Annotated in this window: 44 protein-coding genes (1 of these 44 only partly in view); 11 read left to right on the top strand and 33 right to left on the bottom strand. The window is 44.7% G+C overall.

Features of this window, described 5'->3' with window-relative positions:
• Nucleotides 1-109: 109 nt before the first annotated feature.
• From GJR95_RS11885 to GJR95_RS11870, 4 genes are all read right to left on the bottom strand, one after another.
• Nucleotides 110-622 (bottom strand): hypothetical protein, encoded by a 513-nt coding sequence (locus GJR95_RS11885; protein ID WP_162386069.1) that lies wholly within the window; start codon nucleotides 620-622, stop codon nucleotides 110-112.
• Between the two features lie 581 nt (nucleotides 623-1,203).
• Nucleotides 1,204-2,040, bottom strand: a complete 837-nt coding sequence (locus GJR95_RS11880) for a LecA/PA-IL family lectin (RefSeq protein WP_162386068.1) — start codon at nucleotides 2,038-2,040, stop codon at nucleotides 1,204-1,206.
• Between the two features lie 80 nt (nucleotides 2,041-2,120).
• The gene (locus tag GJR95_RS42520; RefSeq protein ID WP_162386067.1) at nucleotides 2,121-3,773 is read right to left on the bottom strand and encodes a PKD domain-containing protein; all 1,653 of its coding nucleotides are present in this window, start codon (nucleotides 3,771-3,773) and stop codon (nucleotides 2,121-2,123) included.
• A 286-nt stretch (nucleotides 3,774-4,059) separates the two neighbouring features.
• Nucleotides 4,060-4,515 (bottom strand): hypothetical protein, encoded by a 456-nt coding sequence (locus GJR95_RS11870; RefSeq protein WP_162386066.1) that lies wholly within the window; start codon nucleotides 4,513-4,515, stop codon nucleotides 4,060-4,062.
• A gap of 732 nt (nucleotides 4,516-5,247) precedes the next feature.
• On the opposite strand from GJR95_RS11870, the gene GJR95_RS11865 reads away from it, so the two are divergent.
• Both GJR95_RS11865 and GJR95_RS11860 read left to right on the top strand, forming a co-directional pair.
• Nucleotides 5,248-5,580 carry a type II toxin-antitoxin system HigB family toxin gene (locus tag GJR95_RS11865; RefSeq protein WP_162386065.1) on the top strand — a complete coding sequence of 111 codons (333 nt, stop codon included), beginning with the start codon at nucleotides 5,248-5,250 and terminating at the stop codon, nucleotides 5,578-5,580.
• Nucleotide 5,581: 1 nt separating this feature from the next.
• A complete protein-coding gene (locus GJR95_RS11860; RefSeq protein WP_162386064.1) occupies nucleotides 5,582-6,028 on the top strand; it encodes a helix-turn-helix domain-containing protein in 447 nt (148 codons plus the stop codon).
• A 565-nt stretch (nucleotides 6,029-6,593) separates the two neighbouring features.
• Here the strand turns inward: GJR95_RS11860 and GJR95_RS11855 are convergent.
• From GJR95_RS11855 to GJR95_RS11825, 7 genes are all read right to left on the bottom strand, one after another.
• On the bottom strand, nucleotides 6,594-7,658 hold the full coding sequence (locus GJR95_RS11855) for a S41 family peptidase (protein WP_162386063.1): 1,065 nt from the start codon (nucleotides 7,656-7,658) through the stop codon (nucleotides 6,594-6,596).
• A gap of 13 nt (nucleotides 7,659-7,671) precedes the next feature.
• Complete coding sequence (locus tag GJR95_RS11850) at nucleotides 7,672-9,084, bottom strand: M56 family metallopeptidase (RefSeq protein ID WP_198424838.1); 1,413 nt, start codon at nucleotides 9,082-9,084, stop codon at nucleotides 7,672-7,674.
• Nucleotides 9,085-9,090: 6 nt separating this feature from the next.
• Nucleotides 9,091-9,507, bottom strand: coding sequence for a BlaI/MecI/CopY family transcriptional regulator (locus tag GJR95_RS11845; RefSeq protein ID WP_162386061.1), 417 nt, complete (start codon nucleotides 9,505-9,507; stop codon nucleotides 9,091-9,093).
• 442 nt (nucleotides 9,508-9,949) lie between these two features.
• Nucleotides 9,950-12,661 (bottom strand): ABC transporter permease, encoded by a 2,712-nt coding sequence (locus GJR95_RS11840; protein ID WP_162386060.1) that lies wholly within the window; start codon nucleotides 12,659-12,661, stop codon nucleotides 9,950-9,952.
• A 14-nt stretch (nucleotides 12,662-12,675) separates the two neighbouring features.
• Nucleotides 12,676-13,014: a PadR family transcriptional regulator gene (locus GJR95_RS11835; protein WP_162386059.1), complete on the bottom strand. Its 339-nt coding sequence runs from the start codon at nucleotides 13,012-13,014 to the stop codon at nucleotides 12,676-12,678.
• 376 nt (nucleotides 13,015-13,390) lie between these two features.
• Nucleotides 13,391-13,978, bottom strand: coding sequence for a hypothetical protein (locus GJR95_RS11830; protein WP_162386058.1), 588 nt, complete (start codon nucleotides 13,976-13,978; stop codon nucleotides 13,391-13,393).
• A 174-nt stretch (nucleotides 13,979-14,152) separates the two neighbouring features.
• Entirely contained in the window at nucleotides 14,153-14,650 is a 498-nt protein-coding gene (locus tag GJR95_RS11825; RefSeq protein ID WP_162386057.1) for a hypothetical protein, read from the bottom strand.
• 380 nt (nucleotides 14,651-15,030) lie between these two features.
• On the opposite strand from GJR95_RS11825, the gene GJR95_RS42515 reads away from it, so the two are divergent.
• On the top strand, nucleotides 15,031-15,165 hold the full coding sequence (locus GJR95_RS42515; RefSeq protein WP_262889781.1) for a hypothetical protein: 135 nt from the start codon (nucleotides 15,031-15,033) through the stop codon (nucleotides 15,163-15,165).
• A gap of 69 nt (nucleotides 15,166-15,234) precedes the next feature.
• Here the strand turns inward: GJR95_RS42515 and GJR95_RS11815 are convergent, their stop codons facing one another.
• Nucleotides 15,235-15,921: a recombinase family protein gene (locus tag GJR95_RS11815; protein ID WP_162386056.1), complete on the bottom strand. Its 687-nt coding sequence runs from the start codon at nucleotides 15,919-15,921 to the stop codon at nucleotides 15,235-15,237.
• A gap of 379 nt (nucleotides 15,922-16,300) precedes the next feature.
• Nucleotides 16,301-16,789, bottom strand: coding sequence for a hypothetical protein (locus GJR95_RS11810; RefSeq protein ID WP_162386055.1), 489 nt, complete (start codon nucleotides 16,787-16,789; stop codon nucleotides 16,301-16,303).
• Nucleotides 16,790-16,867: 78 nt separating this feature from the next.
• Between GJR95_RS11810 and GJR95_RS11805 the strand changes: the two genes are divergently transcribed.
• Complete coding sequence (locus GJR95_RS11805) at nucleotides 16,868-17,050, top strand: hypothetical protein (protein WP_232541158.1); 183 nt, start codon at nucleotides 16,868-16,870, stop codon at nucleotides 17,048-17,050.
• A gap of 765 nt (nucleotides 17,051-17,815) precedes the next feature.
• Here GJR95_RS11805 and GJR95_RS11800 read toward each other — a convergent pair.
• The 6 genes from GJR95_RS11800 to GJR95_RS11775 all read right to left on the bottom strand — a co-directional run bounded on the left by GJR95_RS11800 (nucleotide 17,816) and on the right by GJR95_RS11775 (nucleotide 30,356).
• A complete protein-coding gene (locus tag GJR95_RS11800; protein WP_162386053.1) occupies nucleotides 17,816-18,583 on the bottom strand; it encodes a response regulator in 768 nt (255 codons plus the stop codon).
• The gene (locus GJR95_RS11795) at nucleotides 18,580-20,340 is read right to left on the bottom strand and encodes a sensor histidine kinase (protein WP_162386052.1); all 1,761 of its coding nucleotides are present in this window, start codon (nucleotides 20,338-20,340) and stop codon (nucleotides 18,580-18,582) included. Before GJR95_RS11795 ends, GJR95_RS11800 begins: the two co-directional genes overlap by 4 nt.
• 542 nt (nucleotides 20,341-20,882) lie before the next feature.
• Nucleotides 20,883-22,487: a LamG-like jellyroll fold domain-containing protein gene (locus tag GJR95_RS11790; RefSeq protein ID WP_162386051.1), complete on the bottom strand. Its 1,605-nt coding sequence runs from the start codon at nucleotides 22,485-22,487 to the stop codon at nucleotides 20,883-20,885.
• A 161-nt stretch (nucleotides 22,488-22,648) separates the two neighbouring features.
• On the bottom strand, nucleotides 22,649-23,449 hold the full coding sequence (locus tag GJR95_RS11785; protein WP_162386050.1) for a hypothetical protein: 801 nt from the start codon (nucleotides 23,447-23,449) through the stop codon (nucleotides 22,649-22,651).
• A gap of 6 nt (nucleotides 23,450-23,455) precedes the next feature.
• Nucleotides 23,456-23,932: a hypothetical protein gene (locus GJR95_RS11780; RefSeq protein WP_162386049.1), complete on the bottom strand. Its 477-nt coding sequence runs from the start codon at nucleotides 23,930-23,932 to the stop codon at nucleotides 23,456-23,458.
• Between the two features lies 1 nt (nucleotide 23,933).
• Complete coding sequence (locus GJR95_RS11775) at nucleotides 23,934-30,356, bottom strand: RHS repeat-associated core domain-containing protein (RefSeq protein ID WP_162386048.1); 6,423 nt, start codon at nucleotides 30,354-30,356, stop codon at nucleotides 23,934-23,936.
• Between the two features lie 632 nt (nucleotides 30,357-30,988).
• Here GJR95_RS11775 and GJR95_RS11770 point away from each other — a divergent pair.
• From GJR95_RS11770 to GJR95_RS11760, 3 genes are all read left to right on the top strand, one after another.
• Nucleotides 30,989-32,098 (top strand): transposase, encoded by a 1,110-nt coding sequence (locus GJR95_RS11770; RefSeq protein WP_162386047.1) that lies wholly within the window; start codon nucleotides 30,989-30,991, stop codon nucleotides 32,096-32,098.
• 441 nt (nucleotides 32,099-32,539) lie between these two features.
• Complete coding sequence (locus GJR95_RS11765) at nucleotides 32,540-33,559, top strand: caspase family protein (RefSeq protein ID WP_262889780.1); 1,020 nt, start codon at nucleotides 32,540-32,542, stop codon at nucleotides 33,557-33,559.
• A 128-nt stretch (nucleotides 33,560-33,687) separates the two neighbouring features.
• Nucleotides 33,688-34,875 (top strand): phosphodiester glycosidase family protein, encoded by a 1,188-nt coding sequence (locus tag GJR95_RS11760; RefSeq protein WP_162386045.1) that lies wholly within the window; start codon nucleotides 33,688-33,690, stop codon nucleotides 34,873-34,875.
• A gap of 69 nt (nucleotides 34,876-34,944) precedes the next feature.
• On the opposite strand, the gene GJR95_RS11755 is transcribed toward GJR95_RS11760, so the two are convergent.
• From GJR95_RS11755 to GJR95_RS11740, 4 genes are read right to left on the bottom strand one after another with little or no spacing between them, the layout of a single operon-like run.
• Nucleotides 34,945-35,463, bottom strand: a complete 519-nt coding sequence (locus GJR95_RS11755) for a hypothetical protein (RefSeq protein ID WP_162386044.1) — start codon at nucleotides 35,461-35,463, stop codon at nucleotides 34,945-34,947.
• Between the two features lie 34 nt (nucleotides 35,464-35,497).
• A complete protein-coding gene (locus GJR95_RS11750; RefSeq protein ID WP_162386043.1) occupies nucleotides 35,498-36,364 on the bottom strand; it encodes a hypothetical protein in 867 nt (288 codons plus the stop codon).
• An 18-nt stretch (nucleotides 36,365-36,382) separates the two neighbouring features.
• Entirely contained in the window at nucleotides 36,383-37,000 is a 618-nt protein-coding gene (locus GJR95_RS11745; RefSeq protein WP_162386042.1) for a recombinase family protein, read from the bottom strand.
• 27 nt (nucleotides 37,001-37,027) lie between these two features.
• Complete coding sequence (locus GJR95_RS11740; protein WP_162386041.1) at nucleotides 37,028-37,753, bottom strand: plasmid pRiA4b ORF-3 family protein; 726 nt, start codon at nucleotides 37,751-37,753, stop codon at nucleotides 37,028-37,030.
• A 102-nt stretch (nucleotides 37,754-37,855) separates the two neighbouring features.
• Between GJR95_RS11740 and GJR95_RS11735 the strand changes: the two genes are divergently transcribed.
• Complete coding sequence (locus GJR95_RS11735) at nucleotides 37,856-38,488, top strand: DUF4113 domain-containing protein (protein WP_232541157.1); 633 nt, start codon at nucleotides 37,856-37,858, stop codon at nucleotides 38,486-38,488.
• 18 nt (nucleotides 38,489-38,506) lie between these two features.
• Nucleotides 38,507-38,710 carry a hypothetical protein gene (locus GJR95_RS11730; protein ID WP_162386040.1) on the top strand — a complete coding sequence of 68 codons (204 nt, stop codon included), beginning with the start codon at nucleotides 38,507-38,509 and terminating at the stop codon, nucleotides 38,708-38,710.
• Between the two features lie 71 nt (nucleotides 38,711-38,781).
• On the opposite strand, the gene GJR95_RS11725 is transcribed toward GJR95_RS11730, so the two are convergent.
• From GJR95_RS11725 to GJR95_RS11710, 4 genes are all read right to left on the bottom strand, one after another.
• Entirely contained in the window at nucleotides 38,782-39,279 is a 498-nt protein-coding gene (locus GJR95_RS11725; RefSeq protein WP_162386039.1) for a hypothetical protein, read from the bottom strand.
• Between the two features lie 759 nt (nucleotides 39,280-40,038).
• On the bottom strand, nucleotides 40,039-40,260 hold the full coding sequence (locus GJR95_RS11720; protein ID WP_162386038.1) for a hypothetical protein: 222 nt from the start codon (nucleotides 40,258-40,260) through the stop codon (nucleotides 40,039-40,041).
• A 481-nt stretch (nucleotides 40,261-40,741) separates the two neighbouring features.
• Nucleotides 40,742-41,563 carry a hypothetical protein gene (locus GJR95_RS11715; protein ID WP_162386037.1) on the bottom strand — a complete coding sequence of 274 codons (822 nt, stop codon included), beginning with the start codon at nucleotides 41,561-41,563 and terminating at the stop codon, nucleotides 40,742-40,744.
• Nucleotides 41,564-41,705: 142 nt separating this feature from the next.
• Nucleotides 41,706-42,368 carry a recombinase family protein gene (locus GJR95_RS11710; RefSeq protein WP_162386036.1) on the bottom strand — a complete coding sequence of 221 codons (663 nt, stop codon included), beginning with the start codon at nucleotides 42,366-42,368 and terminating at the stop codon, nucleotides 41,706-41,708.
• A 472-nt stretch (nucleotides 42,369-42,840) separates the two neighbouring features.
• Here GJR95_RS11710 and GJR95_RS11705 point away from each other — a divergent pair, with 472 nt between their 5' ends.
• Entirely contained in the window at nucleotides 42,841-43,326 is a 486-nt protein-coding gene (locus GJR95_RS11705; protein ID WP_232541156.1) for a response regulator, read from the top strand.
• A 474-nt stretch (nucleotides 43,327-43,800) separates the two neighbouring features.
• Here GJR95_RS11705 and GJR95_RS11700 read toward each other — a convergent pair whose 3' ends face one another.
• The 6 genes from GJR95_RS11700 to GJR95_RS11675 form a co-directional block, all read right to left on the bottom strand.
• Nucleotides 43,801-46,029 carry a CHAT domain-containing protein gene (locus GJR95_RS11700; protein ID WP_162386034.1) on the bottom strand — a complete coding sequence of 743 codons (2,229 nt, stop codon included), beginning with the start codon at nucleotides 46,027-46,029 and terminating at the stop codon, nucleotides 43,801-43,803.
• Between the two features lie 115 nt (nucleotides 46,030-46,144).
• On the bottom strand, nucleotides 46,145-50,245 hold the full coding sequence (locus GJR95_RS11695; RefSeq protein ID WP_162386033.1) for a PIN domain-containing protein: 4,101 nt from the start codon (nucleotides 50,243-50,245) through the stop codon (nucleotides 46,145-46,147).
• Nucleotides 50,235-51,281 carry a ComEC/Rec2 family competence protein gene (locus GJR95_RS11690; protein WP_162386032.1) on the bottom strand — a complete coding sequence of 349 codons (1,047 nt, stop codon included), beginning with the start codon at nucleotides 51,279-51,281 and terminating at the stop codon, nucleotides 50,235-50,237. The genes GJR95_RS11695 and GJR95_RS11690 overlap by 11 nt, the downstream gene beginning before the upstream one ends.
• 4 nt (nucleotides 51,282-51,285) lie before the next feature.
• On the bottom strand, nucleotides 51,286-52,209 hold the full coding sequence (locus tag GJR95_RS11685) for an S-4TM family putative pore-forming effector (RefSeq protein ID WP_162386031.1): 924 nt from the start codon (nucleotides 52,207-52,209) through the stop codon (nucleotides 51,286-51,288).
• Nucleotides 52,206-53,078 carry a nucleotidyltransferase domain-containing protein gene (locus GJR95_RS11680; protein ID WP_162386030.1) on the bottom strand — a complete coding sequence of 291 codons (873 nt, stop codon included), beginning with the start codon at nucleotides 53,076-53,078 and terminating at the stop codon, nucleotides 52,206-52,208. Before GJR95_RS11680 ends, GJR95_RS11685 begins: the two co-directional genes overlap by 4 nt.
• 11 nt (nucleotides 53,079-53,089) lie before the next feature.
• Nucleotides 53,090-54,094, bottom strand: a complete 1,005-nt coding sequence (locus tag GJR95_RS11675) for a nucleotidyltransferase (RefSeq protein WP_162386029.1) — start codon at nucleotides 54,092-54,094, stop codon at nucleotides 53,090-53,092.
• A gap of 149 nt (nucleotides 54,095-54,243) precedes the next feature.
• Here GJR95_RS11675 and mads2 point away from each other — a divergent pair, with 149 nt between their 5' ends.
• On the top strand, nucleotides 54,244-56,596 hold the 5' portion of the coding sequence (mads2, locus tag GJR95_RS11670; protein ID WP_198424837.1) for a methylation-associated defense system DNA methyltransferase MAD2. 596 nt of this gene lie beyond the right edge of the window; the window shows 2,353 of its 2,949 coding nt (coding positions 1-2,353); its start codon is at nucleotides 54,244-54,246; the stop codon falls past the right edge of the window.

Genomic DNA, 56,596 nt, shown 5'->3' with positions numbered 1-56,596 from the left:
TGGTCAAGAAGTTGGAAAAATGTTGTAGGTTTAGCCAAGCAGGGAGCGACAGTCATGGTTTTGTAGTCTAGAGAACCACAAAGGTATGGCTAACTGCTCCTTGCCGTTTTTATAAGAAAGCCCTGTAATGACCTGTTAGTAGATGCCTTAACTTACCAATCAAACTTTTTGGCCGTTGGACTTGCCAATTAATGTCAAATCTCTCCTCCGACGAACCACCATATGTAGCTGGGAGTGGGACAACAATATGAAAAGGCAGATAAGGGTCGGATTGATGGTAAAGCTCGGCCTCAGCACGTAGCCGCCGACTACATAACAAATGGCAAAAGGTAAAGGTGGGGGTTGCTTTACGAACACTCATATTAATCCAAAGCGGCACTTTGCCTTCATGCCACAATAGTTGAAGCAGCTCGTTTTTGGTGAGCGACTTACCCACTCCTTCACAAAGCAGTCCAACCCGCTCTGCCTCTACCTCATTCAAGCCTTCATGAGCCTCCCAGCCGCTTGGCTCAACCCAGAAAAGTATCTGCTGAGACAGATCATTAGTACAGAAAGACGCGGTTAGCGAAAGCAATTTATTTAGGGCTTGCTCTAAGCGTTGCTCAAAAAGTGATGCATCCATGCAAGTTTACTTTGGCTTCAAGTACGTTGCCACCTTACCGGGGCGTTTGCGCTGTCGAACGCGGCCCGAAAATGCGGACATCAAAACTACCTAACTCCGGCGTTTGTGCTGTCAACCGAAGCTAACCAACGAGCCAAACAACCTGCCTTCGGGATGAGCTGTCTGTCGCACGCGAGCCCACAAATGAGCACTACCTATTGGCTCTGCACCCAACGACTTCATATGTTGATGGCGAGGAACGAGCCATTACACACATGAACGGTTGGGCTGTTTAGTCTTGCTCTCGGGACGTGTTGCCTGTCGCCAAGACAACCCGCCCACGCGGAGCGAAGTATAACAAACGATCTTCTGCCCTTACTCGTTTTTTTCGGCCTGCTTTACAGGTCGCTTTAGCAGAAGTAATGGTAATTTTCGTAATACCTCCAATGATCCCGCTCACCCCCACAGCCTGCCCCGTGAAACGCAGCAAGCTGCGATACCCAATCCCACCATTATCACCCCTTTTCCAACCTGACGGTCATCGCTGTGATAATGCTTTCTGTAGCTGCTCATAATTGTTTATCGTGAATGTATGCTATCCTCTAAAAAGTATTTACATATCTGGTGGCATAATTATCATCAGTAGCCTCACTGGATAATTTACTTTGAAACTTCCTTGCACTCTCGAGGTCTTCAAATACCCTTGAACTAAACCCTTTATAGTTTGACCATCCGAAATCGTACCTGAGATTTACTGAACTTCTGAATGATTCGTAACCGTAATCATCACAATCCCATTTACTCTGAGAGGAACCGGGTCTATAAGCCCTGTTTGTCGGGCAACCCCATGTCTTAATTGGGGAACTGATATAAATGGCCCTATTGCTATTGGCATAGTTACTGTTGCCGTTTGTATATGTCCAGATAACTATATAAACGACAGGTGATTTCGCATCAGCATCTAGTTGACCGGACGCTTCTGCGGTTCGTAAGTCTGTCTGGGGTCTGCTTTGACCAGCTAAGGGCTGATTGATGCTGTACTCTACAATGAAACTCCCTGAATTATCGCCAGTTTGCGCGTCGTTCACTAATAGTGTAAGCGTTCCATCACGATCCGCCACAAATGATGCGTCAGTACCGACCAAAAACCAGGGTCCATTACCAATACGGCCCAACAGGGCACCATGACGAAAACCAACAACCTGATTGTATGAAGTAAAGCCATCAATCCCATCTGCGTCGCCACTACCCGCAAACATGCCAAGCCGGATGGTGCCAGTTGTTAAAATGGAAACCGTGTTACCTCGTTCAAGAATTATACAGCCTGGACCAGTTCCTGAAATAACTTCTACTTTATTTTGTTCTATTCTTCGGTTTGACTGACCATTGGCGATTGAGAGATGAATAAGAAAGAGAAGAAGCAAAGAAGTCCGAAGCATGGTGTTTATATGTTTAGTTTATTGTCGTGAATCTGGGTACAATCGAGTAGGTACGGAGAGGCTGATTGTTAAAGGTTTCATTATTTGGCCTTCACTACCCACATATCGTCATTTACCTTAAGAACAGTATTTCCTCGATTGGGGTCAGATTTATCGCCACTCTGATCGGAGTTAGAATTGCCCCCAAATAGAAAGCCTCCGTCCGAAGTGGCCAACAGTGAATACATCATATCATTACTGCTCCCGCCAAAGGTTTTATCCCAGACTTTGCTGCCACTTCCATTAATCTTCACTACCCAGTAATCATAAGCTCCTTGATAGGGTGCGGACTTGTTGCCAGTCTGACCAGAGCCAGAGGCTCCCCCCAGTAGAAAACCGCCATCCGAGGTGGCTGCCATAGCGCGTAAATTATCGCCGGAACTGCCGCCAAAGGTTTTGTCCCAAATTTTGTTGCCACTCCCATCGATCTTCACTACCCAGTAATCTTCTTGCCCTCGGTTGGCATCAGACTTATTGCCATCCTGGCTGGAGCGAGAATAGCCACCCAGCAGAAAACCGCCGTCCGAGGTGGTTGCTACAGAGTTTAGGTAGTCTGTATCACTGCCACCAAAGGTTTTATCCCAAACTTTGTTACCACTCCCATCGATCTTCACTACCCAGTAATCTTCTTGCCCTCGGTTGGCATCAGACTTATTGCCATCCTGGCTGGAGCGAGAATAGCCACCCAGCAGAAAACCGCCGTCCGAGGTGGCTACCATAGAGTTTAGGTAATCCGAATCAGCGCCACCAAAGGTTTTATCCCAGATTTTGTTGCCACCCCCATCGATCTTTACCACCCACATATCAGTTCCTCCTCGTTTAGGGGCGGACTTACTGCCAGTCTGATCGGAGTCAGAATAGCCCCCCAGTAGAAAGCCGCCATCCGAGGTGGCTACCATAGCGGATATACCATCTGAATCGTTGCTACCAAAGGCTTTATCCCAGACTTTATTACCACTCCCATCGATCTTCACCACCCACATATCACCAATATCGCTACTCCCTCCCCCTTGTTTAGGAGTGGACTTGTTGCCATCCTGATCGGATTTAGAATTGCCCCCCAGTAGAAAGCCCCCATCCGAAGTGGCAAGAATCGAGGTTAAAACATCATCATTACTGCCGCCAAAGGCTTTATCCCAGACTTTATTGCCACTTCCATCAACCTTCACCACCCACATATCAGTTTTCCCCAGATTGGGAGCGGACCTATTGCCATTCTGGCCGGAGCGAGAATAGCCACCCAGCAGAAAACCGCCGTCCGAGGTGGCTACCATAGCGCGTATAGCATCATCATCAGTGCCGCCAAAGGTTTTATCCCAGACTTTGGCAGGGATACCAGTAGTCGTACCAGTTTTAATGGTTAATGACTGGGCTTTAGGCTGGCTGGTACCACCAGGGCCACTTACCGTCAATGTAACGGTGAACGTTCCCCCCTGCTGATAGGTATGTTTGGGGTTGACTTCGGCTGAGGTGGTAGTTTTATCACCAAAGTCCCAGAGGTAGCTGGTGATAGATCCCGTAGCTTTTTGGGTAAAACTGACCTCACAGGGGGCCGTACAGTCGCCACCGGTAAACTCAAAATTAGCCACCAGATCCGAAGTTGGTGTAGCAGGAGTGGGACTATTACCCTGGCCACAAGAAAAAATGAGCAATACGACTTCAAAGAGCAAAGCGAGCGTAAACAGGCTTTTCATAGTGTGGAAAATTAATTTGTAAAAGTTGAACACTGGCTTTACAGAACCGCTTCTTATTTTGGAATGATAAAGCGTTGGCTATCAACTGGTTTTCTCTGTCGCCCGAAAGCTGGCACTGCACACACTGAAACGGAAATCACCCGACGCCCACAGGGATTGATGGTTTAGAAGCGGACTGAACAAAAGCAACTTGCAACCTTTATACTCCTATTTCGCTGGGCTGAATCTTTACCTTAGTCCCATAAATCAGTGCGCTAATACATACCATACTACGTATGGCAGTATTCTACTGCTTAGTACCTACATAGTCACATTTTACATCAGCACCACCATCCGAATTGCCACCTGTGTAAGTAGTCATTTTTACCGTGCTCCCATTGAAATCGCCCGAGCCGTATCTCGAAAATATATCTTTATTATCCCCGAAAGCATCTTGATTAACACTATGTTTATAGAGGTTAATATGAGAGCTTGAAAGTTCCACGATATTATCGCCAGCGTAATCGGTCAAGACTAAATAGCTTCCTGTTGTCGAGGATTTACTAAACTTAATACTAGTTTTCAATGTCCTCATTTTGGGTGGTCCTTCGGTTAGGGTAACATTATATGTACCTACGTACTGATCTCGTGGATCAACATTACCATTCGTGCTATCTCCCTTCTTACCACATCCTATGGCCAGCGTCAGTAGGGGGAGAAAAAGAACGTAACAGATGGTCTTGATCGTCATAGTTTTTGACATGGTATTTGGTTGATTGATATGCGAACTATACCTTACTTTATGCCTTCAAACCCGGCGAGGTAACAGTTGAGGTGAAAATTATTTTAACCCTGTCGGGATGAGTGGCTTGTCGGCCACAAATCGGAAATGAAAGCCCAAAGCCTACCCAGCCAAGGCGTTTGCCTTGTCGCCCGAAAGCTGGACGTGTAAGTACCGATTAGCTAGCGCACCCAACACTCGCGAGGGTTGATGGATGATAAGACCGTTTCAAACAACAGACGGAGCGTCAACCTTTACACCCCCTGTTTCGTTGGGCTGAAAATCTTCCTTCAGGGACGTGCAGCCTGTCGACCGAAACCCGCCCGCAAGCAATTTATGGACGGGCCACCCAACATAGTATTGTATGCCAACTCACTTAATATCAAATTATTGGTGATCAACTTGTTAAAGTTGAGTGTGTTGTCGTTTACCCTATTTATACGTTTGTAAGTTGAACGGGTTACGCTGTGTTACAACAATAGGCAAACGGGACAAGCCACGCAAACGGATGACCGATTAACTCAACCTTCCCATAGCCGATTTTATTATTCGGTTTTGAGCATATGTACGGATTAGCGTTGACAGATAGTAAAAATCAGCGTGGTGTTCGGGAAGGCACATTCTCAGTAAACGCTCCCATTTGAGACAACCTCCTGTGGATGCACTCCGAAAGTTCACATTTTGAGAACTTTCGGAGTATCTTTATAGTAGCTTATGAGAGTTCATCTAATTAGAAAGGAAACTATTGAGGCTTACACCGAGAAGAATGCTCGCAGTAAAAGCTCGTTTAAGGTTTGGCTCACCGTCGTCAAGTTTGCCAATTGGCAGACGCCCGAGGCTATTAAAGAGACATTTGGGGCCGCTGATTTACTAGGTAATGGCACCAACCGGGTTGTATTTGATATTGGCGGTAATAACTATAGGATGATCTGCAAATATGCCTTTGGAAAGAACCAAGTTCATCTCTTTGTTTGCTGGATAGGAACCCATGCCCAGTATGATAAGCTCTGTAAGCACAACCAACAATATACCGTAAATCATTATTAAGATGGAAGCACTCCGCTATAAGATAATCAAGTCCGAGAAGCAATATAGTGACTACTGTACTGCTTTAGAAACGCTAGTAACAGGAAACGATCAAGGAGAAAATACGCAGGATGAAATCGAGTTGCTCACTTATTTGATTGAAAAATGGGATGCCGAACATAACTCCTTCGAGGATGTAGATCCCATTGAGTTACTCACCGCATTGATGAGCGAGAAATCGCTTAAAGCGAAAGATATGACCCAGATTTTGGGCGTAAGTAAAAGTCTTGTTTCAGATATTTTGCACTATAAGAAGGGGTTGTCTAAAGAGATCATCAGAACACTTTCTGGCTACTTTAGCATTTCCCAGGAAGCCTTCAACCGGCCCTATAAATTGAAGGTACCAGCCAATAGCCACTTTAAGAATGCCAGTGTGATGAACACTAAAAAAGACCTGCAACTGGCTTAGTATCAAATTTAGGATTGCATTCAGCTGCGACAAGTGTGGAGCATTACGGGAACTACCCTGACCGGGAGTGCTCGCTGAACTGTGTCAGCAGGTTTTATTCGATGCGATGCGATTTGATTCGTTCTTCAAAGATAATGCTGAACTGATTAATGATCTCTTTCCAATTATAGGTCGTCGTTTCCCATTTAATCGTCGGATCGGAAGTATTCGAGATTGATGAGCGTCTGTATGATCCTTCACGACGCGGACACTAATTAGATAATGGCCAACTAATTAAGTAGGGAACATTACGAACGTTCCTCTGTCTCAAATAGGAGGGTTATTTGAGATAAAAGGAATACTGGTCAAAACCTCCACTCCACTGTACTAATTTATGTTCTCGTTAACTGGACTGATGATTTTAGCTATATAAAAGCTCGCTTAAGCCCGGGCGCCCCAGAGCTTTCTTGACATTCGCGGATTTCCAGAATCAAGTCCTGGGGAGACCATCTAAATAACAGGAAATCAAAAGTAATACCGTTACCTGACGTTACTGAGCTGTATCAATTGCGCTAGGCTCATGAGTTTACTTTTTTAAAATGGCCAATTGTTTTTCCTTCTCAGCAATCACCTTTTGCAGGTAGGTAATGCGTTCTTTGTCAGTGGGGTGGCGTTTAATCACCGCCTGGATGGCCATGATCTGGGCGGTTAATAGCGCCTGATCAGCGGGAACGTGTACATCAGGCTGCACCCCTTTCCCTTCCCAGTCCGTGTGGGTAACCGGATTTACACTGTAAGCGAAGGGAATAGCCGCTAAGAAATAGGTGCCAATTTTATAAGGCTTGGTGGGATGTGCGCCACCCCCAGTCACTTCACCAATCACCTTCGCCCGACCCAGGGCCTGCAGGTTATAGGCGAAATCTTCCGAAGCAGAAAAGCAGTCCTTGCTGACGGTGATGTACAGGTCCTTATCAGCCAGCTTTGGTCCGGGAACGACCGGCATTGTCCAGGTCTGCCTCACTGTCTTCGCTTCGCGGTCATAGCCATCGCTCCAATGAGCCGGGTCGCTAAAGAAATAGCTGGCGATCAAATAACCACCGTCCGAAAACCCGTGATTCTTACGAACATCGATAATGATCGCGTCCGCATTGGCCAGAAACGTCATCGACGACTGGGTCAGGTCCTTGATCCACTCGGACGGAAAGAATGTGTCTACCTGCAAGAGGCCTATATTGCCCTCCAATATTTCAACCTTTTTGAAATTAAAGTTGCTGCGTGCCCAGGTTTTTCGGAACGCATTGGCGGCTTCTTCCGAGGGTGCCTCGGGTTTTTCGTCACCGGCCGGCGTAGCCGTATAGTCCACACCGAGGTGCCCGTCTTTATTAATCGAATGAAGATCGGCAGTTAACATTTTGGCGAAAACCGCTCGATTAGTGATCGTATCATAGTTATGTTGCTGTTGATGCTGCCGGATTACCGCAGTCATTTTTTTTGCCACATCCTCATAGACATACAGGCGATTGACCTTGGCAATGAGCGTGTCGATCACGGCCTGCCGTTCTGCGGACGTAAATTTGGGTGGTTGAGCCTGCTGTTGCGCATTGGCGGCAAAAGCCATCAGGTAGCCCAGTGAACAGAGAATTCCTTTCATAATGTATTGAATTTTAGAGCGATGATGTATAATTCTTCCAGGCTGGTGGCTTTGTGCCTATGCCAAACACATAGGTGCCGGCATTATAATAGATCCCGAAATCCGAATCGTTTCTGTAGTCCGGTTTGATCGGATAGGGTGAAAATTTGAGGTATTTGTTATAGAGCTTCTGCCAAACCTGGGCAGGTTGTCGCACGCCACCAACCTGCAGCCCGGTATTGGTCAGTTCAAAGGACAATCCTTTAGTAGTTTGGACAATGCCTTCTTTAAGGAGGTCTTCGCTGATTTCAGCGATCACTTTACCCAGCGGAAAATCTACGTTTGTTTGTTTAGTCGGCGGAGAAACAGGGGATAAGGCTAGTTGTGAGGGAGTTTTATAAAAACCAAAGAAGACTATTAAAGCCAGCCCGCAAATGAACAAGGCGCTTTTTTCAGCCAGGCTCAAGGGATGATTTTGTTTGGTGACAATACGGCTGATGCGACTCAAAAGGCTAGTTCTTGTGCCAGTAAAAGCGATGCCACCGGATGGTGAGCTAGTCAGAGATAGTTCCTTGAAGCGGATCAATGCTTCGGCGTACTGTCTTCGATGGCCTAGTTGCGCGATGGCCAGTTCATCACAGCAATACTCCCTTTCCTCGCGGATACAGGCGGATAACCACAGCAAGGCAGGATTAAAGAAAAAAACAACTTCCGAAACCTGCTGCAACAGATTGACCAGATAATCGTTTCTACGGATGTGCATTAACTCATGGACTACTATCGCTTCAATCTGCCCTGGAGGCAGTTGACTCAGCAGCCCGAGCGGAATAAGGATCACGGGTTTGAGATGGCCATAAACCACTGGTATTGTTAACAGCGCGGACTCCAGCAAGAGCACCGGTTTGGCGACCGACAACTGTGTGCGAAGTACATCGAGCTTTGCAGTCCAGTACGGCGAAGCTTCAGCCGATCTATACTGGCGGATGTAAGCGGTAAAACCCAGCGCGAAGCCTATTCTTACGCTTTTGATCAAGAAAAACACCAGCCAAACGGCCGCTATCGCATCTGTATGTTGTGAAATAAAGTCAGCGATCATGGCTATCAGGCCTTTCAGCAACCAACGCACATTCCTGGCACCTCCTGGCAGGTGATCAGGCAGCTGCCCATCAGGATATTGCTTCAGTTGACTGCCGAAGAAGCTTATCTGTTGCGGTTGGAGATGATATTGATACCAAAACGTAAGGACAGAAGTGAAGAGCAGCAAAAGCAATAAGAGACAGAGCAACTGATAGCGCAACACCGGTTTAGCCCTTTTGGTAGCTGAAATAATGATCCCTGTCAGGATAGCAACCAGCACTCCCTGCCATAACGAATGAAAAAGCGTCCAGGTCAGGGCGGTGACTGCGGGGCTATTACTTAGTTGGTTTAGCTGGCCGAATACGGTCATGGCTACTTAGTTTAAAGAGGATTCATCCTGATTGTCCAACTGCTCCAAAAACGCTTTTACCTGTTCAATTTCTTTTGCGGACGATTTCTTATTATCCATAAAAGCAACAAGCAGGCTGCTGACCGAACCGTTATACATTGACTGGATAAAGCGATTAGCGATCGTCGCCATTGTTGGTTTTTCTTCCAGCAGGGCATAATAGACATGGGTCATTTTGCTTTCGTCCCTTTTGAGCATCCCTTTTTCGGTCATCAGCTGCATCATTTTTAAGGTGGAGGTGTAGCGGACGGTCTTGCTATCCTTGGTTAACAGGTCATGCACAAAGCGGACGGTCGAGGGCCCATGCTTCCACAACACTTTGAGAGCCTCCAGTTCTCCTTTGGTCGGTAAGGAATCACTGGACTTATTTTTTTCTGTAGACATAGTCGAAAGCTACGATTGCTAACGTAGGTTGTCACAAAGGTACGATGCGTATCGTAACTTGCAACTAGTAAGAAAAATTTTAGGGATTATTTCAATTCTTATTTACGGAGACAGATAGTTTTACCGCGAATGGGTAATAGCTTGCTGCTCCTCTCTCACACTGGGTCTTTCAAGCAAACAACTGGGGTATGCCACAGCGATGTTGGAACAGTCGCACCGAAACAGAAAACACGCCTATATGGGTCAGACTTGATAAAAACCCCAAGATTTTAATAGAAATATTTTCTTTTCGCATGAACTGTCCCATTTACGAGGCAAATGCATGAACGTTCCTTCGTCTCGTATAGGAGCATTTATTGAGATTGTGAAACTAGTGACGACACAGAAAAATGTTAGGTGAAATCGTTAGGCACACCTTTGGGCTATACAATAAAGCTCAAGATTATTCGGATCGTAAGCTCTTGACCGGATTAACCAAAGCGGCTTTGATACTTTGGAAGCTGACTGTCAGCAGGGTAATAACCAACGCGCCTACCCCTGAGGCGGCAAAAATCCACCAAGAAATCTCTGTACGATAAGTATATTTCTGGAGCCAGTTACTCATAAAATAATAGGCAATTGGTGCGGAAATTAGGCAGGATGCGATGACTAAAACCACAAAATCTTTTGATAATAATTGCCAAAGATGGGCTACGGATGCACCCAATACTTTACGGATTCCAATTTCTTTCGTCCGTTGTTCAGCTATGAAAGAAGCTAAACCGAAAAGACCTAAACAGCTGATGAATATAGCTAAGATGGCAAAAAAGGCTGCTAGTTTTCCGATTCGTTGTTCCTGACTAAATTTTTTGTCATACTCGTCATCGACAAACTTGTAGGCGAATGGAACAGAAGGAGAATACGTTTTACAAACCGCTTCAATCTTATTTAGTGCCTCATTGATACTTGCATTCGGGCTTATCTTTATGTTTAAATAATTAAAACCTCTATTCGTACTATAAAAAACTGTTTGTTTAATAGGTTCGTAAGGGGATGACATCAGCATATCCTTGATGACGCCAACAACTACGTGATCTTTATTACCAAATCGTACGAATTCACCAACAGGATTTTTAAGTCCCATATAGTGAACCGCAGCCTCGTTTAATATGATCGAGGATGAATCAGTGCCAAACTCGCTCGAAAAATCTCGGCCATCTTTTAACTGCCAGCCTACGGTTTTTCCATAGCCTGATGTTACTCGTATAGCAGCAAAGGAATCCTTCATTGTAGGGTCTTTGCCTTTCCATTCAAGTCCACTCATATTATTGTTCACTCCTGTTGCGGGGCTTGATGATTCTGATACCTCTTCTACACTTGTCGATTTCAGCAAATCAGCCCGTACAGCATCAAAATGATTATGTATGTCGTTTGTCGCCATTTCAATCGTAATCAACCCACTACGGTTATAACCTATTGGGCGATTCCTAGCAAATTGTATCTGTTTAAAAACCATAATGGTACCAATAATTAAGGTGACAGATACAGTGAATTGGACGACCACTAAAATTTTTCTTGGAATTGTGGCAAAACGACCTACTCGGAACGTTCCCTTGAGTACTTTGATGGCTTGGAAAGACGATAAATAAAGAGCAGGGTAAAGGCCAGCAATCAGGCCCGTAAGAAGGCTAAAGCCAATTCCCAAAAACCAGAATATAGGATTTACCCACAGAAATGACATTCTTTTGTTAGAAATTTCATTAAATAGTGGCAATATAAGTAGTACAATTAGTAGGGAGATTAGAAAAGAAAAAGATACTACGAGCATTGATTCGGAGAAAAATTGACTAATCAATTGCCCACGAAAAGAGCCGATTGCCTTTCGAATGCCGACTTCTTTTGCTCTTTTTTCGGAACGAGCAGTGGCCAAATTCATAAAGTTAATGCAGGCCAAAAGCAGCACAAACAGACCAATAATTCCAAAAAGCCATACGAATTCAATTCGCCCACCTGTATTTATTCCATTTTTAAACTCAGAATACAAATGCCACTTTGACATTGGTTGTAAAAAAACCTCTGGTTTATATTTTGCCTCTTCTTTACTTATTTTATTCAATTTAATATTTTTGATTTTTGCCGAAGCTTTTGCCATATCTGTATTATCAGCTATTTGGGCATAAGCAAGTGTAAAATCGTCGCTCCACTCCTTCTTTTCTTTTATCCATGGATTTTGGATTTTATAAAGCTCCCAAGGCAAAACGAAAGAAACATCGTTGAACGTTGAGTTATAGGGTAAATCTTCATAAACGCCTGTGATTTTAACATCTTGCTTATTGTCAATTTTTAAGATTTTATTTACGGGATCAACATCACCAAAGAATGCCTTGGCTACCGTTTCTGATAATAAAATGGAGTAAGGCTCATTTAAGCCAGCTCTCGTACCGTACCGCATTTTTAGCGACAGCATGTCAGCTATCTGGGGGTCACAATAATTACCTGCTTTTGTAAATATCTTTTCACCAGCTGTCAAAATATGATCCTCTGTCCAGGAGGATTGCACCACATACTTGAAAGACCCCACTCCGGCCGGTCTGCCGTTGCGGTACTGGCCGGAGTGCCCATTTCCATAATTACTTCGAATTTCTTCGGCCATTAGTGGGCTAACTGCACCGCCCGTTTCTATTTCTCCATTATACGTTTGGTGCTGCATCACCTGGGCGATGCGGTCATAATTCGTATGATATTTATTAAATGAAATTTCATCATAAATCCAAAGTCCAATGAGCATCGTCACAGACATACCCATAGCGAGCCCCGAAATGTTAATGAATGAGTACCCCTTGTTTTTGGCGAGGTTACGAAAAGCGATTTTGACATAGTTGCGTAGCATATCCATTAGTGCGGGTTGAGAATGTTTAGAAAGGAGTTTACCGGTACTCCGGACGGGCCGGAGCGGTTTATGAAAAAATGGGGTTAGGCAGTGTAGCACCGCCCAGCCGTACTCGCGCCGAGCGTGGGTCAGGCCTACCTGCTTAACGCGCTTATAAAATACTTCCTGCAAATCCCCCTGCACGTACTCCAATAGGTGCGGGGCCACGAACCCTTCCAGAAGACGGTCGGCCCAGCGCGGTGGGGCGGGCCGTTCAGGTTGAGGAGACAGTCGCTTTCGAATCATGGCAGTAGGTAAACTTAAAGGCCCAACAATTGAAGTTTGCCCTGTGGGATCGCTTCCCAAAGTCGAGTGCGCATCTGCTGAATCTCGAGTAAGACTTCCCCCCCTTCGGCTGTCAAGGCAAACAGCCGCTTACGACGGCCTCCACGCTCAGTAGTTGCCCCGCCCACCAAGGACGACAGAAACCCCTTTTCTTCGAGTCGATATAGGGTTGTGTGTACTGCACTGACGGTGAAGCTTCGGCCTGTCTGGAGTTGAAGTTGTTCCATAACGGGCACGCCATAGACCTCTTCGGTGCTAGCGGCCACAACCAGTAGCACCAGCTCTTCTAACTCCCCCAGTCTCGTCTTTTTCATGAGCACGTCTGCTTGTTTGATTAGATACAATATTTTAAATCAAATCTGGTGCCAGAGTTGAAAAGGAGCCTTTAGAGCAAAACCAGCTTGGTACTAGTAAAAGCGATGTCCAGAAACGGACGAATCCTTGTCCAGTCCTGGACAAACTGACAACCGCCACGGCGGACCATTTATTTTCAGGATCGGACAACGGTCAACGCTTTTCAGGACGGGTCAAGGTGTATGCCATCTCTTTAAACGCCCGTTTTCCCAAAACAGCATAGCTTCCTCTCAGGACATACACCCGGACATTATTAGTAATCTCAAATTGCCGTCTCACGAATCAACGTCTCAAAAATTGGGACGTAGCTGAGTTTATGAATCAATCGGCTTTGCTTTAAAACCACTCCTCTAGCTGATGGGCTTCGTTCAATAAATAGCGCCGAGTTTCCTGGTCGTCCTCTGTGGCCAATCGTTGCTGAATAGCTATGTAGCGGTCTTTACGGGTTTTGAATAAATCCGTTGACAAAAGCTCGACTAACCACTGACTAAAATCCTGTAGTTCGGCTTGCTGCTGCGAATAGGGAAACTGATCGGTAAAGCTTTCCTGAGCCAGATTGGACCACTCGTATTTAGCTATGGGCTGGGCTGGATTGCCTAGAAATGTATCCAGGATATACGTATTAGAACAGAAGGTTTGCCAAGCCTTGCTCCTGGCTTGGTCGAATTTACCAGCTTTGAAAAGCAGTACTGTCCATTCAAACAGAAAATCTGGAAAGCCAATGTCATCGGGAAATGTTTTGGCGAACCAACGAGTATACGTTACTCCCCCTTTGTAATCGCCTAACTGAAGATAATACCGAGTGGGTAAATAGCGCAATCCTCGGGAATCATCGTAGCCACCAAACTTTCGTTTTTCGGCAGCTAAAGCTCGTTTAATATCAGCAATCTTTTTCTCCAGCCGTTGAATTTGCTTCGGTGTCATTGCTAGAAGGTGAAAGAGTAATGGAAATCTAAGCTCAAAGACTAGCTGGCAAGATTAGCAAAACACTATAGCCAGACACAACTACAACGTTCAAGGAACATCCATTGCCTTAAATAGGATGTGTAGCAGCGACTGTGTGGTTCTTACTGAAATCCGTCAATCGCGCAAGATCTGTTAAAATTCACTGGGAATAAAGCTCCGAGCCAGTAAATAATTGATCTGTTTAATCCCGTATGTTTCCATCAAATGGGACATGGAAAGATAATCTATATTGAGTTCATTTGCCCAGTATCGCAGCCAGGGGGTATATCGGTTGGGATTCATGTTGCTCCCCGACGGGGTAAGAATAATAGTAGCCAGCCCCATAACGATCGTGCGTTGAAAGGTGGGCATCAGTTTGAGTTGAGAACTCCAAAAATCATTACCCAGCCGAGCATATTGAGTTAGTTCAGCCGAGTTTACATCTAATTCATTCATCAGATGGGTAATATATTGGGGTGGCCAACCCAGTAGAGATATGTCCTCACGAAGGGGTTTATCAGGTTCGCTCATTAGCAGCCGAGTCTGGAAAGCCATTGCCAGCAAACCAATAATGGAAACGTGCTGAAAATGGCTCTGCTGTAAGAAACTCCGCATCAAGGACTGATGAGGCAAGGGCAGTAAATCGTCCACAATGGGCAAGGGGTTTTATAAAAAGCAAATAAAGGGGAATAAAATTAGTTTTTAGCGCTGACTTTTGGTCCGGCTGGCTGGGCAGTCCGACTGGATGGCCGCGTCCCGGCCGCTAGCCGCGCGGGAACCGCATGGTGGCCCCGTTTTGCCGTGCAGACCGACTTATGACCTGCACATATTAAATATATTAAACTGCTTTGAGAACGGAAATTGACATACTAATCGCTGAAATATGGGTCTGAAAAAAGTGATAAATAAGCCCATCCCTGTTTCAATGTGAACAATAAATTTCTCTGTACGGCGTTTTATATCTGTTATGTTTCTTCAGCCTCATTGGTCAAACCAGTGGGGCTTTTTTAGTTGAACGCTTACTTTTTGGCATGGAAGCATTATACGACCAACCTGCTCCGCAGCCTGATCCAGCAATCGCTCAGAAACAGCGTATTGAGGATGCAAATGATTTTCTGATTATCTGTGCCTGGTACGCCAGCCCGGCGCTTATCAACCGGTTATAACAGCGGTTATTATTGGGAAGATGTACTACGGGCCCTTCGAATTGCTGCAGGCCTGGAAAAATGGCCAACTTAGCCCTTTTCCATCGACTCACCCCTAGCCCGCTGCGCTAAGCGCATTACTTGGGTAGCTTGAAAAGTATTCCCACGAGCCGTCTTGAAACCCGCTTGATTCAGCTGATGCGCAATGGCCACATAGGTCATTTTCGCGCCCAGTAAGGCCTGGATCAGAGCGGTGGCTTTCCGATTGTTTTCATTCTCAGCGGCACGGCTTCGATTCGACTGGGCCGCTTTTGCCGAAACCACAGGATCTTGAAAAACGCGGCCACTCTTGCGCCACTGACCAATCCGCAGGAGTTTTTCATCCAAGGCTTTCTTCGTGCGCTCGCTAATCAGCTTCCGCTCCTGCTGGGCCAAAGCTGCGAAGATGTGAATGGTAAACTCATTGGCGTCGGGCATGTCCGCACACACGAAGCTGACATGCGAGTCCATCAACGATGACACAAAGGTCATGTTACGGCTGAGACGGTCGAGCTTAGCAATCACCAGGCGGGCCTTATATTGCTTGGCATGTTCGATGGCTTTGAGTAGCTCAGGACGACGATCTTGCTTGCCCGATTCAATATCACAAAATTCAGCGATGATCAGCGCTTTGGTTTTGACAAAGCTGAGCACGCTGCTGCGCTGGGCATCGAGTCCTAATCCGGACAGTCCCTGCTTCTTGGTACTCACCCGGTAGTAGGCCACGAAAGTTTGCATGCTGCAAGATAGTGTTCCACGCCGATTTTACATATCATTAACGACCGTAAATGATATGTAAAATAGAAAAAGCATGAAGACTTAATCGTTCTTAGGGTCTTTAAAGATGGAAATGGCTAAAGGGGATTGAAAAGAGCGATAAAAATTGAGGCAACTTGCCACAGATATAGGATGTCAGTTCTTGACTTGTGACAAAATAAAAGTAATGTAAAAGGGAATAGAATTAACCGCCTGAAAACTGCCAGGAAGGCAGAGAAGGGAAAATTTGGGGAGCAACCTAAAAGAAGATGGTCTACGAAGGATATGAACTGTTGAATAACTGCCTTACCTCTCAAAAGACAAAACAAAAAAAGCCCTAATCACTCAGGGCTTTTTAACTTTACTCAGTAACGGAGTCCTGTTTGGGCTTTCGACCTCTTGGCTTACCGGTATAAGGTACTTTGGCAGCCGCAACTTCGGGAGCTAATTGCAACGCAAAGGCGGTCGTGCCCTCATACTCGAAAAGACGAATCGTAAAGTCGTATTTTGTTTTGGCGAAATCAACCCCGCTCTTGGTCAAGATAAAGGGTAATGCCAACGTATAGCTTTTAGCCGCTTTCTCGAAGGTAAAGGTTTCCGCATCACTACTGCTTGGAACCAGGTAGAGGGATTTGGCTTTGCGCTTGCCCTCGTCCATACCTACTTTAAAGGAAGTTTGGCTAAGATCGACCCCTAAATGAGCCACCGTCTTGGCGGGCAAAACAAGTTTACCGGCACTAGAAATGAAACCGGTTAAAATTAGCTTAGCTGGTTTAGGGGCTTTTTCGGCCTTGGCCGTAGGCTGTTGGTTTTCAGTAGGCGAAAAAAAATGGATGTTAATAGCTTTCATTCACTTGGTTTTAAGACTTTTACCAGGAAACAAAGGTAGGAAGTTAACTAATGAATGAGGACAAACCACGAATTTAAGGTGAACGACTTAGTTACGCTCATTAACCCGAAGGCAGCTCCAGAGTTAGAAGCGGCTAATGCTGATATTGACTGGCCTGTTCCGGTGATCAGTCAATATGGGCAGCGAGTACACTGCTGGAACAGCCAACGGCGCGAATTTACCATCACCCTCAGTGCAACCGAGATTAAGAAAGTTGATTGATTAGAGAGGTTACCTGACACGCGGCTTAGAATAGGATAGCGGGTAAAATGCATTCGCTACTGTTACATCCCCTTACCAATAAAAGAACCTATTTGTAAACGCGTTCATTTGGCCAAGGGGTTTCGTGAACGAATTCCTACAGAGGAGAAAATCAACTATAACTTGTTATTTTACAGCAACTTACATAGTTCATTTAATTAAATTTTTACCCCTTTAAATGTACGAATTGGTGGTTGACCACTTCTAAAATCGATGGTGTTCCCTAACTGTCCAACAGTTAGGGAACACCATTTGGGGGAGTGGCCAACATTCGTACGAAATGTTCCATCGGGCCTCTCTGAGCAGTAAAATAACTCAAGTAGCTATTATAGATAGCTTACATTGATTCATTTACTGGGTTTATTGCCCGGAAAATGGCTTCGAAACGAATAATTCGCCGAGCCAATAGCAAGTAAAGAAATCGAACGTTTCTTTTACTATTTACTCAGTTTACAAATTATTAGGCAGTTAGGCCCATGAAATAATCTTCATGGAACATTTCGTACGAATGTTGGCCACTCCCCTATTGTGTTAACTACCCCTACTTCGATGTGCCTGAAAGAGTACGACACATATTGGACCTACAAGAAAGAGGAAGAATTTACTAATAAGTGATTCAACCCAACTTGAATAACCGGGCAGTAGATGAGTTGAATAGGTTATGTAAGGAATACAAAATAATGGGGCATGCAAAGTTTTGTCGCGGCTGATAATTATCTAATGCAATCATAGCCTACCCTCACGTTTTGACGGCGTTTTAACAATAGCGAACTGTTGAAGAAAAATTTTATGGTTCGCTTCAGGAAAGGGTATCGGTGAATTTTGACCCTGTACATAGAATTGCCCTTTATCAATACGCTCTACATAGTCTAGATTTACGACTAATGAGCGAGACAGGGTATAAAAATTAGGCGATGTAAAGAATTGGGAGATATAGCCTAAATTCATTGAAAAAACACGCTTTTTCAACTCTCCAATCAAATAAACCTCAACATAGACGCGGTCGGCTATTAAATAGAGCACGTCATTCTTTCTGATTTTAACATAGCCTCGCCCCTGATCAACAGGTAGATAAAGGTTATCCGACAAATAGGGATCTACCGAATTAACCAGCGAAGACTGATAGTTATGGTAAGCCAGCTCAACCTGAATAGCGAGTTCTTTATGCCGAAATGGCTTTAGTAAATAAGCTGCCGGACGCGTTTGTTGCGCCCGTGCAATGGTTGGTGGCTCCGAATACCCAGTTAAATAGATAATCGGTATGGTTTGCTGAGATAAAATGCGTTGGGCTATATCGATTCCATCTTCGGAAGAATGATCCAAACGGATATCGATTAAAATTATATCAGGAGGGCTAAAGCGTACTGAGGTGAGGGCAGTAGACAGGTTACGGGCGATATCTGTTATAGCATGCCCTGCTTTTTCCAACGTTTCTTTGATATCGTGAGCTGTTACTAACTCATCTTCGATGATTAAAACTCTAAGCGCTTTCATTGAACCGTCTCTATTTTAGTTTTTCTCCGATGCGGAGATGTAGGGAGCAGAGTAAACGTCATGTCAAATTTTAAATTTCCACGGCTCTCAAACTGATACGTACCAAACAACTGCTCCACTTGCATTTGTATCAGGCGCAATCCGAAAGATTGGACAGGTGAATTTGCCATAGTAAAACCTGGTCCATTATCAACGACACACAGGTGAAACGTTTTGTGCACTAAGGTGGCTGTAATTTGCAGGGTGGGCTTCGGATTGCCTGGAAAAGCGTATTTACAGGCATTTGTTATTAGTTCATTTATAATCAAGCCAATCCGCATGGCATAGTCGGCTGGTAGCATCAGCATTGGCTCAATTTGGTAAGCTATCTCAACTTGCTCTTGGTCGAAGGTCTTCAACACCATCGTGACTAATTCCCGAACAAAATCACCGACATTGATCGTAACTAAATTGTCATCATCGTATAGTTTACGTTGTAACAAACTCATGACTTCGATACGGCGCTGACTATCCTCAATGGCATTCCGGGCATTATCATCGTCGAGCCGATTCCATTGCAAACTCAATAGACTGGATATTAGCTGCAAATTATTTTTTACCCGGTGGTTTTGCTCCTGAACTAGAGCCGCGTTTTGCTCACTCAACCGTTGGTTTTTCTGCGAGATCCGGTAAAAAGCGATACTTGCCCCTGCTGTTCCCAACAGCAAAACCGATAAAACCACCAATAACCAGTGTTGTGTCTGCTGGATTTGCTGACTCAGTTGTAACTCCCTCCGCTGACTGATGAGCTGTGCTTCTTTTTTCTCAGTTTCATATTCAACGCTTAGCCGGGAAACGGCACCGTTCCGATCTGCCATCATCTGATCGCGCTCAAACCCTCGAAGCACCAGTGATTGAGCAAATGCTTTTTGCCAGTCTTTATTTTGCTGGTAATACTGCATGTAGGTGTTGGCCAAATCTCGCTCCATTTCGAACTCTCTGCCTTGTAAGGCATTATAGAGTACACTTGCCTGTAATAAAAAAGGATACGACTGATCAGGTCGATTTGATTGTAGGTAGGCACGAGCCAGTTGAAGGCTTATAATGGCCTGACTACTCTTTTGATTTAGTGCTATATGTATTCGTAATGCTGTTTGATAGTAATGGAATGCTTGTGGATTTCGCTGGAAGCCATAGATTTTACCAAGCATGCCACTTATACCAGCTATACTGATTGAATCGTTCAGCCTATACGCCATCTGCTCAGATAGTTTACAATAGAATAATAAGCTATCCTGTAATGAATGCTTTCGATTATTGGCCAGACTATCATAACAAATTGCCAGATAGATATCACTCATCGACTGATAGGCAGACAGTAAAGCTTTCTGTGTACTGTTACGAGCATAAGCCACAGCAAGCCGAGCATCTTTGAGTGATTTGGTCAAATTCGCTTGTTCTCGTTCCAGCCAGGATAATCGAGCATAAATCCTGCTGACTTTATCGGATTGTTGCTTCTTCTCTACAATACGAAGCGACCTCATGAAATAGCGTTTACCGGTTAGATAATCTCGGGCCACTACGTATATTTTTCCGTACAGGTAATAGGCTTCGGCCAACAACAAGGTATCGTTCTTTGCAGTAGCCTCCTGTTCTACCTCTTTTGCATAAGCCAGTTTTTCGGGATGAAGCGGTAGGCCAACGCTAGTTTGGGCAAAAGTTGTCCGGGCCAGGACTAGAATCATCCAGAGCATGAAGCGGTTGGAGTAGGTTCTCATCAAATCCTTTAAAAAGCCCAGTTATAGAGAGGGAGGCTATAAAAATAGAGTATAAAAGCGTACTTACTTTCGGGCAATACCTGATTTTGGATAACCAACTTCAAAAAAACGAAGTCTCATCAGATCCTTACGTAAGGATTGAATAAAAGTTGGGAAAGAAGTTATAGCTATTGGGAAAGAAGTCAGCCCAACTAAGCAGTTCGTCTTTAAAACGCACAGTAAATATGACTAGACTTGAATCTGTTTTAGCCACGCTATCCGCTTCTATTCACACCATTTTTTCCTTATCGTTAATAATGTGTCACCTATCCTACATAAATTTATGAAAGCCTGTTCGGCAGAGAATACATCTGATTCCCCAAACAGTATGAGGCTCAAAGCAGGACTTTATTAGTATAGGATGGTTTTGGAAAATGGACTTAATGACGACAAAAAAGCTTGGGGGCCACAGGGCGTATAGATTGTTATAGCACTGTCCAACCTATATGCCCCATCCATCAGGTGTTCACGCTGTTCATGGTCTTTACATCATGAAGACTTCCCTACTTTCGATTCAATAGTTGATTTAGCAAACCTTCCAACTCAGCCTGCTTTTGTTCTAATGCCTGTAACTTCTGAAGATCCTGTTGACGTTGCTGTTTTGTGGAAGTTAACTCCTTCTCTAACTGAATGCTGTACAGGGTTAACTCCTCTACTTTCTCTAGTAGAGAGGTATTCATCTTTACCAGATCAATGCCTTCTTTAGCAACTTGTTTTGCGGAGGGAATACCGGGTAAATGTTGGTACTGTTTAATATAAGTGTCAACAGAGGATAGTGGGCGAAGCTGGTAGGTAGGTGCAAAGACTTTATCGCTCCAATCACTGGCACTGCTAATGCGAAGTTGATAACGAGCTTTGATTACGTCCCCTTTCTCGTTGACAGTCAGAAATTGGTCAGCCGTTTGAGTAACTGGACTTTGACTGGTCAGTTGCTCGAAACGCACGCCAGATTCACCAGCCTGCTCACTACGAACATGTAAGCGAGCAGTTGGGGTCGATGTCCCAATACCCACATTAGCCTTATTACCCAGAATAATAGCATTACTGATAGCAACCCGACTGTTCGTTCCAATAGCTGTGGCATTGTGCAAGCCATTTTCCGACTGGCTATTGTAGCCAATCAATACATTGTCGCTGCCATCGGTTATTAAGGTGCCAGAGAAGGGGCCAATGATAATATTGTTGCTGCCTGTAGTGTTGTTAATACCGGCTTTTACGCCGACAAATGTGTTGTTTTGACCAGTAGTCGTACTTTTACCAGCTTGGTAGCCAAACATAGTGTTCGAGGAGCTAGTTAGTTGGTTACCTGCCTCACTGCCTACTAGTGTGTTTTGGCTGCCGGTGGTATTAGCAAAGCCAGTGCGGTAGCCCATCAAAGTGTTAAATGAACCGGTGGAATTGTCCCTGCCAGTCTGGTAGCCAGTGAATGTGTTGTTGGTACCTGAAGAGTTGGACAGGGTATTGCCAGCCATGTTACCCACCGAAGTGTTAAACTGACCGATGGTATGGATAAACCGATTAGAGCCAATTTTAGCAAATTCAGCCAACGGGGGTACAGGAGCCTCTGCAGTATACATCTGCTGAACTTCCGTATCCGTTAGTGCTCTATTGTAGATTCTTACCTCATCTAACGAGCCTGCGAAATAGTAAGGCCCCGTTGCAAAACGTCCGATTGCCAAACCTGAACTCGCTGTATTTAAGGTTACATTGGTAGCTGTCTTTTGCACAGTTCCATCCAAATACAGTTTTAATGTACTCCCATCATGAGTAAATGTCAGCAAATGCCACCGACCATCGTAATACTGAACTGCATCCGTTACTGCCAATGTATTGACATCCGTAGCAAAAAAGCCTAACGATCTTGTTGAATTATTGCCATCCGTATAGGTTCCAATATTATTACTCTGATTAGTACCCAGAAAACCCCATGAGACCATATATTGAGGTGAAGCAGGTATAGTAGTTTTAAACCAGACTGATATTGTCCTTGCAGCATTACCTGTAAGGATGCCCCAGTTTGAAACTACGATACAACCCGCCGATCCATCAAAATTATATGCTTGACTAGGGTTACCCAAACGGTCGTTTGTGGCCGAAACACCACCCACAAACGTGCCGTCTCGATTATTGCCGCTAGCATCAGTTGCATTCGGAGCATTGAATGGATAGTAGGCGACTAACCCATTTGTAGGTGCCTGCGCCCATGAGTAAGCCGAGATTAGTAACAGAAAAACAAAGAGAATTTGCGTTTTCATGAGGATAGTTTCAATCAGTAAGATGGAAAAACAATGGTATAATAGGGTTCTGTGGAAGGGTAGAGTAACTGCCCACCACCCTGTATCAAGAGCTTGGCGTAACCGGTAACGTTGACATTTATTAAGTGCCCATCAGCAAGATAAACGGCATCCGTCAATGTAGGAATCCGCCCACAGGACCAAACCGAAGGATCATTCCAATTGCCGGATTTGAGCGTGGTCAGCACATCGCCCGTTCCACAGCCGCTAGTGCCCGCCACATACGTAAAGGCAGACCCGGCACTAGCGCAATAGGGTTTTGTGCAGGTAGCTGTAAATTGTGTAACCGGGCCGTATACATCAATAATAGCACTATTGCCTGTTTGCCCGGTTGACCATTCTACTTTGCCCGTACAGCCATAGGCTATGAGTGTAACAGGTTGACCATATCGTACAATCGTAGCACTGGTCGCAACTGTAACTTCATCAAGCACGCACTGAATGATATCCACCGTTACGTTACTTACTCCCGGCACACAACCCGCTATTACACAGGAGGCCGAATATTGTGTCGTTACCGTTGGCGTAACCGTTACGTTAGCTCCCTGCTGCCCCGTTGACCATTTCACCGTGCCTGGACATCCCGATGCCGATAATGCCACCTGCTGACCAGGGTTCACCGCTTGCGGACTTGCCACAACCGAAGGCTGTGGACCGCTACCCTGCATTTTTTTGGAAATGCGGTTGCCACTCACGTCGTAGGCGAGAGTTGTGGTGGATTGGGCGAAAGTTGGGTAACACGCCAACCAAAGACTGATGAAAAGAAAAGTCTTCATACTGCTTTATACTTCCGAAAAACGATTTTCTAGTAAATCATTCTTAAGTTGTTCCACTTGTGTGTCTAATTTTTTTCGTTTTACAACTACTGTAAGTAAATCGAGCTTTTGCAAAATGGCTTCCTTTAAAAAGTCAAAACGTCCTTCTTCTGGCTTACTGAAGAAATTTTCTCCATTTATAATAATCGGTATGCCGATTGCTTTTTCTTTTTTTCTATAATTTTCAATCTCTTTCATATTTTGCAGCTCAACCAAAAGCGGATTTACATAAAATTGAAACAAAATCAATTCCAAGTCTTTACCGTAATGTGTGTGCTTCAATTTCTTTAACCTATTGCATATTCCCTGCTCTCCCCAGATATAGGTTCTAAACAAGTGTCCTTGCTCTGATGCTATATCTTTTACCTCTTGGCTTGCATCGGGATAGGGCTGTGTAACTGAAACAAAACACCCAAATATGCTATCTGTGTTTTTTTCTGTCATTTTAATGCATGTTTTTGTTTAGTGGCCCTCTCATAATTTGATTTTGTTGAGATTCCCATTCGTATGCTGCCCTCCTATTAGGGAAAAGCTGTTTTTCCATATACTTGTCAGACATGAAAGATTTTGTGTATCTAGACTCAGCTCTTACATTGGAGGTTATACCATTTTTCAAAAATGTACCGTCATTGGAATATAGTTTATATCCCCAAGTAGACCTCGTACTATTCAGAGAATTTCCATGAACAATCAATTCATCGGCTACTACAGCTCCCTCCTCAACAGCAGCCTCCCCAACAAAGCGGCTTAATCCTCTTACTGCTAATACTCCTAATGCAACTGGAGCTGCTTCGATTCCAATAAATGCTACGCCTACTATCACGGCAAAACCAACAAAACTTGACTCAGCTTGACCGTTTTGTGGTGAGAAAGTTTGAGGAGAATTGCCATGCCCTGGTGCCTCCGCATTATACATCCTCACAAAAGCACCAGAATTAGCCCCGTTTTCATAACTACCACCAGCTAGTAAAGAAGCTGTGCCACCGATGAATGATGTAATATTTACCCGAGCGCTGTAGTTGTCAGCTCCTCTTAGACTACTGATACCACTAATAAAAGGATCTGCAAAGCCAGATGCTGCTCCGGCGGCAAATCCATGTGAAAATTTATCCCCATTGAGCACACCCATGGTTCCCTGTATTACCCCATGCCCAATGGTTTCAATGCCAACATGAGCGGCCTGTTGTGCGAAGGAAGCTGAGCCGAAACTATTCCCACCGAGTGCCAGTTGCGCTAAATCGCCTACAGCATTTGTCAAGCCTGCATTCAATGCACCCAATACATTGCCTTTGACACTGTTGATCGCTCCTTTAACGCCTGCTGAGAAAGCATTTTTAAGACTACCTCCATTGAGTAACGTTCCCGTAAAATTTGCAGCAAAATTGCCGGCCGGAACAGCGAGATAAGGTCCGATGACTGGAATTGCAGCAACAACAGCTGTAACTACCTCTCTAACAACATAGACAATAGCAGTTTTAACAAGCTCCTTTGCTTTCTTCCATAGTTTACTAGCCCAGCTATACCCGCTCGGATCGGTATAACTCAATGGATTATTATTGCAGTAGCTATACCGATTTAGCGCCTGCAAGTCGGTCATGTCCTGAATGAAAGGATCAGGCGAGAGGAAGCGGCCCAGAACAGGGTCGTACACCCGCCCGTTCATGTCAATCAGGCTGAACAGATCATAGTGCTCGTGGTCTGTAAAGCCTCGCTCGTGGCTGCCTTTGAACAGGGTAGACAATGCCGTCCAGTCGGCATTACGTCGTTGCCCCCAGGCATCGAAGCTCATTTCTTCAAGCAAGACGCCGTTATCTCCGGTGAAGCCTGTAATGGAGCCGAGGTGATCCTTCAGGGTGTATTTCGTTGTGGTAGTCGTACTAACACCCTGCGTTTCCTTCACCACAATCCCTATCCCGCCAACGTAGCTGGTAATTTTGGTTCTGCCTGTCGCGGCAAAACTTTCTACTTCTACCAGACCGCCATTGACATAAATCTTGGTACGAATCAGTGTGTATGTCTGGCTTCCCGTTCGCTTTTCATACAGCTTCTGCATCACCCGCTGCTTGTCGGGCCCGTAGTAGATTTCGGCGTAGGCGGTGTCATTGGCAATCCGCTTTACCTTGTTAAAGGAGGTGAACTCCGTAGCAATGTCGAGCGTAAAGGAACATTGGACATTAGCGTTATTGGTCCGTACATTCAGCAGTCGGTGCGGGCCATTGTTTACTCCGCCATACTCATACGTTCCGACGCCCGATTTATAGGTAATGTTGCCTAATTCGTCATACCGGACGGTATCAGTGGCCGTGCCGTTCAGATAGGTCAGCGACAGGCGGTTCACATCGTCGTACTCAAATGACTCGCGTTTACCCCGCTTCACGTCCTGCCGCTCCATCAGGTGTGCCAGATCGTTGAACTGGTAGGTAAACTCCTGTAGTGTAGTGCCGTTGTAGGTCGATTTAATCCGTTGCAGGTAGTTGGTAGCTGCTTCGTATTGCTTCTCTGTCACTACCCCATTGCCAAACTGCTGTTGCGTCACGTCACCTTTGGCATCCATCGCCAGTACCTTCCAGAACAGGCCGTTATTCGCATCGTTGCGAAGCTCGGTCAGATAGCCGTAGGTATTATAAACGTGCCGTAACACCAGGCCTGAAGCCGGATAAGTCAGCTGGTCAATACGGCTTTGGCTATCGTATGAATAGGTGGTCGTATAGACCTGTCCGTTCACCCCTAATAGCTCAGTAGCTTTGCGGCCCAGATTGTCATACGTCAAGGTCTGGCTCGATACATAACTCACAACGCTGCTAAGTCGCCCGATGCCCTTATTGCCCTGATCAAACGTGTAGGTTGTCGTGCCTTCACGCTCGGTTTGGCTGATGAGCCGACCTATCCGGTCGTATTGCATGGTTACTACGTCGCCATTGGGATATGTCTGCTTCGTGAGCTCGCCAAAGCCGTTATATTCGTAGCGGTACGTCCCCATGTCGGGGTCGGTCATGCGGACTTTGTAGCCCCGAGCGTCGTATTCGTTCGTGATCGTGTTGCCTTTCAGGTCTTTAATGGTCAGCAGGCGGTCGGCGGCATCGTAAGTGTAATACACCTGAAGGCCATTCTGCCAACTGCTTTGCACCAATCGGTCTTTGGCATCTTCGATCTCCGTTTTTTTCTGGTTTTTGTAGTTGTATTGCTCCGTTACCAATCCGCCGTAAACCATGTTGGCCGAGCGCACCCCGCCCGTTTTGGTTTCGAGCGTCGTAATCAGACGACCCAGATTATCCAGCTGCTTTTCAGAATAACCTCCCGGTGACTCATTGGCGTAGTACGGAAATGAATCGCGGATTTTCTCTCGGTGTTCGGGTGAGGTTACACGGCTATACGTATGATCCACCTGTACCCACCGCCCGTCGAGTCCCCGGCTTTGCGTTCGCACGGCCCTATTGTACGAATCGAACTGTTCAAGACCCTCCTGTCCCGCGCTGGTTTTAGTGTATGTGAGAAAAACGGCTTCGGCGGGACTTTGATAGTCAACTGTACTTGCTTTCCAATAAGCTATCGTTTTCCACGACCCGTCCGGCCCGGTTTGCTTCACCGGCCGGGAGAAACCATCATATTCTGTTGAACTGGTCAGACTGTTAGGATCGGTAACGAGTATCGGAACGCCAAACCGGACATCATAGGCTGTCGTAGCAGTTTGGCCGAGCGGGTTTGTTACTTTCACTGCAAACCGGCGCGTGGCCGCGTCGTACTCCGTCTGCATAGTGCGGGTGTCGAAACCAGTTCCTGTCCAGGCATGAGTACTGCTTTGAGTAATATTGCCTGACGCGTCGTAAGTGTAGGTTTTCGTAACCTGCTCCTGGGCTGTCAGGTTGGCATCGGCTAATTCCTGCGTCAATAATCCTGACGCTGTATCATAGGTAAACGACGACTGCCGGGTAATGGTCGGCTGACTAGGGGCGTAACGGTACAGCGTCGCGTTGGTCAGTCGACCTAGAATCCAGCTGGCCTGATCGTTGGTGTATGTACTAGCCGTCGAATCGCGAAGCCCGGCTCCATAATCCACTACTACGTACAAAGGATTACCAAAATCATCGTGCGATTTAAGAACAGTCCTGGTTTTGCCGTTGACGTAATCGGTAGTCACGGCGCGCTGGTCGTAGGCCGCAAAACTGGTTGGGTAGGTAGCCGGATAATTGATGAGGGTGGGGAAGATTTCCGTTTTAGAAATCAGCACGTCGTTCGGATAATACTGCTCCGAACGAATCAGCGTTTGGCCCGTATATTTGAAATTGTCGGCATCCTGACGGTAGTAACGTATATTATAATTTCCGGTGATGGTGTCGCGCTCCCACATCTGCGAGAAGCCCCGAAAACCCCGTCCTTCAGTATTGATGGTTGCTCCTTTGTAGTGGTATGTCTTCGCTGTTTCATCGCCCGTACTGGTCCGGGTTTTCGTCTGCGACACCACATACAGGGGTGTTTGCACGTCAAGGTTCGGGAAGGTAACCTGCCCGGCCCGTTCGTAGAGTGCATTGTTGAGCATATTATCGTACTTCACCTGCACCACTAACCCCGCTCCATTCGTAATTTTCTTAAGCGAATAACCCTGATACTGCCGCAGCCGCTGTATGTAATATTTACTATCTGCTGCCCGGAAGTAATACAAATCCGCCTGAGAACCTTTCAGAAACGACCCGATCCGAAACTGATTGGCCGACTTGAACATGTCCACCGGCCAGACATTAAGCTGGGGAGTACTGGCGTTAAATGCAAAATTGCCCGTATTGATGAAGGAATAGTTTGTGCCATCCGTCGCGTTGAAAAACGTCATATCCAGCAATCCATCGGCGTTGGCATCGCTGGGATAGACGCCCGTGAAGCTGCTGGGTACCGAGGAGGGCAGGTTCAGGCAGATGGGTGAAACGGCGGCAGGGACAGCCCCAAACAAATAGGCGACGCCACTTCCGTTTGGATAGCCACCTTGATTCGGGTAAATGCACAACTGATTTGAGCCGGGTCGATATACCAACAGATCAAGTAATCCATCGCTATTGGCATCGACAAATAGCACCGTGTTGTTGGTGCCCACCAGCCAGGAAGGAGGAATGCTACTATTGCGGTCATAGCGGCTTAATCGGGCTTGAAACTGAGTTTTGCGTGTGGCAGCATCGGCCACCGTGCGTGTGGCCTCGGTCCAGATAATGACGTTATTACCCGTTGCTTTATCGTATAGTAACAGGTCTGTTAGGCCATCGCCGTTGAGGTCTTCAAAAACTTGATCAGGGTTGGTGAAGTTGAGGCCAGTACTATAGCCCGTTAAGGTCGATAACGACTGGTAGTACGTTGATGTAACGGCGGTGGTTGGTAGGGTTTTGGTGACGGAAGCCCCTGAAATCGTGGGGACGCCACTTGGATAGGCTAGATCTACAAAGTCGGTGATACCGTCCCGGTTTAGATCCACCGGAAAATCGTACCTGACATTATCGCCCAGCGTCCCCGTTTTGGTATAGTAGGCACAGGTATAAGGCTGTCCAGGTGGAGGATTGGATAGAAAATAGAGGTAAGAGTCAGCCCCTGCCGAGGCTGGTGTGTAGGTTACAAAAATATCATTGAGGGCATCACCGTTCAGCTCGCCCACCTGTACCCGATAATTATTCCCGACAGTTCCCGACTGGGTAATAGAGGTTGTAAACGTTCGGTCGCCATTATTGAGATAAAACTGAACCGTAAGCGTAGCTCCCGATACGCTGTAAGTAGCCATGTCGGTCAATCCATCGCCATTAAAATCGCCAAACAGGCGATTGGCGTCAATGCCCCCAGTGGTAATTTCTGCCGCTGTACCTAAGCTGGTGGTTTCGTTGCTCCACTCAAACGTCGTTGGATTGAAGGATTGTCCTGGTACTCCTCCGTCGGTTTCGTTGATCTGGGTTAAGAGGGAGTATTGATCTAGCGTATAAGACAGGTTATAGGCTCGAATCCGTGTGTTCTGGTAATAGACCTCTACGCTTTTAAGTCGCTTCGCGTAGGTATTTTTCTGCTGATACCGAATGCCGTACAGATTACTTTGGTCGGGCCGATCTTCATAGACAAACCGAATATTATTGTAGGGAGCAATGCCACTGCTACCTGTGTAATCAATTCGGCTGGGATAGACCTCACCCGTTGTTGAATTCTGGGTGTAGGAAAAGGTCATGTAATTCCCATTTCGGTCCTCAATTCGATTCACCAGCCATTGAATCGCCACCGTCTGACTGGACGGAGAGTTACTAACAATCCGACTATCCGTGGAATTCCCATATTGAAAAATTAGTCCGGACTTAGTATATGCTGTAAAGTAGTCAGGGCTGGTTGCAGTCGCATTTTCGGTCAGAACAACTTTGGTAAAGCTATTTTGCTCGGTGTAATACGCAGTCTGATTGTTTCCGTAGTTAACGTCAAAGGTCTGATTTGTCAGAATGGACTGGGGAGCCAAGACTAACCGCTCGCCATCTAAACTAAAGCGGTCATTTTTATCATAGGTAATGCCAGTTGCTACGCTCTTGGTTTGCTGATTAACATCGGCGGTTTCGTCTTGGGCGTGAGTCCGTGTTGAGCGACTGATCGTCGATAGGCCATTTAGATTCCACCCAAGACCCAAGTAGCTATTCCCATTCTGGCTACTATAACTGATGCCAATTTTAGGCTGTAAACTGGCAGTGCCGGGTGGTAAAACGAATGGAATTTGATATGTAGCTGCTCCCGCATCCGAAACAGCGAATTGTCCTGGCGTATAGCCGAAATTTTGCCCCTGTACAACTGATTGGCCATGAGTAGTGCCAATGCAGAGTAGGAATAAATGTAGAATATACCAATATTGAGTATACAATTTACTCATATGTGTCTGTGGATTCAAATAGGGTAGATACGTTTAGAGTATATGACACAATATGATCAAGAGAAAATAATCCAATTCATCCGATGCATCATAGGTATTTGATAGCTTGAAAGGCTTTTATAGGACGTCAGTCTGGCCATACAAAACGTCGATAAGAAATAAAGATTATACAACCATAATATTGAATTGAGTTACAGTAAGTTTAGAGCTTTATCTGTAAAAGTTTTCGACGAACTTCCCAAATTGCCTGTCTGCTTTCCGAAATTGCCTGAATGCTTTCCGGGTTATTTTTCTTTCCCTGTTGCAGGAAGTATGAAATAGCGATTTGACAAGGGCCTTCTTCCAACGGGGCATTTCTACACGCTAAGCAACTAAGGGTTAAACATAGCCCACCCCATGCGCAACAAGGTTAGCACGATTCTGGATTGCTAGATTGACTCATGGGTAAGGTCAATAACACTTTTTGAGTGATGACCAGATTGGGAATGGCTTTGATGAACTCCCCCGAGCTGGGGATGTTGCCAACATTCCGGGAAAATGTTTCAGACTACTGGACATAAGGGCGTTATTAGCTAAAAAGTGGGCAGTCTTAGGTAAGTTTAAGTCGACCAAGACTTAACCATACTTACCTCATGACTCACCCACTATTAGCCAAATGTAAGCCCTATTTTACCGATATTCCAGAGCATATCCTGCAAACCATGCTGCTGGTCTGTTCGGCCATTGTTCTGGCCCGCTCAACCAACCTTAACATCCTCAAAGATTACCTGCCTCAGCTGTTGGGTAATGCGAAAACCAAACCCTTTTCCCATTACAAACGACTTGTGCGCTTCTTTCGCTGGAGCGAACCCAACCAACTTATTCAGAGCGTTTTAAGGTTTATATTCCGCTTTCTGGAGGGCCATTGTACCTATTTGATCATGGATGCAACCACTTGGCAGGTTGGCAAAAAGAAGGTTCACCTGCTGACGCTCTGTATTCTTTTAGGGAAGACTGCCATTCCCATCTATTGGCTTCAGTTAGCTAAGAAAGGGCATAGCAATGAAGAGGAACGCAAACAACTCTTCAAAGAAGCCCTGGAACGGTATGACTTAAAAGGCAAAATTCTGCTGGCTGACCGTGAGTATATTGGTGAAACCTGGTTCGCTTTTTTGGTAAAAGAGAACATCGATTTCGTGATTCGTTTACCAGAAGGTTGTTATAAATTACCCATCGGAGCGGCTCCTGGAGCGGCTTACTCCAACCTGTGTCGCCAAGCTCGTTGGCGTAAACGAGGAGTTATCAAACCCTTTACACTAAATGGCTGTCTATTATCGGTGGTGGTCTTGAAAAATCCGCAGGCAGACCCCGCTGAACCGTTGTTGTTTTTTATTTCTTCCTTAACCCATAAAATTCAGATTAGTGAAGCCTATCGACTTCGCTGGCGCATTGAGGTCTGCTTCAAACAGTTAAAGTCACAGGGCTTCAATTTGGAAGACCTTAACTTCAAGAAAGACAGCAAGATCTTGTTGGTCATGGCCTTGGTCGTGATGGTCTACGTACTGTCTTTGCAGGCTGGATTTGCCAAGCTAGCTACCAAGCAAAAGACTTACCGGAATGGCAAGCAGAGTTTAGTGGTCTCCTTATTTCGACAGGGCCTATCGGTTCTGCGAAGTCAAGTCAAGTCGTTGAAGCAATTTATGGATTATCTGGAAAAGCGCATTCAAACCATAACAACGGGAAAATGGCTCTATGTCCAGTAGTCTGTATATCCGCCACGTAGCTAGTATTAACTATTGAATACCAGATAGTTACACGAAATCACCCCTTTTCTTGAAGCAGATGCTATCAGCTACTGGCTCGGTAGTTCGATTAAGTCGTTAGCACCGCAGTTAATTGCTGGTTTTCACCATGTTTTTGCATTAAAAGTCAAAATCGCCTTAGAAGCATCAAATTTGATTGCTTTTCTACTTACCTTAATAGAATAATTTTTGGCTGGTAAATACGAACGTTAAAGGCATAAAATTTTGCGTAAGTGCCTGAAATAAAACTAATTGAATCGAGTTCGTGGCGAAAAAGGCGCTTTTGTGTTAACTACCCCTTTGCAGAGGATTAATTCACCAAGGCGTCCTGAAATTTGCGTAAATAGTATAACTTTATATTAGACTGTAATCCATCTGATTACTAGATTGATATTCTACTTCATGATTCCACACCGATTATACTCACAAATAATTCTATCACTACTTCTGGTCTTGCAGCTAAGCCTAGGGGTTTGCCAGCCCAATTCACCTAAAAAAACTTCTCGAAGCATAACGTACGCCTTAATTATTGGCATATCCGATTATGCAGAAATGAATCCACTACACTTCGCCCATCGAGATGCTCAAGAGTTCGCTGATTTTCTTCAGACACCTGCATTTGCTCACGATTCGATTGTGGTAAAGGCACTACTAAATAAAGAAGCTGACGTTACCTCTATGTACCGCAGTGTTCGCAATTTCTATAATCGTGTCGAGCCAGGAGACAGACTTATTTTCTATTTTGCTGGTCATGGCGACTGTGAAACCGAATCATCAAAAGGTTATTTACTAGGCCATGAAACTCCTCTAGATAACTACCCCCAAACGGCATTTGCCCTCGACTGGTTAAGTGACATGGTTTCCCGGTTAATTTCGAAGGGTGTTTCTGTTTGGTTAATAGCCGATGCCTGCCGCGCCGGGCAACTAGCAAAAGAAGATGATAAGAAAAAGGTTCAGTATCCTATTTGGGAACGTTGGCCCAATTTTGGCAATCAACTCAATATTCTCGCCTGTCAAAAAAATGAACGCTCGTATGAGAGTAAAGATTTTGACGGAGGGCATGGTGCTTTTTCATATTACTTATTGAAAGGGCTTAAGGGCGATGCTGACGACAAAAATCAATGGCGCGATGATACCATTCGAGCGTACGAATTAAATGCTTATTTACTAGCAAACGTTCCGAATGCGGTACGTCCCCAAATACAAACACCACTAACATATGGAACAGACTTACAGGCTGTTTTAAGCATAACCCCTAAAATAATCGCTCAAAATTATTCCCAAATGACACCTAGTGATAGGCAATCGTTTGGCGCATTATTAGCCTCTCCAAAATTAGCGCCTAACAATAAAAAAAAACCCCGACTAACACTACTTCTGAATCAACTAAAATTGGTGTCCCTAAACAAGATCATATCATAAAACCGATTAAGAGTTCAACATCAACTAATAAAACAATAACTATACAGTTTAAGGCGGATAGCATCGTCCGTTTAAGTCCCAGCGAAAAGGTCAGAGCAATACAAACTGACGAAGCCTACTATTCGCTCATGGGCAAAATTCAGCCGAATATATTAGCCTACCTAAAAAGGGATTACACAGCAAAAGATAGTCTACTGTATTCAGGTATGCAAATTAGTATAAATAACGCCGTGAGAATGCTTCCGGCCAATCACCCCGATTTTCAATCAACACTTGCACTTAAATATTTTTTCGATGGTGTAATGTTTATAATAACTGGCAATGCTTCCCTAGCTAGAGGGGCATTTTCGTCTGCTATTTTATATGATAAACGAAAGGCTTTTTTTTATTATGAAAGCGGAAAAGCTAACTGGATAGCTAAAAGCCGTAGGCAAGCGATTAATTATTTTAATCAGGCTCGTCAGATAAGTCCAACCTGGCGTTTGTTAGATGAGCCAATATTAAATAGGAAGCTAGATCAACTAGATAGTCTCTATGCTAATGTCGCCATCTCCTCATTCAAAGGAAATACAACGGGAATAGCATATAAACCGTCGACAGGAGCAACTGAAGAAAAAGATTTTAGTGTTTCTGTCTTGGATAAGTCTAATCTATTCAAGCTCATCACGTTTCGAGGAAAAAGGTATCACGTTTGTGAGATTGATCCTCATGAGTACAAAATTGAATTGTTCAATAGGTTAGAAAACGCCAGAGGAGTATATACTTTTTCCTCCCTTTACACGAAAAAGAAAGATAAACTCCTATTCGCTATGAATGGTGGTATGTTTCAGTCAGACTTATCTCCGGTGGGTCTATTCATCTCAGAGGGGAATACAGTTAAAGATATCAATTTATCGACTGAACCTGAGGATAATTTTCACCGTCTTCCTAATGGTGTGTTTGGGATAGATTATAATGAAAATCCTTTTATTGTGACAAGTCAACAGTTTAAGAATAGTAATAATATAAGATTAGCAACTCAGTCAGGGCCTATGCTCGTCATTAACAATATATTTCATCCGACGTTTGTCAAAGGTTCATCGCAGGTAAATATCAGGAACGGCGTTGGCATAAACGATAAAGGACATGTTCTTTTTATCATCTCTGATAATCCCGTAACCTTTTACGAGTTGGCTGAATTATTTAGAGACCAATTAAAATGCAAATATGCCTTATATCTAGATGGAGCTATAAGCCAATATTACATTCCGTCGATAGATAAATATCCAAGGAGTGGACCATCGCTAGGCCCTATTCTAACAGTGAGTCAAAAATAATTATTGGTTCGAGCAGCCCTGTAAAATACTATTCTTTAGAGAGCATCAAAAAGTGTGGGGCAATTCGGGTCAAGCTGCCATTGGAACAGCTACGATAGCTGGTGGCCGAAAGCCGGGGAAACGGACTCGGAAACAATCATCCCACTCCTCGTTCAAGACCTTTGTGCGAGCCTGTAGCAGCAGATGCGCGCCTTTTTTGCTCCATTGCATTTGCTGATGCTTCACAAACCGTTTGGCAATCACCTGGTTGACCGTCGACTCCACGAAACCGGTTGAGACCCGTTCGCCATAACGGTGACGCTCCGAATAGTCGACGATAGAGGTTGTATTCTGACGCACATATGTGCTGAAATCATTCAGGTAATTCGTCAACACTTTCAGTTTATCGTATTTGCGGACAAGCAACTTATCCGCCCCGTGGTTAACCAGGGGCACATCTAGGTTATCGATTTTTTCCAAAGCCCGTTCTGCATTCCCATGCCACAAATGCCACTTGATACTGGTCAGTGTTTCGGCTACCTCTTTACCCCGTACTTCATCCACTTTGGTGAGGCCCAGTGCATACTGCTGAAGCACGGTGATTCGCATCGTTAGATGAAACCAATCCAAAATATGGGTCGATTCAGGATTTAGATAAGCTGTCAATGACCGGAGCGTCAGTGCACCATCCGTAAAGAATCAGTGCACCATCCGTAAAGAATTCAACTGATTGGTTGGCTTGTAGGCCTTGTGATCGCAGCACCTCAAACACCCGCCTTCGGGGTTTGGTGTCGTAATCCTGTACAAAACCAAAGCATTTGGCCGGTTTTTCATCGGGCATGCTCTTACCTGTAATGATCTCAAAACAGCCTTTTTTGTGCCAGTGATGAACGTAGCCACCGTCGATACCCACCACCAGGGGGCGGTCAGGAAGCGGCAGAGCTTCCCGTTCCAACTGACAGCAACTGTTGAAAAACGTAGCTTCAGGAGCTAGTTGTTTTTCTTGCTCTTCCACTACAGAATGAAGATGCTGCTGAATGGTTGTTGCATTGATTTTTTGATTAACAGGGAGCACTTCCTTAAGTAGGTCGGCAGTTTTCTGATAAGGAATCAGGCTGGCCCACTTGGTCTCCAGATACAGCCGCTCTGGGGTCACGTGCTGGTTGAGAATATCGTTGAGAGGGCTGAACGTTTTGGCACCCGTCTCGTCTTGAGTCTGCGGAAGATAGAAGCGAGGACTATCAACCCTTACATCGCCAAACAAAGTTTTTAATTGGACTGGGTAGGAGCCTTTCTTACGTAAACCAACTGGCACATGCGTCTTAGCATACTGCCCTATTTGCCTATCAATCAACTTTTTCTGAATCGTTTTGAGCATTTCTTTGGACTCAGCCAAAGTCAGACCCAAATTTTGCATGGTCAATTCGCCCCGATTTAGGCTGAAAATATCCTCTGTTATTGGCTCCTGTTCATCCGACAGGCAAGCCACGACTTGTACTTTGAAGTTCATGATTGAAGGAAGTTAGAATTACAGCAGGGTTTTCACTTTACGGACGGTGTTGATCGACACCTCGCACAGTTTAGCGGTTTTGCGCACACTCAGGCCCGCACGTAGGTTGCGGGCCACCGAACCATACTTTTTCAGAAAGGTCGCTTTTTCTTCCACTGTCCCATCAGGCCGACCAATCTTCTTGCCCTGCCTACGAGCTTCCTCCATGCCGGATAAAATCCGTTCCCGAAGTGTTTCCCGTTCCAGGCGGGCAAATTCGGCCAGTAAGGTAAACATGAACTGAGCGACCGGATTCCGTTTACCGTTCTTAAGCGTCTCAATACCAAAGTTTTGGACGTAGATACTGATGCCTAGCCGGGTTAATTCGTCAACAACTTGCAAGACTTCGACGGTTGATCGTCCCAGACGAGACACCTCGCAAACAAACACTTTCTGAATGGCTCCCTGTCGACACAATTGTAACAACTCCTGAATCCCGCCCCGCTCCTGGTTGGTACGGACACCGCTGATCTTTTCCGAAATCTCGGCCACTACCCGCACTGATTGGGTTTGAGCAACTGCTCTGAGGTCTTCCAATTGTCGATGGTAGTCCTGCTCTTTTTTGGATACCCGAACGAAGATGACGGCCTGTTGCATACGCCAAATCTACGCAGCCTGTATCAACTAAACCATCTGGTTATCTTGATACGAATTGGGCAGGGGTTCATGCTCGAAAAAATAGTCGTGGCCCCCTCTGCTGTATAGAAAATCCGACTGACCCTTAAGTTGATACAGTTTAGCTAATCGCCGATTGACTTCGGCTCGATCAAACTGCTCCGACCGATACGTCCAGAACCAATCCGGCACATCCAGATCCTGTTCGTCAATCGTCTCTCCCTCCATAAGCCCCATGACTAAATCCCGCATCCAGCTAAATTGATCCAAAGTGCGTTGCCGATAGGCTACTATGCCGCCAACTTCTTCAGGCGGGCAAGCTCGTCGTCCGCTCAGACAGAAAGGGGGTTGCAGCGATTTAGCAGCCGTTAGAATTTTCTCGACACGTATCTGATGCAGCCAATGATCGGTAAAATCGTAGGTGTAGGTGAACTTGTCGTTCATCCGCCAGGCAAAATCACCCAGTCGAACTTGATTCGCATCATCGGCAAAATAAAATCCTCCGTACCGAATGCCGTACTGCTTTCCCCAGATGTGAAAGCTGTGTAAGTGCCAATTCTCCCAGCCCATGACAACCTGGAAAATATGATGGAGTTGAGCTAAAGTGGTGTCAGCCCGCACCGACAGCCGTCGGTAGATCTGGGGAGTGATGCCCAATAGATGAATCTTCAGGTGATAGATCAGCTCACCAGGCGGCTCTTCTTGGCGGAGTGGATTGGTGAGCTGCTTTTCCATTTAACTAACCGATTCATAGGCTATTCAAAGTTAGTCGGTTATGGTTAAGATGCCAGTTGCCCCACACTTTTTGATGCTCTCGATGAATGGATACGACAGGCGATGACCGTAAACGGTCTCAGGCTCGTGCATGAATTACGGGGCCTTCCCTGCAAATTATTGGCGGTTAGCCCACCGGCCAAGAAAACGATTTGTGCAGCGCCGAGCTTTGGGAAGCTCATTCCGGATTTGGCCACCATCACTGATGCCCTGACGACTCACCTTTCCCGAAGTTGCGAGAAGCTCCGCAAACAGGATTCATTATGTGGAGCAGTTACGGTGTTTCTGCACACCGATCGATTCCGTAAGACACCCGGCAATTTCTTACCCTCCAAGCAGTACGCGGGCAGCATTACCCTTGTTTTGCCTCACCCAACGAGTAGCACATCCGAACTACTGAAATACGCTGAATCGGGGCTTAAAGCCATCTTTCGTTTTGGCTATAACTACCTCAAGGTGGGCATTATGCTATCGGATTTAGTACCAGGAGACTATCGACAGAAGGGTGTATTTGTAGACGGTCCTGACGAGAAACTAATTAAGTTGTCGGCCGTTGTGGACAAAATGAACCGTCGATACGGTCAGGATAAACTCAGGTTAGCTTCTCAGCAATACAATCCCGATTGGCCCATGAAACAGAAGTACCTCAGTAAGCGATATACGACGCGTTGGGAAGATATATTGGAAGCAAAGTAGGCTTAAGTCGACACCATTATGAACCGAGTCATTGCGCCGGGGGACCGGGTGACGGTCACACCCGTCAAAAAGGGCATTACGCGTCAATTGTACAAAGCCACCGTGATCGCCTGGATGTCGTCGGGCAAACTTAAAGTTCAGCCCGATGGGGATAAACGCCAGAGCTCGAAACTGGTCAACCCTAACGATGTGAAGAAGTTGGCCGATAAACAACCCCTATAAGGGATATCCCAACATTCGTACGATCGGATGGCCATCCCCCAATAGGGGTAGTTGCAACCAGTGCAGAAAAGTTAGTTAGAGGAAAACTCTTTCCCGCTCAGGAACCGGCTCACCTGTTCACCATAGCGAACTAAATCAGGCATTAGCTCATCCGGCATCACCTGCGTTTCCAGTCCCCAGATCATCAACAGTTTTGAGGTTATCGGAGAGATTTCCTCAGGCGAGTCCGGGGCGACAATAAATAAGGCCAGCAACAAGGCCAGTATACGACCCGCTAAGGGTAAGCTTCTCAGTAGGCCAAACACCGCAGCAGGCCCCTGGCCAAACAACTCATGAGCTTGCTCCAGGCTAACGCCCAACTCACTGGCCAGCACGGCAGGTAGCGACTGAGGGGCAACGCTTAAATAAGAACCCGCCTGGGTCGCTTTCTTGGTTTCGACGAGTGGGTATTGCGTGGCGTAGGCCATAAACAATAGACTCACGATCGCTTGCCGCTGTTGGCGGGTGGTTTTGGCAAAACTAACCCCCAGGGATTGTCCTGGTATCGGTATGGGAAAATCGTCAGCCATCTTGAAACGTAATAGTCTTGGTTGGGTGTCTTAAGATTAAATAAGGGAGGTTGCCGCACAGCTAAGCTGCCAGCGGCACGGTCGGAATATCAAGCGTGGCCCGCCCAATCCAGGCCGGGCCGCACCACCGCCGTTGCGGGGCCGTCAACATGGGGTGTATCTAAAAAAACGGATCAAATTCGTCATGGCTCGACCGTAAGAACTTGATACTCCTTTGATAAGCTGTATCCGATTCTCAGCTAACATAGATAGCTGGTACATTGAAAATGGGTACGAGTTTAGGAGACAGAGCCATAGCGGTTTCTGATTACTCGGCAGCCTTTCTTGACTTGTACCCGAAAAGGAACGTTTTAATGCGCTTACAGTCATGTATTTACCGACATGACTGGCTTAGTAATTGTCTGAGCGAGTCGTGACGAATTTGATCCCTTTTTTTAACTAGACCCAACATGCTGGGAAAATGGCTCATTAGATCGTATTAAGCCTTTGAATGACAAACTATTATGGCTTAATCGCAATCTCAACGCTGCGCAACTTTCCCCAATCAATGGGTAAGGCATTTTTCAGCACGTCTGCGGTAGTTGCAACTATTTTCAGGGTTGTATGTACGAAAAGCAACCCCAAAATAGCCGGTTGAGGTTTTGACTGTATGCCAAGACTGACGGGGATTTACTCGTAGTTAGGCAACGGATAAAGTCTAGAATTTTCAGACCAACTACTAACAACGGATGTTTCGGATAGCGATAACTCCGTCAGCCTTTACGTGTGCGCCTGATTGTCCCAGTTTTCCTGAGGCCACTGCGTATACACTTCCTCCAGCGCTTTTTCACAAGCCACAGCAATGGGGTACTGCATCGCTTGCGGGACGTTCATGGTGCCCAGGGTGATCTTGGCCAGCTTCTTAATGGCCCAATTCTGGTCCTCATCGCACAGACTCATGAGTTGATTCAGGTGCGCTCTGATTTGGTCTTCGTGGTTCATGCTCGTTTGATAACCAATGAATAGATTTCAAAAGGTAGGCTTTACTTACCGTAGTCAAGATACGGATTTATCGATGACAAAAGCCCGGTATACATTTTTTGTTAACGAGGCTATGGCCACAGATTGAGCCGTATTCAGGAATTGACGAAGCCTGTGGTGGTATTACCGATTGAATTGGAAGAGTTGATCCAATACCGGTGTTTTTCGAATGGACAATGGGTAGGGATAAAAACCGATTTGGCGCTCTTCTCGAAGTTCAATCAGACCAAACCAGGCGGCAAACTGCTCCATAAACCGCCACCGGTACACGGTTGCAACTACCAAAGCGGGCCAGATATCAAATAGCCTACTTGAAGTCAATCAAAAAGGTCAAAATCAGTCTTAAAATAGCCATTATGGACAACTGAAACCCTATGCTTTCGTTTGACAATCGGGCAAAGCAAAAGGGACGTTTATACTTGTCAATCAAGGTATTACATTCCTATTTGATATTTGGCCCCGATTGGTAGTTGCAGCCGTACACCCGCTCAAACGTCAGCGACAGGCCCGCTAGTCGGCCGGATGGAATCGGCTCGCCCAAGTGGGGAAAAGCCCTCAGCAGTTTGGCCGCGTAAAAATCTACATCCCGCCATTCGGTTCCATACTGATGTACTAGGTGCAGGGAATAGGCCCAGCCAAAATGACCCACATCCGTTTGGGTATCGTCCAGATAAGCCCAGTTAAAACGCAACGTATAAGCCTGAAGTAACTGTTCAACCAGAAAAGCTCGCTCCTTACCTACCGCCTGCTTGCCTGATTTGGTTAAGGAGAATGTATTCTTTCGTTTCTTGACATAGGCACTCAGCGACAGACAAGCTTTCAAGGCCTGAAGAAAGCGCACATTGTCCTCGGAAATCTTTTTGGTAATGCCTCGTTCGATGTCGTCCTGTACCAACAGCTTGCGCTCATAGAGGTTTCGGCAGAGGACCAAGGGTAGATTCCCTTTGGGCGTTAGTTTGATGGGTGGGCCCACGAGTAGCTGCTGGTAAAGCGTCTCCATCAAGACAAAGAAGGGAATCTGATCCAGTAGCGAATCCGTCAGATTATTCTGTAAACGTAGGAGCGATCCATCTCCCCAGGGGTCACTCAACAGACTATGCATCTGCTGGGGTGAAAGACCGTCGAAATCGGGATGAGGCTGCTGATTGCGGGCTTGGGTGAAGGCAGCCATTTTGCGGTTTACCTCTTCCAGTGATAGCTGGCCTTTGGTGACCTCGGGATGAGCAGCCAGGAAGGCTTGCCAGATGTCTTGAGCGACTCCCATACGATAGGGTATAAAGCATGTTCGTGAATGAGGCAAAGGTAAGGCAATTCAAAACGAGACGTCTTTCATCGTTCGGCTATTTATCGTGATGGAACATTGGCTTAGCTGTGCGGCTCTCCCCTACCTAGTAGCTAGCCCATTATTATTCCAGCACAATCGTTTCGCTCATCAATCGGCGTACCGATTCGGCTTGAAACAGCTTTCCTTTTCGCGTCCGGAAGCCGGTTTTATTGAGTCGTTCGGCAATCGCCCTCATCGTTAGTTTATCCCGCTGATAAAGTCGGATCAGTTCGGCGGCTTGCTGATTAGCCGGGTGAATTCGGGCGGCTTCTTTGCCAACATCCGTTCCTTTCCGTCGGCCTTCATCACAAAAATTTTCGGGTTTGCCTAACGTAAAACCCCGGGCTTTCTTTTGGTGTAAAGCGGCTCTTGTTCGTTCAGAGATCTTGCGCAGTTCATCCTCAGCCAAGGCGGCTTTGATGTTAATAATCATGTCGGAGTCATTGAGACAATCCAAAGCCGTGAACATGACTTTGTTCAAGCGCAGGGCAACCAGAATTTCCAAATTCCGCAACACCCGGTCCAGCCGGTAGGCAATCAATTTGGCATTTTCTTTCTGGCAAAGTTCAATGGCTTTAGCTAATTCCTTCCGGCTGGTTTTGCCCCCCGATTCAATTTCGATAAAGTCGCCGATCAACTGATCACCACAAAAGGCGTGGATACCTGCTTTCTGGGCATCGAGTCCTAAGCCGCTCCTCCCCTGCTTTTGGGTCGATACCCGATAGTAAGCAACATATTTCACCATAAGTAGGCTATTGGTAGACAAAAAACATGTTTGTCACAAGACTACAACGTGCGTTCTTGACTTGTGACAACCCTCAAATTTAGTCATAACAAACCAATCCACTAAGCTGACAACCTGTCAATTTGACAAAGTTGGGAAAAGTGGGCTAGCACTTCGCTGAAATCGGTTGGGTTATCAGCGAAAACTACGCTCAACTACCTTTTTTGATACGGGGCCGTTTCGGTCTGGATCGAACCGGGGATTTTGGTTGAGTAGGTTGAGACGGCGTAGGTTGAGCAGGGTTTGTTTCGTTGACGTTCATAGAATCGGTTATAAGTACTTCATTCAACCGGTGCCCTTGGAGTTAGGTTTGATTCGTAGCGCTACATTGAGCTTACGTGCACCAATCAGTGCGATCAAGTAATAGTTGGCAGATTTTCCGGTAAGGAAACTGTTCAAACTGCCAAAAGAATCCCAAACCGACAAATGCAGCATGATCAATGGTTTTGAGCATATTTGGGAGATAATAGATCTCCCCACTCAGTTAACTTGGCCCATGAACAAAAACGGACCCGTCATTCTCATTGAAGATGATGCCGATGATCAATTCCTGTTTGAGCAAGTCTTTAGGAAATTAAACTATCCCAATCATGTCAGATACTTCCCCGATGGACAAGAAGCCTTGGATTACTTGTTGTCGACTGCCGAATTACCTTTTCTGATCCTATCGGACATCAACATGCCCCGCTTAAACGGGATCGAACTGCGGGAGAAACTGCACCGCGATGCGGCCTTGCAACTTAAATGCATCCCTTACTTATTTTTCTCCACAGCCGCCAGCCAAGAGATGGTGATCAATGCCTATAGTCTATCGGTCCAGGGTTTTTTCGTCAAGCAAAACTCTCTGGATGAACTTGAGAAAAGTATCTATTTTATCATGGAGTATTGGAAACGATGCGCAGCCCCCAATAATTTTTAGATCACTAACCGGTCGTTGTAGCGTGTCGATCGGGGACCACCTACTGGCACCGATCAGATTTTAACTAGTTGCGATGAGGTAAATTGTTGCCTACGAAAGTAATCATTCAGGTATTGAATGAAGGGTTTTCGTGAACGATTTTTGACTTCTTAATATTATTAACTACCACATTGATCTATAGCGCGTTGCAAGTTCATTTAATGTTATTTACAAGCCTTTAATTGAACGGATTTTGGCAAAGCGGAAAATCGACTGTTGATGTTGGGCGGATGTTGATATTGGGCGTAATTTTCTAATATTGAACCTGAGCGCTGCTGTAAGACCACATAGCAAACAAGCCATAGGTAAAAAGTATGTTAATTAAAGTAAAGAGTAAAATATTGATTTTTTTAGGAAGTGTTCCATATTCCTCAATGCAGTTTAATACCACCAGAATTTTTACAAATTTATGATTTGGCGAAGCGATATAGATTACTAATCTTCTATAGTAGTATCATTATTAATCAAATGAGCATCTTTCCAAGTTTCAAATAATAACAGATCACCTCGGCCTAAATTACTGTAGAAAAGGTATTCGGGAACAATAGCATCTAGTGCTGCTTGATCAATTTGGTTGAGCCTTCTTATATTTTTGCTTAATTCTGTATATAGAGTTCTTCTTGTATTAAAAAACATAGATTCAACAAGTGCATCTACGTTTTGTGAAGAAATATCTTTTTTTGATATTTTTACTTTTTCACGTACCTTTTGATATGTTGTTTGGATGTATGATGTTCTTATTATATGACTTATAAACTCTAACCAATTTTTATGTAAAATTTGATTAGAGGCTTCTCCTAGCTTATTAAGCATCCTTATGTAAAGAATAGACGCAGCGTTTATTTCAACTGGGAGATATGTTGTAGTAACGGAGAACGCACCGGTCTGAAAAAAAGCGTTTGCGACTGTATTAACTATTCCATAAGTAGGTGCTGTACTACAGGCAGATAGAAATACAATTGGAGCAGAGATATGATTATTTTGTATAACTTCATGCGTTAATCTTTCATCGCCTATCTCTAGATAAGTGGATTTTTCCTCGCTATTGTACCCACCATGACAATCAAAAATTAATAAATCTGGTTTATGTTTCTCGACAGCATCAATAACAGCTTGAATATTTTCACACGAAACAATCGTAAAATTTTTCTTTTTGGATAAAGCGATACATTCTAAACGCCAAACTTCAAATTCCTTTTGATCTGAGCCGAAAATGATTAAAGTTTTTTGTAAAATATCTTTGGGTATAGTGTATTGAAAAAGGCTATGGCTTGAATACAATGCCATCCCTACTCTTGGTGAAGTTTCAGGTATCCTACAAACATCATGTGTAAAAGCAAGTGGAATTCCATCTATCTCTAGCCACTCTATTGGCAAATCAGATATTACAATTATTTGCCTATCACGCAGTTTAATTATTTCTTCTAATTTTTTTGATATAATCCTTTCTTTCAGTAGTTTACCAAACTTAATAATTACTTTTTTTATGTTTCTTCTATTATTTGGTCTAGATATGTTTGAATGTAATTCAGCGCGAAAAAACGATAATTCTCTATAAATTGATTTCCCAGAAAGAGGAAGGCGAATTGTAGGAGAGAACCAAAATGATGAATGCAAAAAAGATATATCGTCTAAATAAAGCATTTTATCTTGTCTGTATCTCATGCTCAAACTTAAAGCTTCTACTATCAATTTATTGTCAGAATATAATTTATTGTGTGAATCATTTTTTTGAAGATTAACATAATTTTCTGATTGTTCCGTAGTTATTGATTTTACAAATAATTCCATTAAGGGTGAATCGGCTATTTTTTTATACACTTTTAAATCGGGGCTAATAAATGGTGCAACAATTATTAAGGGTGCATATACTGGTTGAAACTTTGTGCTTAATTTGAAAAGCTTTTCATTTAAGGCTAAACCGATAATACTATCAATTATATTGATCTGTTTAACCAACAGATTTTGCCTCTCAAATGAGTTAGGCTTATCCATCGCTTTTTTTGACTGCAAAGCCAATATTTTATGAAACTCTTCTTTTGATGGCTCTTTATCAACCAACGGTGAATTGCCGATTATACTGTTTATGAGAAAATAATTATTAATAGTAGGTAAAAAATATTCATATTTATTTTCAATATTCGATGAAAGTTTTTTGTAGATATTTACATCTAGCAGGGGGATATTTAAAGAAGTAAATATTTTATCCTTATTAATATCATATATATATTTGTAAAAATCTATATGATCTTCAATTGTATTTTCTAACTCAAAATCTACATTATCTTCATTATTGAAAATGCAATAATACCTTAAGTGATTGTGATAGTATTTAAGTGACTTACATGTCTCTTCTAAATCACTTTTAGCATCCAAAAAATATAATTGTAGCCTAATTTCATTTGACAAATCTTGAACAAATTCTTTACTATAATAATCATATAAAACAGATACGTTATATCCATTATTGAATAAATATTTGTAAGACAATTCATAATAAGTAAAAGCATCAATGAATTGAGATATATCTTTAGGGCATTTCTTAATTATGTTTATGATCTCATTGGAAAATTCTGTAGGTTGGGTAATTAAAAGCTCGTCGGGTGGTTCTTGAGTTATTATAATATAATGTACCTCTGAAAATGCTCTTTTACGTAGTTCCATTTTTGAAAAGTAATTAATTTGCCTTTACTTAAAAATTTTCGTGTCTATTATTTACAAGGCCGAGTCGGCTAATTTACAAGAGTAGTAATTCGATTATAGAATTTAAAGGTATACCCTAACTTAATCCTAGTGCGATGTTGAGATCTTCTTTAAGGAAGTTACCTAGATCTCCCATTAGTTTAAACTCACTGTCAATTAAAAGCCGGATTAGTAGAACATCTCGTTCTGTAACAGATGAGGTTCCCGTAAAATGTCGTCGCAGCATAGCTTGTGATACTTGTCGTTTGTAATCCAGAGTAAAAGGTTCTTTGTATACCATTTTTAAGAAAAGGATCACAGCTATCAATAAACGCGGTTCTGGATTATACTGCTTAGAGAAGCTGAACATGGCTCGATGATAATTCTTCTGATGAGCATCTTCAAGTAATGATTCTTTGAATACACGATAAAGTTGATTGGCTCCTAGGGTTAATCCACGAAAGTTAAAGCCTACCAAATCAAGCCATAATTGATTCAGATATAATTGACTATATTCTCTATGCAAAAAATGTTCAGTGGTTATTAATGCAAGCCCAATACTTGACCGGTAAGGAAGATAGTCGTCAGTAATCCAAATTCGATTGGGGCGATTTGCAAGCAACAACGTATCCGAGAACGAAGACACGAATGCTCTATCTTCTGGAAAAAGTTCTCTGTCATCGTCGCGGTCGACAAAATCGCTACCCAAACGTTCTGGAGCATAATCTGGTTTGCAATGCGCGTGAATCCAGTCCAGCAGCTCTTGGTAGAATATAGCTCTACGTTGTTGTTGATCTTCAGGGTAGAAATGTGGGGTGATTCGATCAACCAGTATTTCTTCTGACATAGCGCTACCCCGCTCGTTTCTTGCGGTTTCTAACTCCAGTGATATATAATCTATTAAAAACTGTGAGACGATAAAAGGCGTTTTTTCAAATGTTATCGACTTTATTTTTGATAAGAAAAATAAGGTGAATAGCGATGTAAAATCAAGTACATATTCCGTGGCTTCGCTTTGAGATAATGTATTCTGAAGACATATTGGCACAAGCGGGAATCCGCTAGCGTAGTCTGATGTAGCATAATTCCAGGCGGCCACTGGGTCTCCTCCATAAGCCCCTTGGCATAATTCAGTGAAGCCAATCTCGCCCTTAGCGAACTTCTGTCGCAGCTCATCTGTGATTATCTTTTGCTTAGTACCTTCTGGACCAAATAGTTCCTGTAATTGCTGATGAAACTTATCAAAATCTAATTCGCCTGCTTCATCCGTTGGGATTTCCATAGATCTCATGGCTAACCCGCTGAATGGCTGTTCAGAATTTTTCATAATGAAGGCTAATTGTCCAGAGTATTTGTCCATAATTTGAACAACAGTGTACTCTTCATCACGATGCATTAATTGGTCGTGCAGTTTGAATGATTCTCCAACTGCTAGTCCAATAGTAGCTTTTGCCACCCTGTTGTACTGGATGGCCTCTTCTGTCAATTCGAGTAGTTGTATGTCTCCCTCTAATTGAAGTCGAACGACCATATCAGGCTGCGCAGTCTGGGGTACGTCAAGGTTATCAAAAGCCTTATAATTAGTTGACAATGAAAAGTAGGACTGTTGGATACCTGGATTATTAGGATTCGCTTTTAACACTCGGTATGAAAGTTCCAAACCCTTAGTGTTGAGACCAACTGTAAAGCAAAAGTGAATTAGCGTAAAGCGAGCTTCTGTAGTAAAATCGTCACGGAATAGGTGATGATCCAGAGATAATTGGGCTAGTAATGCTTCTTTTTTTGTGGCTCCTTGAGAATATAGTGAACGCACTAAATCAAACCAGTAAGCTACCGAATCAGGAAAGTTGGTCAAACCATATATAGCGACCTCTTCCATTTTCACCCAGTTTCGAAGTGATTGGTAAACGGAGAGTTCATCGCGAATTAAGCTTGGATGTGGTGTGAATTTTGCCCGCCAGTTTGCTACCAACCGAAGAAAGCGCGCTATATCTTTTCGCTCATTGTAAATAGTTATGATGAACAGCAAGAGCTCCTCCGATTCTTCATTTTCATTACATAATTGTGCCAATAACTCTTTGGCAACCGACCAATCTTCTAGTCGCATGAAGATTCGTACGATAACCATTTGTAACATATCAGGTAAGATAGACCAATGCTGCTTAACCTGTTCGGCACAAGATCGTGCTCGGTCTTTAGGCTTTTGCTCTCCAACCCATAGAAACGCTTCTAGCAGGTGCTTATAATAAGGCTGCTCAAATGTTTTGCCGTCAATTGCTAACTGCTGAATCGACTCAATTGATATTCCCGAACTTAGAAGTACCTGAATAGGGGCCAAAAAGTTGATGACATCGAGATCAACCAAATTGTCAGTTCTTGATAAATACGATTGAAATGACTTTATCTTCTCCTTCGGGCAGTTTATTAGTTCATAAGCCATTCCCTTATATAAATCCAGTATCGGCTCATTTGAATAAATTTTGTCGGCGTTTATTGCATCGAGCATCTTTTGCCCTTCTTGCTGGCCGAACAATATCTGTAACAAATCAATCAATCGGTGAGGTATAGCCTCAATAGCCGCTGGCCTATTGGGCAAATAAGGTAGGGCAACAACCTGTTTTGTGCCAATGAACAGGTCAAAAAGTTGTTCGGCCATATGATGAGCGGTAGAATCATCATCTGTCAGAAAGTATCGGCAATAGCAAAACTCGAAGCGTAAGACTTGGAAGAATTTATCATTCCGTAGGTCCGAGTTTTCGACTCGCAGACAAATTCGCTCAAACAAATCGTGTGCGTATTTCAACTGAGAGTTTCCTAGTAGTTCTTTTGGCCGTTGAAGGTTGTGAATTCGCTTTAATCCGCTCATTAATTCATGTAATGCAAACTGCGCAATATATGACCAATAATAGACCCTTTTGCGGCTGATTGAACTAGGTATCTCCTGACCGGAAATCTCGGATCGAAATAAGTCTGTGTAGTCAGAAGTACGTATTGTTCCATCGCCTTTTAACTTTCCTAGTTTGGTCAGATAGCCGACTTTATAGGCCGGTTCAGATTGTGCGGCCGGGGGCACAGGTTGGTTCGGTTCAAGATGTGCGATGATTAACCACGCGTAAGGGTTAAATGGTTGTGCTTTTAGAATTGTCTCAGCTATTTCGTATGCTTTGTCAGGCTGCTCTTTATTCAAATAAGCATCCGCGGCCCGTTCTTGGTAACTTAGCACACTAGGAGCAAGCGCATTCGCTTCGATAAAAAGCTTATCCACATCAACCTCCTCGCGCAGATCTCCTGCATTCAATCCTTCTAAGTAGTTTACCCGCGCCAGCAATAAATTACGTCGGTCAGTCGACAATACGGCCTCGTTAAGGTTATTACGCACGGCCCGAACGATGCTCATTCCCTGTCTTGGTCTCAGTTCTTCCCAAGCTTGTTCAGCCTCATCTAATAAACGCCGGCATTGATCAACAAAATCAACTGAATCATTCTGTGCGACATTATTACTAGTAGCTGAAGCCTCTAAAATATACATTTCGGGCAAGTTGCTCGTTCTCAACAACGCATTAAGTGGGTTTAGGGTATGAGCGATGAATCGCTTGATACCCACTTGATAATCGGTAATAATCCCAGCAACATAAACGTGATTGTTTTCTTGACGGAACAATCCACTGCCCGAAAACCCTTTGACATTTGAATAGGCAATTGTGATATTGTCTTCAACAGATTCCGGCACTTTCAATTTAATTTGATGTCCTAGACATAAACCAGCCGTAGCATCAAGTTCTTCTGGATGCTGATTTGACAACGCATCTGGATACCCCCTAAATCGAAATGCTTGATCATGATTTATGTATGATACCAAAACAACAGGTGTAACCTGTACGGGCAATTGTGAGCGAGGAATTACTAATATGGCACCATCATAAGTGTCTTGAGCTTCGTAGAACAGCAACGGGCAATCGGCAACACGAACTAGTAAGCTTGTGAAAGTACATTGGTCATAATCATACCAGTCAACACTTATTTCGTTTAACTCTCCCAAATTAGCAAAGCAGTGCCGAGCCGTCAGCACATAGCTGTACTCATTACTATCTGAGACGACAACAAATCCACTGCCAACCGGCTGGCCAGCCACGGTCAACCGTACACTGAGATTATTTATGGATGCCATTAATAAGGAAGTCGCGTATTCAGCATTCATAGGTCAGGGAAATACAATTATCTTGAATAGATGGATAATGGCAGCAGATTTGGTATTGGTCCAGTTCAGATTCGGTGAAGAGCGACCGCACAACTCGGTCGTCGTACGTGAAATACAGATGTACGCGTTCTTTTGGTTGACGGCGACTGGCAACCGTAACAAGTCGGGCCAAAGCTTCTTTATGCGGTAGCCCGTGCTGGTTAGCTCCGTTTGTGCTAATTAAGTAATGCTGGCAATCAATTAAGTTCAAGAATTCATCGCTGGTATTGCCTTTAGAACCATGATGAGACAGTTTCATGAAATCCAACTTAATCGGATTTTGCTCGTTGTATCCCATTTCTCGAAGCGAGGTAGTCACTACATCCACATGAGCATCACCGGTAAACAGGCCATTGAACTTATTTGCTGCCAATAAAAAAGCAATGCTACTACGGTTACTCCACGACGTATCCGATGCGAACGACCGTTGAACTAACTGCTCTACAGGAAAGCGGTGGTCGTTGCTACCAGAAGACACAGCTTGCTCCCATTTTTTTACTGCTTTTTCCTTAGCCTCCCATTTAGTTAAAAATCGCTCATACTGATCGGCATCTGGTGATAAAATGGACATGTATAGTTCACCGAATTGATAACGCTGTCCGGCAAGCACTGGCTTACTATTGAGCTTATCTGTGGAAATAAGTTGATCGCGCAATCCAATACCTTGTACTACGCCAACGGGACCTCCATTGGCTGCACTAATATCAATGGGAGCATAGTTCATCCAGAACTGATTCACTACCGAATTACCAAATTCCTTTAGAAACGGGATAGCACCACCTATATGATCATTATCCGTGTGCGTTAATAGGAAGAGGTCTATACATTCACCGTTGTTGACAATTCGCCGTGTGGCTTCAGCTAATGTACGGTGGTACGTCTGGCTGAAGCCAGCATCAATCACGATGTGCTGAGTTGGTGAGTTCGGCTCACGCTGGAAGCTGACAAGCAGACAGTCGCCACAAAGGACTTGAAAGGCGGTTATGGTAAGGCTCAAATGACTAAGAAATAAGTTTCGTAATGTCGGCCACTAGTCGCTCAGTGGTCCGATCCATGAGGATTTGATCTCGCTTTTGATAATATCTATAGAAAAAATCCGGCACCTGTGTGTTCTTGCTTCGGCTATCGTAAATCTCATCCTGAACATGCCTGGCACGCTCATTTAGCCCCTGTTCATTACGAAGCTGTTGAGGGTCGGAGATCACGCTTTCAATATGTTGCAGAATCCGCTCCAAACTCTGTATAGCTTCATTCTGCTCCTGCATTTGTTTAAAATAGAAAGTAAAAAGTGGTGTTAAGGCTGCCAGTATGAGAATGAAATTGATCAGTGTTTGATCATTCAAATTTGTAATGTTATCTGGCCGATTGACGTACAGAATGAATAAGCCAAGTAATAAATACGTTATTGTTAAAAATACCCTATATCGTTTGCGAAGACGCCTACCCCAATCACAATTATTATATTGACTGACTAACCGTGCAATGGTTAGAGGGAGAGTTCCAACTAACCCTGAATGCCAGTTCTGAAGCTGCAGCTCTTTTTTATTACCCCCACAGTGGGCATCGTGCAACTCGACTATTTCGCCGGTTGTCACATCATTTACGGATTTCAAAGGAGAACACCCCAACTCCAACAAATCACAATCATACTGCTCCTGCACCTTTGCTCCTTTTTCGCGCAAATTCTTTATACGTGTGTCCAAGCCAAAGACATCGATAAATGAAGCAAGCAGTCCGTAAACGGCCCCTAACTTACCCGCATGGTCATTGGCTAGTGCTATCAAAGAAAAAACGGATGGGATAATTACATTGACGATGACTTGCCAGCCATACCAGTTTTTTGCCCGAGAATACAATTCACGTTGGGCGGCTAGTCGTTGTAGTTGTTTGGCTTCATTCTGACGGGTAGGTATTTGATTCATCATCTGTAAGTAGGGAATTCGTAGTTAAAAAGCTTTTTCCAAAAGGTATAGGCAATATCTGTTCGGCCTCGTTGTTCTGCTTCGATAGCTTTTAGAGCACGGCCTGTCGCTGTGGCCAGTCTAGACATCGCCGTTTCACGTTGTGTGTCAGTATTACAGGATGCAAGACCGAGTGTAATGCCCATAGGATCGTTGAACTCATCAAGTTCGTGTTCATACAAAGCGATAAATAGCTTGTACAAATCTAATGGAAGGTCAAGCCGACGGCGTTTAGCTAAATGCCGGGCCGTGAACAGTTCCAAGTAAAAGGAACGGATAGGTACGTTATGGTAGTACTTCCACGCTTTCACCAGTTGTATCAATGGTTTGAGCTTGCCGTTCAACTGTGCATCGATATCCCGCACATAGTGATTGTGCGCAACTGGACTTGACAAGAGCCATCCACCACTACCTTCCGGTATTCGGTAAGCGGGATACTTGTTGATCATGCCAGCATACACGCATGGCGTAATTTCAAGGGTTTCGGAACGGTACTTACCAAACGGAACACTTACGGCTGGGCTTTTAACCTCGATCCCTCGGGTTCGGATAAAGGTTTCACGTAGCCCTTCTTTGGTGCGCCGAAGTGTAATGGCCGAGTTTGAGCTAACCTTCTGTGAACTTAAAACAGCAAAATAATCTGTGTCACTATGGTGTCGAATTCCCGTACCGTTGCCAAACGACCCCGTTTCAAAAAGCTTATACAAGTCGAAACGGTTAGTAAGGCAACCCTCAATTGCCCCCTTGTGCGAGCGTCCTTTCTTGTGCTCGGTGTCCAGTGGGCTTAGCTTGGTCAATAAGGCAGTAAACCCTTCATCAATGGTACGTGCCATGGTGGGTCAGGTTAAACGAAAGAAGGAAAGGAAGGACCAAAAACGTCTTGCCACGCTTTTATAGACGCCTTGTGATCACCATTAGTCTCGTGTTGCCGGGCTTCACGAGCATACTCGGCATAGCGGGTAGTTACTGCGCTAATCCGGTTGCGGGTCTCTTGCTCCAGCCGGTTTATATTACCCTGAATGCCTTTAGGGTCCTCGACATCCCAACGGATAACATCGGCGATGTGGTCGAGCAGGTACGGGATTTCAACGTCGGGGTAGCGCGTAGTCTCTGTATACTTGGCTTCGTAGTATTTCAGCACTATCGTTTCCAGCAAGTATGAAGGAATAGTCGTTATGATTGGTCGTTTGGTCCAGAACTTCAACAAGCGCAGTACGTTCAGGACGTACCCGCTGTGTTGCTGATTGACCGATGTGGTTAATTCCTTGTCAATGCGTGGATCTGTCTTCATCCAATGGCCTTTGCCATCTGGAATTAGGTAGTAGGTACGCCCCGACTCGTCTTCGGCGGTCATGAAGCAGGGTACGATGTCGAAGCTCCAGTTATACGACGATAGGTTAAGCACGGCAGCCTGTTGTGTATATTTTATCTCCGCCGATTTGTATTGATGTACTTTACTTAACCCAGCCTTAAACTTGTTCATCACCTTCCTGGAATTAAGCAAGCTGGTATCGTCGTGGCACAGCCCGGTTAGCCGTTGAGCATTAGGGTTAATTGTTATTTCAACTCGGTCGCCGTAGTCCAGGTACGTGCTTCCCTCCCCGTGCAAACCGATCATCATGTCAATGTCGTTGAGCGGCCGAATTTTAGTTTTACGGGCAAAGGAGCCGTAATTTAGGTGGTAAGCAGGGGCAAGCAATGGGAAATCACTGTACCGACCAGGCAATGCATTAATCTGCTCATCGAGTAGCCAGTCGCGGCTCTTATAGGCTGTTTTAGTTTCGTCAGCATCTAAGTTGACGGTGTCACATAGAAATTCAGCAAATGCGTTGTTTACTGTCGAAGCCATAATACATTTTAATAGTGTTCATTGACGTCTAAATCAATAAATCCTACTCAAAGTTCCGGCAACTAAGTATTTTTTTTTGCCAAAAATTTGAAATCCTATCAGCTATATAACTACCTTGCAGCAGTATTTAACAATCCTTTGGTTTACTTGTGCTGAACTCTTATAGTGAACAATTCAACGCGAAGCTCCGCGATCAGTCAATTTGGACTAAAGACGAACTAACAGAACTGCTACGTTTGGAATTTCCCGACCTGACTGAAGGTACGTTGACGTGGCGCATCCATGATCTAAAATCAAAAGGTCTTATTTACAGCGCGGGGCGAGGTCGATACGTTATTGACCCTCCGGCTACTTTCCAGCCGACACTGTCTAACGAATCAGTACGACTCATCAAACGACTGCGGGCAGACTTGCCCGGAACCACCGTTTGTTTATCAGATACAAACTGGTTGAATAGTCTCCTGCCCGACGATGTTCCCCAACCAGCCTATTCATTTACGCTGATTGAACTTGATCGGGGACAACTCAATCAGGCATTTGGGTTGCTTCTCGACTTCAGTAAGAAAATTTTACTTAATCCTGATGAGCCTGCAGTTAAAAACCTTGTCCAGTTGGAAACGTCTGCAGTAATTATGCGCGCCTTGTCAAAAGAGTCACCTACGGTTGATTATAATGGCTTAACAATTAGCTCATTAGAGAAGATATTGATTGATGCCCTAATACACAAAGACCTTTTTGAGTCATACCAGCCTTACCTGAAGTCGATGATCACGAAGGCTTATGAACATTATACTATAAATATTGACAGATTACGCCGATACGCTCGTCGACGGGACCGCTTAGAAGAACTTGACTACTATTTAAATATGCTTCCAGGTATTACATTACCCGCATCAAAGCCCGAATTGCCTACACGATCAACAAACAAGATTCTTGCTGACGATGACATGACCGACAATTTGGCATCCGACAAGACCACAACCGACGCTATTTCGTCAGGCTCTAATTTGTCGAATGTGGAAGAAATTGGCACTAGTGAACCAATACAAGAGAGCCCAGGCCCCGACGGACTCATTTGTGTACTGACTGGCCTTGTCATGAAGGCTACTGAAAAAGAACAGACTTTACAAAGCTTGATTCGGCAGATGAACGAAGAGTATGGCTTCGACATGACCGACCTCGAACGCGATTTTCCGTTTACTGGCGAAGATGAAAGCGGTAAGAAAATCCGTCGAAAAGCTGATCTCGTGGCCTTCGAACAAGGAGCTGAACACATTCAGAATGGCATCATTCGGGTGTGTTTTGTCCAAGATGGCAAAACTAAAGAGTCAGATAAGAGTAAGGGCGTTGTGTTGCTCGACGATGCCCTAAACATGCTCGAAAACTGCGAGTTTGGCCTTTGGACCAACGGCCTGATGAATTCCTTTCGGCACCGTACTGGCTTTAAGCCTACCGGCGAAGCACGGTTGCAGGAGGTTTCGGACTTTCCCGGCGCGGGCGAGAACATGGATGACCTGACACGCTCCGACAAGATGACGGTTAGGAAACCGGCCAACGATTCGCTGATTCGAACCTTTAAGCGCTGCCATGACTATATCTACGGCAACCAGGGCCGCACAAAAGATGCCTTTTGGCAATTACTTTACCTGATTTTTTGCAAAATCTACGATGAAAAAAGGCGCGATATCTGCCATCAGAAAGGCGAGTCATACCGACGTCGATTTTGGGTGGGCGCTACTGAGCCACATACCGAAGACGGCCGACGCGATGTGTCGGAACGGATTAAGAAGCTGTTCGATGAACTAAAAGAAAGCGACGATTTTCAGGATGTATTCGAGGGCAATGAGCAAATTCAGCTCAACCAAAAGGCCCTCAGCTACGTAGCGGGCGAACTGGCAAAATACTCATTTCTCGACGCCACAGTCGATGTAAAGGGCATGGCCTATGAAACTATTGTTTCGAACACGCTTAAACAGGAGCGTGGGCAGTTTTTTACACCCCGTAATATTGTGCGGCTCATGGTAGACATGATGGACCCAGACCCCAGCCACCGGGTGCTCGATCCTGCCTGCGGCTCCGGAGGATTTCTGGTCATGGTGCTCGATCACGTTCGGAAGAAGATTGCCAAAGAACTCTATCCTGAATTGGACGGTGAATGGCTGAAAGACACCTTCAACTCACCTGACGTGAACGAACGGGTACGCTTATACGCTGGTGAAAAACTATTCGGCATTGACTTCGACCCAGACTTGAAACGGGCCGCCCGCATGAACATGGTGATGGCGGGTGATGGCCACGCCAACATCTTCCAGTTCAATAGCCTCGAATACCCAGACGGTGACGATACGGACGAAATCAATGGTTTTAACGAACGACTCCTGGACAGCCTTGATGCCGCCGATGACTTACCCGACCGCGACTACGATGACGCTAAGGAGAAGTTTGACCTTATTTTCTCGAACCCTCCGTTTGGTGCTAAAATCCCGATCAACGACCCACATG

Source organism: Spirosoma endbachense, from assembly GCF_010233585.1.
Classification (GTDB): domain Bacteria; phylum Bacteroidota; class Bacteroidia; order Cytophagales; family Spirosomataceae; genus Spirosoma; species Spirosoma endbachense.
The sequence above is the reverse complement of the archived record's forward strand: the minus strand, read 5'-3'. Positions and strand labels throughout refer to the sequence as shown.

Coding starts and splice junctions, on each gene's coding strand:
- GJR95_RS11800 (WP_162386053.1), bottom strand. CDS start 18,583: ATGAAAGCGCTTAGAGTTTTAATCATCGAAGATGAGTTAGTAACAGCT.
- GJR95_RS11770 (WP_162386047.1), top strand. CDS start 30,989: ATGACTCACCCACTATTAGCCAAATGTAAGCCCTATTTTACCGATATT.
- GJR95_RS11850 (WP_198424838.1), bottom strand. CDS start 9,084: ATGACCGTATTCGGCCAGCTAAACCAACTAAGTAATAGCCCCGCAGTC.
- GJR95_RS11810 (WP_162386055.1), bottom strand. CDS start 16,789: ATGAAAGCTATTAACATCCATTTTTTTTCGCCTACTGAAAACCAACAG.
- GJR95_RS11885 (WP_162386069.1), bottom strand. CDS start 622: ATGGATGCATCACTTTTTGAGCAACGCTTAGAGCAAGCCCTAAATAAA.
- GJR95_RS11780 (WP_162386049.1), bottom strand. CDS start 23,932: ATGACAGAAAAAAACACAGATAGCATATTTGGGTGTTTTGTTTCAGTT.
- GJR95_RS11735 (WP_232541157.1), top strand. CDS start 37,856: ATGACCGTAAACGGTCTCAGGCTCGTGCATGAATTACGGGGCCTTCCC.
- GJR95_RS11725 (WP_162386039.1), bottom strand. CDS start 39,279: ATGGCTGACGATTTTCCCATACCGATACCAGGACAATCCCTGGGGGTT.
- GJR95_RS11775 (WP_162386048.1), bottom strand. CDS start 30,356: ATGAGTAAATTGTATACTCAATATTGGTATATTCTACATTTATTCCTA.
- GJR95_RS11870 (WP_162386066.1), bottom strand. CDS start 4,515: ATGTCAAAAACTATGACGATCAAGACCATCTGTTACGTTCTTTTTCTC.
- GJR95_RS11795 (WP_162386052.1), bottom strand. CDS start 20,340: ATGAGAACCTACTCCAACCGCTTCATGCTCTGGATGATTCTAGTCCTG.
- GJR95_RS11845 (WP_162386061.1), bottom strand. CDS start 9,507: ATGTCTACAGAAAAAAATAAGTCCAGTGATTCCTTACCGACCAAAGGA.
- GJR95_RS11860 (WP_162386064.1), top strand. CDS start 5,582: ATGGAAGCACTCCGCTATAAGATAATCAAGTCCGAGAAGCAATATAGT.
- GJR95_RS11730 (WP_162386040.1), top strand. CDS start 38,507: ATGAACCGAGTCATTGCGCCGGGGGACCGGGTGACGGTCACACCCGTC.
- GJR95_RS11830 (WP_162386058.1), bottom strand. CDS start 13,978: ATGACACCGAAGCAAATTCAACGGCTGGAGAAAAAGATTGCTGATATT.
- GJR95_RS42515 (WP_262889781.1), top strand. CDS start 15,031: ATGGAAGCATTATACGACCAACCTGCTCCGCAGCCTGATCCAGCAATC.
- GJR95_RS11855 (WP_162386063.1), bottom strand. CDS start 7,658: ATGAAAGGAATTCTCTGTTCACTGGGCTACCTGATGGCTTTTGCCGCC.
- GJR95_RS11710 (WP_162386036.1), bottom strand. CDS start 42,368: ATGGTGAAATATGTTGCTTACTATCGGGTATCGACCCAAAAGCAGGGG.
- GJR95_RS11740 (WP_162386041.1), bottom strand. CDS start 37,753: ATGGAAAAGCAGCTCACCAATCCACTCCGCCAAGAAGAGCCGCCTGGT.
- GJR95_RS11715 (WP_162386037.1), bottom strand. CDS start 41,563: ATGGGAGTCGCTCAAGACATCTGGCAAGCCTTCCTGGCTGCTCATCCC.
- GJR95_RS11865 (WP_162386065.1), top strand. CDS start 5,248: ATGAGAGTTCATCTAATTAGAAAGGAAACTATTGAGGCTTACACCGAG.
- GJR95_RS11675 (WP_162386029.1), bottom strand. CDS start 54,094: ATGGCTTCGACAGTAAACAACGCATTTGCTGAATTTCTATGTGACACC.
- GJR95_RS11720 (WP_162386038.1), bottom strand. CDS start 40,260: ATGAACCACGAAGACCAAATCAGAGCGCACCTGAATCAACTCATGAGT.
- GJR95_RS11760 (WP_162386045.1), top strand. CDS start 33,688: ATGGGCAAAATTCAGCCGAATATATTAGCCTACCTAAAAAGGGATTAC.
- GJR95_RS11765 (WP_262889780.1), top strand. CDS start 32,540: ATGATTCCACACCGATTATACTCACAAATAATTCTATCACTACTTCTG.
- GJR95_RS11695 (WP_162386033.1), bottom strand. CDS start 50,245: ATGAATGCTGAATACGCGACTTCCTTATTAATGGCATCCATAAATAAT.
- GJR95_RS11755 (WP_162386044.1), bottom strand. CDS start 35,463: ATGCGAATCACCGTGCTTCAGCAGTATGCACTGGGCCTCACCAAAGTG.
- GJR95_RS11705 (WP_232541156.1), top strand. CDS start 42,841: ATGATCAATGGTTTTGAGCATATTTGGGAGATAATAGATCTCCCCACT.
- GJR95_RS11840 (WP_162386060.1), bottom strand. CDS start 12,661: ATGATTCGAAAGCGACTGTCTCCTCAACCTGAACGGCCCGCCCCACCG.
- GJR95_RS11785 (WP_162386050.1), bottom strand. CDS start 23,449: ATGAAGACTTTTCTTTTCATCAGTCTTTGGTTGGCGTGTTACCCAACT.
- GJR95_RS11700 (WP_162386034.1), bottom strand. CDS start 46,029: ATGGAACTACGTAAAAGAGCATTTTCAGAGGTACATTATATTATAATA.
- GJR95_RS11835 (WP_162386059.1), bottom strand. CDS start 13,014: ATGAAAAAGACGAGACTGGGGGAGTTAGAAGAGCTGGTGCTACTGGTT.
- GJR95_RS11745 (WP_162386042.1), bottom strand. CDS start 37,000: ATGCAACAGGCCGTCATCTTCGTTCGGGTATCCAAAAAAGAGCAGGAC.
- GJR95_RS11680 (WP_162386030.1), bottom strand. CDS start 53,078: ATGGCACGTACCATTGATGAAGGGTTTACTGCCTTATTGACCAAGCTA.
- GJR95_RS11815 (WP_162386056.1), bottom strand. CDS start 15,921: ATGCAAACTTTCGTGGCCTACTACCGGGTGAGTACCAAGAAGCAGGGA.
- GJR95_RS11880 (WP_162386068.1), bottom strand. CDS start 2,040: ATGCTTCGGACTTCTTTGCTTCTTCTCTTTCTTATTCATCTCTCAATC.
- GJR95_RS42520 (WP_162386067.1), bottom strand. CDS start 3,773: ATGAAAAGCCTGTTTACGCTCGCTTTGCTCTTTGAAGTCGTATTGCTC.
- GJR95_RS11685 (WP_162386031.1), bottom strand. CDS start 52,209: ATGATGAATCAAATACCTACCCGTCAGAATGAAGCCAAACAACTACAA.
- GJR95_RS11750 (WP_162386043.1), bottom strand. CDS start 36,364: ATGAACTTCAAAGTACAAGTCGTGGCTTGCCTGTCGGATGAACAGGAG.